Origin of the sequence: Sporosarcina sp. P19 (assembly GCF_002743165.1) — a bacterium.
GTDB classification, from domain to species: domain Bacteria; phylum Bacillota; class Bacilli; order Bacillales_A; family Planococcaceae; genus Sporosarcina; species Sporosarcina ureae.
In genome coordinates this window covers 115,344-173,014 of the sequence record NZ_PDYR01000002.1, presented here as the reverse complement: position 1 = coordinate 173,014, position 57,671 = coordinate 115,344, and the positions used below count along the sequence as shown (strand labels likewise).

At 41.4% G+C, this 57,671-nt stretch carries 52 protein-coding genes and 2 other annotated features (1 of these 54 only partly in view); of the genes, 10 read left to right on the top strand and 42 right to left on the bottom strand.

Annotated elements, in window-relative coordinates; translation table 11 throughout:
• Nucleotides 1-4: 4 nt before the first annotated feature.
• The 3 genes from polX to zapA all read right to left on the bottom strand — a co-directional run bounded on the left by polX (nucleotide 5) and on the right by zapA (nucleotide 2,608).
• On the bottom strand, nucleotides 5-1,711 hold the full coding sequence (gene polX, locus CSV74_RS04175; protein WP_099690684.1) for a DNA polymerase/3'-5' exonuclease PolX: 1,707 nt from the start codon (nucleotides 1,709-1,711) through the stop codon (nucleotides 5-7).
• A gap of 86 nt (nucleotides 1,712-1,797) precedes the next feature.
• Complete coding sequence (locus tag CSV74_RS04170) at nucleotides 1,798-2,337, bottom strand: CvpA family protein (protein WP_099690683.1); 540 nt, start codon at nucleotides 2,335-2,337, stop codon at nucleotides 1,798-1,800.
• Nucleotides 2,338-2,347: 10 nt separating this feature from the next.
• On the bottom strand, nucleotides 2,348-2,608 hold the full coding sequence (zapA, locus tag CSV74_RS04165; RefSeq protein WP_029052950.1) for a cell division protein ZapA: 261 nt from the start codon (nucleotides 2,606-2,608) through the stop codon (nucleotides 2,348-2,350).
• A 174-nt stretch (nucleotides 2,609-2,782) separates the two neighbouring features.
• On the opposite strand from zapA, the gene rnhC reads away from it, so the two are divergent.
• On the top strand, nucleotides 2,783-3,712 hold the full coding sequence (rnhC, locus tag CSV74_RS04160; RefSeq protein ID WP_099690682.1) for a ribonuclease HIII: 930 nt from the start codon (nucleotides 2,783-2,785) through the stop codon (nucleotides 3,710-3,712).
• 63 nt (nucleotides 3,713-3,775) lie between these two features.
• Here the strand turns inward: rnhC and pheT are convergent, their stop codons facing one another.
• From pheT to CSV74_RS04145, 3 genes are all read right to left on the bottom strand, one after another.
• Nucleotides 3,776-6,187, bottom strand: coding sequence for a phenylalanine--tRNA ligase subunit beta (gene pheT / locus CSV74_RS04155; protein ID WP_099690681.1), 2,412 nt, complete (start codon nucleotides 6,185-6,187; stop codon nucleotides 3,776-3,778).
• Between the two features lie 12 nt (nucleotides 6,188-6,199).
• Complete coding sequence (gene pheS, locus CSV74_RS04150) at nucleotides 6,200-7,237, bottom strand: phenylalanine--tRNA ligase subunit alpha (RefSeq protein WP_099690680.1); 1,038 nt, start codon at nucleotides 7,235-7,237, stop codon at nucleotides 6,200-6,202.
• 73 nt (nucleotides 7,238-7,310) lie between these two features.
• Nucleotides 7,311-7,548 (bottom strand) — a binding site (T-box leader).
• A gap of 53 nt (nucleotides 7,549-7,601) precedes the next feature.
• On the bottom strand, nucleotides 7,602-8,372 hold the full coding sequence (locus CSV74_RS04145; protein ID WP_099690679.1) for a TrmH family RNA methyltransferase: 771 nt from the start codon (nucleotides 8,370-8,372) through the stop codon (nucleotides 7,602-7,604).
• A gap of 83 nt (nucleotides 8,373-8,455) precedes the next feature.
• Between CSV74_RS04145 and sspI the strand changes: the two genes are divergently transcribed.
• Entirely contained in the window at nucleotides 8,456-8,671 is a 216-nt protein-coding gene (gene sspI, locus CSV74_RS04140; protein WP_029052945.1) for a small acid-soluble spore protein SspI, read from the top strand.
• Nucleotides 8,672-8,972: 301 nt separating this feature from the next.
• On the opposite strand, the gene CSV74_RS04135 is transcribed toward sspI, so the two are convergent.
• The 5 genes from CSV74_RS04135 to CSV74_RS04115 all read right to left on the bottom strand — a co-directional run bounded on the left by CSV74_RS04135 (nucleotide 8,973) and on the right by CSV74_RS04115 (nucleotide 14,616).
• Nucleotides 8,973-10,595 (bottom strand): long-chain fatty acid--CoA ligase, encoded by a 1,623-nt coding sequence (locus tag CSV74_RS04135; RefSeq protein WP_099690781.1) that lies wholly within the window; start codon nucleotides 10,593-10,595, stop codon nucleotides 8,973-8,975.
• Between the two features lie 224 nt (nucleotides 10,596-10,819).
• Nucleotides 10,820-11,278, bottom strand: a complete 459-nt coding sequence (locus CSV74_RS04130; RefSeq protein WP_099690678.1) for a small multi-drug export protein — start codon at nucleotides 11,276-11,278, stop codon at nucleotides 10,820-10,822.
• A gap of 106 nt (nucleotides 11,279-11,384) precedes the next feature.
• Nucleotides 11,385-12,350 carry an ornithine carbamoyltransferase gene (gene argF / locus CSV74_RS04125; RefSeq protein ID WP_233190769.1) on the bottom strand — a complete coding sequence of 322 codons (966 nt, stop codon included), beginning with the start codon at nucleotides 12,348-12,350 and terminating at the stop codon, nucleotides 11,385-11,387.
• Between the two features lie 146 nt (nucleotides 12,351-12,496).
• The gene (locus CSV74_RS04120) at nucleotides 12,497-13,582 is read right to left on the bottom strand and encodes a M42 family metallopeptidase (RefSeq protein WP_099690676.1); all 1,086 of its coding nucleotides are present in this window, start codon (nucleotides 13,580-13,582) and stop codon (nucleotides 12,497-12,499) included.
• Nucleotides 13,583-13,629: 47 nt separating this feature from the next.
• Entirely contained in the window at nucleotides 13,630-14,616 is a 987-nt protein-coding gene (locus CSV74_RS04115) for a diaminopimelate dehydrogenase (protein ID WP_029052940.1), read from the bottom strand.
• A 226-nt stretch (nucleotides 14,617-14,842) separates the two neighbouring features.
• On the opposite strand from CSV74_RS04115, the gene tnpB reads away from it, so the two are divergent.
• Together tnpB and CSV74_RS04105 are read left to right on the top strand one after the other, a co-directional pair.
• Nucleotides 14,843-16,000 carry an IS200/IS605 family element RNA-guided endonuclease TnpB gene (gene tnpB, locus CSV74_RS04110; RefSeq protein WP_099690675.1) on the top strand — a complete coding sequence of 386 codons (1,158 nt, stop codon included), beginning with the start codon at nucleotides 14,843-14,845 and terminating at the stop codon, nucleotides 15,998-16,000.
• 156 nt (nucleotides 16,001-16,156) lie between these two features.
• Nucleotides 16,157-17,314: an MFS transporter gene (locus CSV74_RS04105; protein ID WP_099690674.1), complete on the top strand. Its 1,158-nt coding sequence runs from the start codon at nucleotides 16,157-16,159 to the stop codon at nucleotides 17,312-17,314.
• Nucleotides 17,315-17,553: 239 nt separating this feature from the next.
• Here CSV74_RS04105 and recQ read toward each other — a convergent pair whose 3' ends face one another.
• From recQ to pssA, 3 genes are all read right to left on the bottom strand, one after another.
• On the bottom strand, nucleotides 17,554-19,326 hold the full coding sequence (gene recQ / locus CSV74_RS04100; protein WP_099690780.1) for a DNA helicase RecQ: 1,773 nt from the start codon (nucleotides 19,324-19,326) through the stop codon (nucleotides 17,554-17,556).
• A 29-nt stretch (nucleotides 19,327-19,355) separates the two neighbouring features.
• Nucleotides 19,356-19,775, bottom strand: coding sequence for a hemerythrin domain-containing protein (locus CSV74_RS04095; protein WP_099690673.1), 420 nt, complete (start codon nucleotides 19,773-19,775; stop codon nucleotides 19,356-19,358).
• A 107-nt stretch (nucleotides 19,776-19,882) separates the two neighbouring features.
• On the bottom strand, nucleotides 19,883-20,416 hold the full coding sequence (pssA, locus tag CSV74_RS04090) for a CDP-diacylglycerol--serine O-phosphatidyltransferase (protein WP_099690672.1): 534 nt from the start codon (nucleotides 20,414-20,416) through the stop codon (nucleotides 19,883-19,885).
• 56 nt (nucleotides 20,417-20,472) lie between these two features.
• Between pssA and asd the strand changes: the two genes are divergently transcribed.
• Nucleotides 20,473-21,252, top strand: coding sequence for an archaetidylserine decarboxylase (gene asd, locus CSV74_RS04085; RefSeq protein WP_029052934.1), 780 nt, complete (start codon nucleotides 20,473-20,475; stop codon nucleotides 21,250-21,252).
• 507 nt (nucleotides 21,253-21,759) lie between these two features.
• Here asd and cydC read toward each other — a convergent pair.
• The 5 genes from cydC to CSV74_RS04060 all read right to left on the bottom strand — a co-directional run bounded on the left by cydC (nucleotide 21,760) and on the right by CSV74_RS04060 (nucleotide 28,611).
• Entirely contained in the window at nucleotides 21,760-23,487 is a 1,728-nt protein-coding gene (cydC, locus tag CSV74_RS04080) for a thiol reductant ABC exporter subunit CydC (RefSeq protein ID WP_099690671.1), read from the bottom strand.
• Nucleotides 23,484-25,205, bottom strand: coding sequence for a thiol reductant ABC exporter subunit CydD (gene cydD, locus CSV74_RS04075; RefSeq protein WP_099690670.1), 1,722 nt, complete (start codon nucleotides 25,203-25,205; stop codon nucleotides 23,484-23,486). Before cydD ends, cydC begins: the two co-directional genes overlap by 4 nt.
• Entirely contained in the window at nucleotides 25,205-26,221 is a 1,017-nt protein-coding gene (gene cydB, locus CSV74_RS04070) for a cytochrome d ubiquinol oxidase subunit II (RefSeq protein ID WP_099690669.1), read from the bottom strand. Before cydB ends, cydD begins: the two co-directional genes overlap by 1 nt.
• Nucleotides 26,208-27,611, bottom strand: coding sequence for a cytochrome ubiquinol oxidase subunit I (locus tag CSV74_RS04065; protein ID WP_099690779.1), 1,404 nt, complete (start codon nucleotides 27,609-27,611; stop codon nucleotides 26,208-26,210). The genes cydB and CSV74_RS04065 overlap by 14 nt, the downstream gene beginning before the upstream one ends.
• 505 nt (nucleotides 27,612-28,116) lie before the next feature.
• Nucleotides 28,117-28,611: a hypothetical protein gene (locus tag CSV74_RS04060; protein WP_099690668.1), complete on the bottom strand. Its 495-nt coding sequence runs from the start codon at nucleotides 28,609-28,611 to the stop codon at nucleotides 28,117-28,119.
• Nucleotides 28,612-28,946: 335 nt separating this feature from the next.
• Here CSV74_RS04060 and CSV74_RS04055 point away from each other — a divergent pair, with 335 nt between their 5' ends.
• On the top strand, nucleotides 28,947-30,371 hold the full coding sequence (locus tag CSV74_RS04055) for a catalase (protein WP_233190779.1): 1,425 nt from the start codon (nucleotides 28,947-28,949) through the stop codon (nucleotides 30,369-30,371).
• Between the two features lie 49 nt (nucleotides 30,372-30,420).
• On the opposite strand, the gene CSV74_RS04050 is transcribed toward CSV74_RS04055, so the two are convergent.
• Nucleotides 30,421-31,236, bottom strand: a complete 816-nt coding sequence (locus CSV74_RS04050; protein WP_099690666.1) for a DUF368 domain-containing protein — start codon at nucleotides 31,234-31,236, stop codon at nucleotides 30,421-30,423.
• 179 nt (nucleotides 31,237-31,415) lie between these two features.
• On the bottom strand, nucleotides 31,416-32,792 hold the full coding sequence (locus tag CSV74_RS04045) for a polysaccharide deacetylase family protein (protein ID WP_099690665.1): 1,377 nt from the start codon (nucleotides 32,790-32,792) through the stop codon (nucleotides 31,416-31,418).
• A gap of 399 nt (nucleotides 32,793-33,191) precedes the next feature.
• Between CSV74_RS04045 and trhO the strand changes: the two genes are divergently transcribed.
• Complete coding sequence (gene trhO / locus CSV74_RS04040; RefSeq protein ID WP_029052926.1) at nucleotides 33,192-34,166, top strand: oxygen-dependent tRNA uridine(34) hydroxylase TrhO; 975 nt, start codon at nucleotides 33,192-33,194, stop codon at nucleotides 34,164-34,166.
• A 93-nt stretch (nucleotides 34,167-34,259) separates the two neighbouring features.
• Here trhO and pstB (CSV74_RS04035) read toward each other — a convergent pair whose 3' ends face one another.
• The 6 genes from pstB (CSV74_RS04035) to CSV74_RS04010 all read right to left on the bottom strand — a co-directional run bounded on the left by pstB (CSV74_RS04035) (nucleotide 34,260) and on the right by CSV74_RS04010 (nucleotide 39,597).
• Entirely contained in the window at nucleotides 34,260-35,036 is a 777-nt protein-coding gene (pstB, locus tag CSV74_RS04035; RefSeq protein WP_099690664.1) for a phosphate ABC transporter ATP-binding protein PstB, read from the bottom strand.
• Nucleotides 35,037-35,047: 11 nt separating this feature from the next.
• Nucleotides 35,048-35,848, bottom strand: coding sequence for a phosphate ABC transporter ATP-binding protein PstB (gene pstB, locus CSV74_RS04030; protein WP_233190777.1), 801 nt, complete (start codon nucleotides 35,846-35,848; stop codon nucleotides 35,048-35,050).
• 43 nt (nucleotides 35,849-35,891) lie between these two features.
• A complete protein-coding gene (pstA, locus tag CSV74_RS04025) occupies nucleotides 35,892-36,776 on the bottom strand; it encodes a phosphate ABC transporter permease PstA (protein WP_099690662.1) in 885 nt (294 codons plus the stop codon).
• Nucleotides 36,776-37,708 carry a phosphate ABC transporter permease subunit PstC gene (pstC, locus tag CSV74_RS04020; protein ID WP_199170312.1) on the bottom strand — a complete coding sequence of 311 codons (933 nt, stop codon included), beginning with the start codon at nucleotides 37,706-37,708 and terminating at the stop codon, nucleotides 36,776-36,778. Before pstC ends, pstA begins: the two co-directional genes overlap by 1 nt.
• A 40-nt stretch (nucleotides 37,709-37,748) precedes the next feature.
• The gene (locus CSV74_RS04015) at nucleotides 37,749-38,657 is read right to left on the bottom strand and encodes a phosphate ABC transporter substrate-binding protein PstS family protein (protein ID WP_099690661.1); all 909 of its coding nucleotides are present in this window, start codon (nucleotides 38,655-38,657) and stop codon (nucleotides 37,749-37,751) included.
• Nucleotides 38,658-38,892: 235 nt separating this feature from the next.
• The gene (locus CSV74_RS04010) at nucleotides 38,893-39,597 is read right to left on the bottom strand and encodes a response regulator transcription factor (protein WP_029052920.1); all 705 of its coding nucleotides are present in this window, start codon (nucleotides 39,595-39,597) and stop codon (nucleotides 38,893-38,895) included.
• Between the two features lie 258 nt (nucleotides 39,598-39,855).
• Here CSV74_RS04010 and CSV74_RS04005 point away from each other — a divergent pair, with 258 nt between their 5' ends.
• Nucleotides 39,856-40,884, top strand: coding sequence for an NADP-dependent oxidoreductase (locus tag CSV74_RS04005; protein ID WP_199170311.1), 1,029 nt, complete (start codon nucleotides 39,856-39,858; stop codon nucleotides 40,882-40,884).
• Between the two features lie 117 nt (nucleotides 40,885-41,001).
• Here the strand turns inward: CSV74_RS04005 and CSV74_RS04000 are convergent, their stop codons facing one another.
• Both CSV74_RS04000 and CSV74_RS03995 read right to left on the bottom strand, forming a co-directional pair.
• Nucleotides 41,002-41,985 carry an NAD(P)/FAD-dependent oxidoreductase gene (locus CSV74_RS04000; RefSeq protein WP_099690660.1) on the bottom strand — a complete coding sequence of 328 codons (984 nt, stop codon included), beginning with the start codon at nucleotides 41,983-41,985 and terminating at the stop codon, nucleotides 41,002-41,004.
• Between the two features lie 109 nt (nucleotides 41,986-42,094).
• The gene (locus CSV74_RS03995; RefSeq protein WP_029052917.1) at nucleotides 42,095-42,382 is read right to left on the bottom strand and encodes a DUF6509 family protein; all 288 of its coding nucleotides are present in this window, start codon (nucleotides 42,380-42,382) and stop codon (nucleotides 42,095-42,097) included.
• Between the two features lie 170 nt (nucleotides 42,383-42,552).
• Here CSV74_RS03995 and CSV74_RS03990 point away from each other — a divergent pair, with 170 nt between their 5' ends.
• Complete coding sequence (locus CSV74_RS03990; RefSeq protein WP_099690659.1) at nucleotides 42,553-44,244, top strand: M3 family oligoendopeptidase; 1,692 nt, start codon at nucleotides 42,553-42,555, stop codon at nucleotides 44,242-44,244.
• A 327-nt stretch (nucleotides 44,245-44,571) separates the two neighbouring features.
• Here CSV74_RS03990 and CSV74_RS03985 read toward each other — a convergent pair whose 3' ends face one another.
• From CSV74_RS03985 to CSV74_RS03970, 4 genes are all read right to left on the bottom strand, one after another.
• Nucleotides 44,572-46,251, bottom strand: a complete 1,680-nt coding sequence (locus CSV74_RS03985) for a formate--tetrahydrofolate ligase (protein ID WP_099690658.1) — start codon at nucleotides 46,249-46,251, stop codon at nucleotides 44,572-44,574.
• Nucleotides 46,252-46,284: 33 nt separating this feature from the next.
• Complete coding sequence (locus tag CSV74_RS03980) at nucleotides 46,285-47,268, bottom strand: zinc-binding dehydrogenase (RefSeq protein ID WP_099690657.1); 984 nt, start codon at nucleotides 47,266-47,268, stop codon at nucleotides 46,285-46,287.
• A 510-nt stretch (nucleotides 47,269-47,778) separates the two neighbouring features.
• Nucleotides 47,779-48,267: a helix-turn-helix domain-containing protein gene (locus CSV74_RS03975; RefSeq protein ID WP_051210452.1), complete on the bottom strand. Its 489-nt coding sequence runs from the start codon at nucleotides 48,265-48,267 to the stop codon at nucleotides 47,779-47,781.
• A gap of 122 nt (nucleotides 48,268-48,389) precedes the next feature.
• Nucleotides 48,390-48,875 (bottom strand): dUTP diphosphatase, encoded by a 486-nt coding sequence (locus CSV74_RS03970; RefSeq protein WP_099690656.1) that lies wholly within the window; start codon nucleotides 48,873-48,875, stop codon nucleotides 48,390-48,392.
• Between the two features lie 93 nt (nucleotides 48,876-48,968).
• Here CSV74_RS03970 and CSV74_RS03965 point away from each other — a divergent pair, with 93 nt between their 5' ends.
• On the top strand, nucleotides 48,969-49,349 hold the full coding sequence (locus tag CSV74_RS03965) for a sigma-w pathway protein ysdB (RefSeq protein ID WP_099690655.1): 381 nt from the start codon (nucleotides 48,969-48,971) through the stop codon (nucleotides 49,347-49,349).
• Nucleotides 49,350-49,391: 42 nt separating this feature from the next.
• Here CSV74_RS03965 and CSV74_RS03960 read toward each other — a convergent pair whose 3' ends face one another.
• From CSV74_RS03960 to CSV74_RS03920, 9 genes are all read right to left on the bottom strand, one after another.
• Nucleotides 49,392-49,691, bottom strand: coding sequence for a DUF1294 domain-containing protein (locus CSV74_RS03960; RefSeq protein WP_369823683.1), 300 nt, complete (start codon nucleotides 49,689-49,691; stop codon nucleotides 49,392-49,394).
• 69 nt (nucleotides 49,692-49,760) lie between these two features.
• Entirely contained in the window at nucleotides 49,761-50,120 is a 360-nt protein-coding gene (gene rplT / locus CSV74_RS03955) for a 50S ribosomal protein L20 (protein WP_029052910.1), read from the bottom strand.
• A gap of 42 nt (nucleotides 50,121-50,162) precedes the next feature.
• Nucleotides 50,163-50,363 (bottom strand): 50S ribosomal protein L35, encoded by a 201-nt coding sequence (rpmI, locus tag CSV74_RS03950; protein WP_029052909.1) that lies wholly within the window; start codon nucleotides 50,361-50,363, stop codon nucleotides 50,163-50,165.
• Between the two features lie 26 nt (nucleotides 50,364-50,389).
• Entirely contained in the window at nucleotides 50,390-50,896 is a 507-nt protein-coding gene (gene infC / locus CSV74_RS03945; protein ID WP_029052908.1) for a translation initiation factor IF-3, read from the bottom strand.
• A gap of 596 nt (nucleotides 50,897-51,492) precedes the next feature.
• Entirely contained in the window at nucleotides 51,493-53,427 is a 1,935-nt protein-coding gene (gene thrS / locus CSV74_RS03940) for a threonine--tRNA ligase (RefSeq protein WP_099690653.1), read from the bottom strand.
• Between the two features lie 45 nt (nucleotides 53,428-53,472).
• Nucleotides 53,473-53,703 (bottom strand) — a binding site (T-box leader).
• 103 nt (nucleotides 53,704-53,806) lie between these two features.
• Nucleotides 53,807-54,748 (bottom strand): primosomal protein DnaI, encoded by a 942-nt coding sequence (gene dnaI, locus CSV74_RS03935; protein WP_029052906.1) that lies wholly within the window; start codon nucleotides 54,746-54,748, stop codon nucleotides 53,807-53,809.
• Between the two features lies 1 nt (nucleotide 54,749).
• Complete coding sequence (locus tag CSV74_RS03930; RefSeq protein WP_099690652.1) at nucleotides 54,750-56,111, bottom strand: replication initiation and membrane attachment family protein; 1,362 nt, start codon at nucleotides 56,109-56,111, stop codon at nucleotides 54,750-54,752.
• A 33-nt stretch (nucleotides 56,112-56,144) separates the two neighbouring features.
• Complete coding sequence (gene nrdR / locus CSV74_RS03925) at nucleotides 56,145-56,612, bottom strand: transcriptional regulator NrdR (RefSeq protein ID WP_099690651.1); 468 nt, start codon at nucleotides 56,610-56,612, stop codon at nucleotides 56,145-56,147.
• Nucleotides 56,613-56,729: 117 nt separating this feature from the next.
• Nucleotides 56,730-57,671, bottom strand: partial view of a glyceraldehyde-3-phosphate dehydrogenase gene (locus CSV74_RS03920; RefSeq protein ID WP_099690650.1) — the 3' portion only. The gene runs 81 nt beyond the window's last position; only the last 942 of its 1,023 coding nucleotides appear in the window; the start codon falls outside the window, past its right edge — the gene reads right to left on this strand; it ends in the stop codon at nucleotides 56,730-56,732.

Below are 57,671 nucleotides of genomic sequence, written 5' to 3'. Positions count from 1 at the left end.
CCTTTCATCTACGGATCACTTTCTCAATAAATGTTTCAAGGCTCCACGTGTTGACTACCTGTTCAGCAGCTAGCCAAGCTTTTTGTGCGTATTCTACGCCAATCGGCATAATATCAAGTTGTTCTATCGCATGCGCATCTGTATTAATTGCAATATTGACACCAGCTTCTATTGCTTGAATTACGTGTTCTGTACGCAAATCCAAACGATATGGGCTTGCGTTCACTTCCAATATTTTACCGTATTCACTTGCCCATTTGATGAGCTGCTCGATATCCGGATTATACCCTTCACGTTGACCAATAATACGGCCTGTCGGGTGGGCAATCATGTGTACGTGCGGATTTTTACACGCGGCATGCAAACGCTCCATTATTTGTTCTTGTGGTTGATTGAAACTAGAGTGAATGGACGCAATGACAAAGTCCAATTGCTCTAGAATCTCATCTTCAAAGTCTAATTTCCCATCCGGCAGAATATCCATCTCGGTTCCGCAGAATACTTCAATGTCATCATACTTCTTGTTCACTGCACGAATTTCTTCTATTTGCTCCAATAAACGCTCAGGTGTTAAACCATTTGCTACTTTTAAATAATGCGAATGATCAGTGATGACCAAATGTGAATAACCTTTTGCACGACAGGCTTCTACCATCTCCTCTATGGAATGACCGCCATCTGACCAAGTGGTGTGCATATGCAAATCAGAACGAATCAATTCAGGTGTGACAAGTTTAGAGATTTCTTCTGCTCGATCAAGCTCCGTTCCGTCTTTACGAATACTTGGTGGAATGAATGGCAAATCAAAATGGGCAAAGAACTCCTTTTCACTAGAAAATGTCTGCACATGTCCTGTTTCATCTTCTACACCGTACTCACTAATTTTTTGTTTACGATTTTTAGCCAACTGACGCATCCGTATATTATGCGCAGCAGAGCCAGTAAAGTGATGAAGTGCTGTCGCGAATTGGTCTTCCGTGACAAAACGAAAATCTGCATCGATTGGGTTTTCTGTATCAAGTGAAATCGACAGTTTAGCATCGCCCGCTGCAATCACTTTTTCGATCGGTAACGCAGCCAAGATTTTTTCACGAACGATTTGCGGTTCGTCCGTTACGAGAATCCAGTCCACATCTGAACTTTCTTCTTCGCGCCTGCGATAACTCCCTGCTACTTGATACTTTTGAATCTCATGGATCAACTCTAATTCAGCCTCAACGATGTCAACGACTTTTGTCACTTGCCAAATCGGTGTCTTACCTGAACGATTTGCAAGTATTTCAATTTCACGCAATAAGTTTTCTTCTGTCTTTTTACCGAATCCCGGAACTTTGCTTACCTCTTGTCTTTCGCAAGCTGCTTGAAGCGATTCAATCGAATCTATACTTAACGCTTCACGTAGTTTGGCTATTTTCTTTCCGCCGAGTCCAGGGATATTCAAAAGAGGGATCAAACCTTTCGGAACTTTCTCTTCAAGCTCCGTCAATACATCAGAAGTCCCTTTTTCCATTAAATCAATAATAACCGCACCGGTACCTTTACCGATTCCCTTCAATGACAGAATATCATCCATCTCAGCGAGACTTCTTGTGTCCAATTCTAGAGTCGAAGCGGCTTTCCTAAATGCAGCTACCTTAAAATGATTTTCTCCAAGTAGCTCCATATATAATGCAATCTTTTCAAACGTACGGATTATCGTCTTTTTATTCAAGTCAGTACCCTCCCCACTCTGTTAAAAAAGCTTCCACGCGTTCGGGAAGCTTTTAGTTCATATGTACAGTACATTATTTACAAGCGTTAGCCTATATAAACGAACCACCAATTCTTTATTGCCGAGGAAATAAGTGGCGTATGTTCGAACATCGCTTTTGCCAGCAATGAATGACCTAATGAGTTTTGAATGATTTCAACAGGAAGCATCGCAAGTAAAGATAATACGAAAAAGATGATGACATAGAATTCAATAAAGCCTAGTCCAGCGCCAATCAGACGTGCGCCAAAACCAAGGATCGGAATATGCTTGATAAAGTCTAGCATGGAACCAACTAATTGCAAAACTAGCTTCATTCCGACAAAAATCAAAATAAATGCGATCAACCGGTAAAATGTCATATCCATATCCAAGTTTTCGAACGTCCAGCTCAGTGAATCTACTGCAGTCGCCCCTGGATATGGTATCCATAATATTAATTTTTCTGCAAATGGCTTGTAGAACTTATACGCCACGATTACCGATACAATCAATCCTAACATATGGATAAGCTGTACGATGAATCCGCGTCTAAAGCCTGCAATCAGGCCGCCTACAAGCAGTAAAATAATGAGTAAATCTATCATGTTTTGCCCCTCAACCCTTCATATTTTTCACTTCTTGTTCTAATTCTTTTACTCTGTCTTGTAGTTTCAGAAATTCATGGACACTATTTACCGCTGTTAGAACAGCAATTCTCTTGCTGTCGAGGTGTCGATTATGCTTATTGATTTCGCGCATTTTTTCATCAACGAGCGAGGCTACATAACGCACATGTGCAGATGGTTCCGTACCAACAACCGTATATGTTTGTCCGTAGATATCAACTGTCACTCTTGCTCTTTTTTTGTCCGCCATTTTTACGCCCTCCCTCTTAAAACCCTTTTATAATCATACCATGAAAATCAATAACTTGTGAATCAATTATGCCTCATATTGACACGAGGTTCGGATTTCAGACATTATTTTTCATTAGAAATTCTAGTTTCAGGTATACTGAGTACTAGATCATTTCAAGGAGTGGGTAAATAAGTGAGTAATCAGGTCATTGTTCTATCTGAAAAAGAAATACCAGAAGTAGTTCGCTTCTATGAAACAAATAAAGTCATCCGTAATGCGCCAGGTGTCGTTTTCGCAGCCAAAATTGCTGATACATCTATCACCGTCTATCGGTCAGGTAAAGTATTGTTTCAAGGTGCAGGTGCTGATAGAGAAGCTGCACGTTGGGGGACTATAGGAACTGTAACGAAAGTGACACCTTCTGGAGCAAAAGGAGATACGTTACCTGCAAATTTCGCATCGGCATCCGTACTTGGCTCTGATGAGACAGGTACTGGAGATTTCTTCGGTCCTATCACTGTAGCTGCTTGTTTTGTTAGTAGTGACCAGATTGAATTGGTGAAAGAGCTAGGAGTAAAAGATTCCAAACAACTTACAGATGCGTATATGCAGCAAATTGCTGAGGATTTGAAACAAGTTGTTACCTACTCGGTGTTGACACTTGATAACGTCAAATACAATGAAATCCAAAGTAGAGGATGGTCGCAAGGTAAGATCAAGGCTATTCTTCATAACCAAGCACTTCAGGAAGTACTCAACCAGATGCTTCCTGTTTTACCGGAACATATTCTCATTGACCAGTTTGCGGAGCGACGTGTCTACTATAATTATTTAAAGGACGAATCTAGTATCATTCAAGACAAAGTACTTTTTTCAACAAAAGCTGAAAACCTCCACGTATCGGTAGCGACAGCCTCCATACTCGCACGGGTTGCATTCCTTGAAGCTATGGATCAATTAAGCAGTCAAGCTGGTGTAACATTGCCTAAAGGTGCTGGCCCCAAAGTTGATCAAATAGCTTGTCAGATCATCCGTAAAAAGGGAGAGCCATTTCTACACACTATCACGAAAGTACATTTCGCCAATACACAAAAAGCATTGAAACTCGCTTATAAAAAATAATAGGACTACAGTAAAATGAAGCAGGCTACCCGTCAGAAAACTGATAGGTAGCCTGCTTATTTATTATGAGCGAAGTTGTGCGTTCGCTTGTACAGTTAATGCGTCCAATACTTTACTATGTGCCTTGACGACGTCTTCATCCGTCAACGTACGCTCGGGATCGAAGTACGTTAGGGAGAACGCAACGGATTTTGTTCCTTCTTCCACGTTCTTCCCTTCGTATAAATCAAACAACTGAACTTTCTTCAGTAAATTACCGCCTGCTTGCTCGATAATTTTCTCCAAGTTCGCAGCAGACGTGTCTCGATCGACAACTAAAGCAATATCACGAGAGATAGAAGGATAGCGTGGAACGGCTTCATACAACAGCTCTTCCGTTGCAGTTTGCATAATAGACTGCAAGTTCATTTCCATGATATATGTTTCTTGCAAGTCACGTTGGTTTTGCACAGTTGGATGCACTTGACCAATGATCCCTACTGACTGATCGTCCAACCATATTGTAGCTGTACGTCCTGGGTGCATTTGCTCCACAGTCGCTTTTGTGAATTGTAGTCGTTCAAGCAAACCTAACTGCTCAAATAATCCTTCTACAATTCCTTTCATAACGAAGAAATCAACTTTTTTCGTTTCGCCTTGCCATGCATGATGAACCCATTTGCCAGTCAATACAGCTGCAACATGTTCTACTTCTTTCGGCAAACCGTCTTCTTCGATACCTAGGAAAACGGATCCTGTTTCGTAAAGTGCAATCGAATCATTCCGGCGAGCCACGTTATACGTTGCCGCATCGAGAAGGTGTGGAATTATGCTTTGTCGAAGAATACTGCGTTCTTCACTCATCGGCATAAGCAATTTCGTTACAGGAGCTGTCTCCAGTGCGAAAGCTTGCGCATCTTTTGGTGAAGCCAATGAATACGTCAAAGCTTGCGATAGACCTGCCGCTTCTAGGAATCTGCGGACAATGCGACGCTTCGACTGATAAGGAGTCAAACCGCCTGGTGTGCTCTCTACAATTGGTAGTGTTTTTGGGATTTCGTCATAACCGTATAGACGTGCAATTTCTTCAATCATATCTTCTTTGATTTTCAAATCTTGACGTCGTGTCGGGATATCCATTACGAGTTGGCCGTTGATTAATTCTGTCGGGATTTGCAAACGGTCCATAATCGTTTTCATTTCATCCATAGCGATCTTCATACCTAAACGATTATTTACGTAGTCCGGTGAAAGAATAATTTTCTCAGGCGTTTTGTCGAGTTCGTCGAACATAACCGATCCTTCAAGAACTTCTCCCCCCGCCAGTTCAGCCATCAATTGTGCTGCTCGCTCTGCTGCTTCTGCTACACGATTCGGATCCACACCTTTTTCAAAGCGTGTGCTTGCATCACTGCGTAGTCCTACTTCTTTAGATGTTTGACGAACAGAACCTGGTGCGAAATAAGCTGACTCAATGACAACAGTAGTAGTACCTTCATACACTTCTGAATTAGCACCGCCCATTACACCCGCAAGTGCAACCGGCTCGTTGCCGTTCGTTATTACTAGTTGATGATCATGTAAAGTACGTTCTACTTGATCAAGCGTCACCATTTTTTCACCTTCACGAGCATGACGCACGACAATCTCTTTCGTTTGAAGACGGTCATAGTCAAATGCATGAAGTGGCTGACCATATTCCATCAATACATAGTTCGTGATATCGACTACGTTATTATGCGGTCGAATACCCGCAGACATTAACGTGTTTTGCAACCACTGAGGTGATTCTGCAACTTTGACGTTCTTCACTACTTTTGCCACGTACATAGGATTGTCTTCAGCCGCTTCTACAGAAAGTTTCAAAACGTCCTGAGCTTTCTCTGCGGACGATGTATAGGATATTTCCGGCAATTTAATATTTTTAGATAAAATCGCCCCTACTTCATACGCAACACCGAGCATACTCAGTGCGTCAGAACGATTTGGTGTTAAATCAAATTCCAAAATACGATCGTACAAACCGAGATGCGTCAATGCACTATCTCCAGCACGGACATCGTTTGGTAACACATAAATTCCTTCTGCGTACGCTTTTGGAACCAACTTTCCTTCGATACCGAGTTCTTGCAGTGAACAGATCATGCCGTTAGACTCTTCACCACGAAGTTTCGCTTTCTTAATTTTCATTCCACCAGGCAAAACTGCTCCTGGACGTGCGACAATAACATTTTGACCCTCTGCGATATTTGGAGCTCCACAAATAATTTGTGAAATCTCTCCACCTACATCCACTTGACAGATATGTAGTTTATCCGCTTCAGGGTGTTTTACACAGCTATTCACATGTCCAATAACGATATTGTCCATACCGAATGAACGATCAATGATGCCATCTACTTCGATTCCAGCACGAGTGATTTTTTCTGCCAGTTCTTCTATGGAAAGTTCATTCCAGTCTACGTAATTACTTAACCAATTTGTTGATACTAACATCAATATTCCTCCTTATGCCTCTGACCGGTGGAATTGTGAAATAAACCGAATGTCATTTGTATAGAAATGACGAATATCTTCCACTCCGTATTTTAACATCGCAATTCTTTCCGGCCCCATGCCGAATGCAAATCCTGTAACTTCTTCGGGATTGTAGCCAGCCATTTCCAAAACGTTTGGATGGACCATACCCGCTCCTAAAATTTCGATCCAGCCTGTTTTCTTACAAACGTTACAACCTGATCCACCACACTTAAAACAAGAAATATCCATTTCAACCGAAGGCTCAGTGAATGGGAAGAAGCTTGGACGCAAACGAATTTCACGCTCAGCACCGAATAATTTCTTCGCTAGTAAATCAAGTGTGCCTTTCAAATCGCTCATGCGGATATTTTCACCCACAACAAGTCCTTCGATCTGTGTGAATTGATGAGAGTGCGTCGCATCATCCGAGTCTCGGCGGTATACTTTACCTGGACAAATAATTTTGATTGCAGCGCCATCTTTTGCTTCCATCGTACGAGCTTGTACAGGAGACGTATGTGTGCGCAATAAAATGTCCTCTGTAATATAGAAGGAATCTTGCATATCACGAGCCGGGTGACCTTTTGGCAAGTTCAATGCCTCAAAGTTGTAATAATCTTTCTCTACTTCGGGTCCTTCAGCGATTTCATAGCCCATGCTGATGAAAAAGTCTTCAATTTCCTCTACTACGCGTGTTAATGGATGATGATTACCAAGTTCTACTGGACGGCCTGGTAACGTAACATCAATCGATTCATTTTCCAGTTGTTTTTGGATCGCTTGTTGTTCGAGGATCTCTTTACGTTCCTCAAGAATTGCCGTTACACTTTCTCGGATTTCATTGACGAGCGCCCCCATCTTCGGACGTTCTTCAGGGGGTAATTTACCCATTCCTTTTAATAGATCGGTAATCGGACCTTTTTTCCCAAGATACGCTACGCGTACATCGTTTAATTCTTTGACAGTATGGGATTCTTGGATCTTCAGCATTACTTGTTCTTTCAGTTCATGCAACTGTTCTTTCATGTTTACTTGCTCCTCTCTCTATTTGGCGGCTACATAGCTAAACTTTCCGGAAAACAAAAAAACTCGCCCCTATAAAAGGGACGAGGTCGATTTCGCGGTACCACCCTGATTAGTTTGCATCAAAAAACGACGATACAAAATCACTTAAATTGGAATAACGGTCCTATGCCGGCACGCCTTTACATGTCTGGTCCGAGCGTGCAGCTCGCGGGGTGAACTTCAATGGAGTATCGTTTTCCACACTTTCAGTCAAGGTGTGAAATCCCTGATAACGCGTCTGTCCATTTACTTTTCCCGGTCATTGCTATTTTCTTTCATTCGCCTTCTAGTATACCGTAAATCGTTTACGCCTTCAATAGCGATGTCATGGCTGACGTAGTGTGTAAAGTAATATTCCAGTTGCAACTGCTACATTCAGCGATTCAGCTTGACCGTATAACGGAATTTTCACTACATGATCAGCTTGAGCCAATAGTTCGCCATCGACACCACTTCCTTCATTTCCTACAAGTAGTGCAAATGAAGGTTGTGCTTCTAATTCGTTCAGAGAAACAGCTTGCTGTAAACCTGTACCGATAATCGGAACTTGATTCGCTTGCAAACGATCTATCCACACTTTCAACTCTTCACGTACTACAGGAATGTGGAAATGAGAACCTTGCGCAGAGCGAACCGTTTTCGGGTTGAACGGATCTGCACATCCCTTACCTAAAATTACCGCATCAAGACCTGCCGCGTCTGCGGTGCGAATCATCGTACCGATATTTCCTGGATCCTGTACAGCATCAATTAGCAACACTTTCTTCCATTGATGCTGATCTGCTTCCTCGTATTGAGGCTGTCTACAATACGCAAAAACACCTTGTGTTTGTTCTGTTTCAGAAATTTCCTTAGCAACTGCAGCTGTCAGTTCAATAATCGGTGTAGTCCAATGTGTGGGAATTTCAATATCTTCACGCACAAGTAATTGAATTACTGAATCCGGTCGTTTAAGAGCTTCTTCAACAAGGTGGAATCCTTCCACAACGAACTCTTTCGTCTGATCTCGTTCCTTTCGAGTCGTAACTAATTTCTTCCAATGTTTGACTAATGCGTTCTGAGTTGATTCAATTCGTTTATTCAAGAGGCTGAACATCCTTTTTTCTTTTCAGTGTATCAAATCAACGTATATTTAGCGACTTTTGTGGAAAAGATACTACATAAAGGAGGCTGGCACAAATGAATTTCCAAATTCGCGACGCAATCTCAGCAAACATGACAAACAACAGCTCTACTGACGTACGAAGTGTCATTGACGATGCCATACAACGAGGAGAAGAACACCTATTACCAGGATTAGGTGTATTTTTCGAGCAACTATGGAAACGTTCCGATGAAAAAGAAAAAGCAGAAATCACTAACGAACTATCCGAAGCATTCGCACAAGCACAATAAAAGACCAGTAAAGAAAAGATAAACCCTTCACATTGATTAAAGTGTGAAGGGTTTATCTTTTGAATTATATTTTCTTATCGTTACACTTTTCAGAAAAATATGTTAGTGGACCGAAGTGTAAGGCGGCGACTCGGGGAGGATCAGCCCGACAGGTTAGACAACTAAAGGGAGCAAGAGCCGTAACGAAGGATGGCTTTTGCGAGTAAAAGCGAAGCGTTAGGAGCACATCTTTGAACTTGCGACCTAGTTGGCTAACCACGCGTCCGCCTGGAACGCAGGGAAACGGTGCACTCGCGTGTCTTTACTTCTTCGTATAGTGCTCCTTCAACTGATCACGTAAAGCTGCCTTCAAAAACTTCCCGACAGACGTCTTAGGAATCTCCTTGACAAACAAAATATCATCCGGAATCCACCAACTGGCAAACTGTACCTTTAGCGAATCTTTCAACTCCTGTACCTTCGTGTCACCCTCCGCCACATTCTCGTTCAACACCACGCAAGCCAGCGGACGTTCCATCCATTTCTCATGCGGAACTGCAATCACCGCTGCCTCATACACATCATCATGTGACATCAACGCGTTCTCCAAATCAACTGAAGAAATCCATTCGCCACCACTCTTGATCAGATCTTTCGTACGATCCGTCAACTTCAAATAGCCGTCCTCTGTCATCACCGCAATATCTCCTGTATATAGCCAACCATCTTTAAACGCTTCTTCGGTACGCTCGTCTTTATAATATTCACTCGCAATCCATGGGCCTCTAACAGTCAACTCTCCCATCGTTTCGCCATCCCACGGTACTTCTCCATTTTCATTGACTACACGAATATCAAGTCCCGGCATGACCAGACCTTGCAACGCACGCCTATCGATCCGCTCATCTGTTGTCAAATTATCCATAGAAGAAGTTAGCACTGATAAACTGACAAGTGGTGAGGTTTCCGTCATACCATATCCGACAATGAATGGCACTTTGTATTTCTCTTCAAATGTACGTATTAAGCCTTTTGGCGAAGCCGAGCCACCACAGACAATACCACGCAAAGAAGAAATGTCTCGTGGATTCTGCTCCAACTCTTTCAATACAGCGAGCCAAATCGTCGGAACGCCTGCTGTAATTGTTACCTTTTCGCTTTCAATTAAATCGAGAAGTACAGCCGGATTAAACCCTGGTCCCGGCAAGACTTGTGTCGTACCGTAGAAAACACCCGCGAAAGGTATTCCCCATGCGTTGACGTGAAACATCGGTACAACAGACATGGCAATATCCCGTTCACACACACCCATAGCATCCGATAATCCGAGTGCATAACTTTGTAGAACTAATCCCCGATGCGTATAAATAACGCCTTTTGGCAATCCTGTCGTAGCTGATGTGTAGCACAGGCCAGCTGGAGTGTTTTCATCCAAATCTTGTGGATAGTCGTACTCATCTGACGCACTTTCTAACAGCGCTTCATAAGAATGCACATTTTCTAATGTAGTCTCAGGGATATCTTTACTGTCCCCCATGATCACAAAATGTTTTACCGACTTTAACATCGGTGCCATTTTTTCAAGATGAGGGAAAAACTCCGCATCCACTAGCAAGATTTCGTCTTCTGCGTGATTGATAATATACATAATATGTTCAGGCGATAGTCGAATGTTGATCATATGAAGGATTGCACCCGTACAAGGCACCGCGAAATACGCTTCTAAATGACGATGATGATTCCAAGCGAACGTTCCAACTTTCGTTCCATGTTCCATTCCTAACTGTGTCAGTGCATTCGATAGTTTACGTGTTCTTTTTGCCCATTCACGATACGTGAAACGCTGGATTCGCTGTTCTCCTGTTCGCGAGATGACCATCTTGTTTGGAAAAAAACGTTCTGCCCGTGTGATAAATGTAGATAGAATCAATGGTGTTTGCATCATATCCATCCGCTCCTCTTTCGTTAGAAGTGAAATTATCAATCCGTCGTGCATGTTCCAAAGCATGTACTATTCATTTCAATGAAATCGATGCGCAGATGGAATGATTCTCAGGATGTACTCTATGCGCGAACAAATAACTCTATGAATACTTACTAACGTTACTTTCTGAATATAGTATACACATTGTCAAACTATTCTGTCTACATAATTCGGTAGTATATCGCTCATCCAATTTTTTGCCGGGTCCAGAAGAATGCATCTACACCAAAAACGGTTAGTGTGCCGAATGCAATGGACCAAATAGCAAGGCTTAAAAGCAACCAGAAGGCGGTCTGCGATTTAGATGAGCCTAGAGCAAGTGCGAGGAATGCTGCCAGATGAGAGCCAATCAGAACGGGTCCAAGCAAAGCTAGACCCGGGATCCCAAAGCGTTTCCAAATTTTCTCCGCACGAGCTGTACGCTTTGACGGAGTTTTCCCGTCGGTTTTCTTTTTGCTTTCCCACCATGTTTTTAATTTCTGAAAAACCATAATTTCAAGTATTATAGTTAACGCGTTTCCCGCAAAACCAACCACAACGGCAGTCGCTATGGACATACCACGTAGAATCCCCAAAGGAACCGCCACCAATACTTCAAACCCCGGTGCTGCACCTGCAAGAAATACAAATAAATATGTAATCAACTGTTTTCCTCCCCTATTTCGATTCCATTCAGTATATCAAACGATAGATAGTAGAACATAAAAAAAACTGCTTTCCAAATAAAAAGGAAAGCAGTTCATCGATTGATTATAGTAAAGATGCAAGAATCGCTTTTTGTGCATGCAGACGGTTTCCTGCTTGTTGGAATACATACGAGTTATTACCGTCGATTACGGAAGTCGAAACTTCTTCTTCACGGTGTGCTGGCAGACAATGTAAGAACACATAATCTTTTTTCGCATGACTGACCAATTGATCATTGATCTGGAAATCTTCGAAATCGACCAGACGCTTTGCCGCTTCTTCTTCCTGCCCCATACTTGTCCAAACATCCGTATAAATTGCATCTGCATCTGTGGCAGACTCAATTGGATCGTACGTCGACGTCACGCTTCCACCAGTTGACTCAGCAATTTTCTTCGCTTTTTCAAACAAGCCTGAGTGGTATTCATAGCCTTTAGGTGTCGCCACAGAAACGTGCATGCCCATATGCGCACCGGCAATTACTAATGAATGTGCTACGTTGTTCCCGTCTCCAATGTAAGAGAGTTTTAAGCCTTTCAAATCGCCTTTCACTTCTTTGATTGTAAGTAAATCCGCCATCGCTTGGCACGGGTGAAATAGATCAGTCAATCCGTTTATGATTGGAACTGAAGTATGTTCTGCCAACTCTTCCACCATTTTATGAGATTTCGCACGGATCATCACACCGTCTAAAAACTCGGATAATACTTTCCCTGTATCTGAAACAGACTCTCCACGTCCAATCTGTAAATCGCGTGCATTCATAAACAGACCATGTCCGCCCAATTGGATCATGCCCACTTCGAATGAAATACGTGTACGAGTGGAGTTCTTCTCAAAAATCATGCCCAGTGTCTTACCTGCTAAGATGTCTGGCTTCTTACCAGCCAATGAATCTTGCTTCATGTCATATGCCAGTTGTATAAGATACGCAATTTCCTCACTAGAATAATCGAGTAATGTTAAAAAGTCGCGTCCTTTTAAGCTATCTTTGTCTATGCCTGTAGTTGTTTGATTTGTTTTTACCATTTGTTGATCCCCTACCATCCATTTGAAGTATGTATAAACAAGTATACATTTGTATATTTATGAAGTCAAATGAATTTTTATAACTTTTCATATTATTTCATTAAAAACAGCGATGCATTTTGGGCATCGCTGAGTAATCGTATAGTTTATTCAAATGTAATGTTTTTCACTGCATCTGCGTCCAGACGTTTAACAATTTCAACTAACAGTTTAACTGTATTCTCAAAGTCTTTACGGTGAAGCATTGCCGCATGACTATGGATGTAACGAGTTGGGATACAAATAGCCAATGTAGGGATTCCTGTTCCGCTTACGTGGATGGAGCCACCATCCGTTCCGCCACCGGACATCGTCGCAAATTGATACGGAATATTTAGCTCTTCTGCTGTATCGACTACGAAATTACGTAATCCTCTATGAGATACCATCGAAGCGTCATACAACAAGATCTGTGGACCGTCACCCATTGTACCAACAGATTCCTTTGCTGTAACGCCCGGTGTGTCCCCTGCAATTCCTACGTCAACTGCAAAACCGATATCCGGCTGAATTTTATTCGTCGCTGTTTTCGCTCCACGCAAACCAACTTCTTCTTGAATAGCCCCTACACTAAACAAACGGTTTGGGTGCTTTTCATCTTTCAACTGCTTCATCACTTCAATAGCGATGGCACAGCCGATACGATTATCCCATGCTTTTGCAAGCAAATAATTTTCATTTTTCATAACCGTGAATTCGAAATACGGTACGATCATATCTCCTGGGAGAACGCCCCATGAAATAACTTCTTCTTTTGACTCTGCGCCTACATCAATGAACATGTCTTTAATATCGACAGGTTTCTTGCGAGCTTCAGGTGGAAGTATATGTGGCGGCTTTGAACCAATCACGCCTGTAATCGTCTCACCTGAACGTGTCACGATGGAAACGCGTTGTGCTAGCATAACTTGTGACCACCAGCCACCTACTGTCTGAAAGTAAATGAAGCCTTTATCATCGATTCGCGTCAACATGAAGCCTACTTCATCCAAGTGTCCTGCAATCATAATCTTCGGCCCGTTTGCATCGCCTTCTTTACTAGCAATCAGTGAACCGAGTCCGTCATGATCGATTTCGTCTGCATATGGTTTGATGTGCTTCGTCATGACATCACGTGCTTCGCGCTCATTGCCCGGAATTCCTCGTGCATCTGTTAATTCTTTTAGCATCTCTAACGTCTCATCTAGTTTCATAAAAGGTTTCGCCTCCTCATTCTACATTCCAAAATACTTTTCAGGTATTACAATAATTCTTTACGAATAGCTGCAGGTGATTTAGGCGATAACAAACCCGGTGCTATATCATAAACTGTCTTCGCCCCAGTATCGCCTTTTTGCTGCAATTTATAAGCCGCTCTTGCATACGCGACTAGAACACTGGATGTAAATTCGGGATTGCTATCTAATTTAAGTGAGAACTCTATAACTTGATCTGTGTGCTTACCTGTGTTGCCACTGCGAATGACGAAACCGCCATGTGGCATCTTCGCATGGTCAAGACGAAGTTCTTCTTCCGTAATAAAATGAACGATCGTATCGTAATCTGCGAAGTAATCAGGCATAGTAACAATCGTTTCACGTACTTGATCTGCACTAGCTCCTTCTTCAAGAACGACATAACATTCACGTGTATGTTTATCTTTAGTTGAAAGCTCCGGATGCTCACCGTTACGCACACGATTGATCGCGTCCTCAGCCGGCAATGTGTACTGAACGCCTGCTTTCACACCTTCAACACGACGGACTGCATCGGAGTGACCTTGGCTTAAGCCTTTACCCCAGAATGTATAAGTTTCACCTTCAGGCAAAATGGATTCACCCATTAAGCGATTGATCGAAAATAACCCCGGATCCCATCCGACAGAAATAATCGCTGTAGTTCCAGCCTCTTTAGCTACTTCATCAACTGCCGCGAAATACTCTGGAATCTTCGCATGCGTGTCAAAACTATCTACTGTTGTAAAGTGTTTTGCAAGTGCTGGCCCTTGTTCTGGCAAGTCATTTTTAGATCCACCACATAAAATCAATACATCAATATCTTCTGTAAATGATTCAATTTCGTCCAGCTTATGAACAGGTACTTGCTCTGATAGTAATTGTACGTCTTTAGGCTCTCTGCGCGTAAATACGCCAACTAACGTCATATCTTTATTTTGACTGATAGCTGACTCTACTCCACGCCCTAAATTACCGTAACCAGCGATTCCTACTCGAATTTCTTTCGTCAAGATCACTCATCCCCTTTTGCTTTGTTGTTTACGTTTCTCATTTTACCGCGAAGGATGATAGATTGCGAATATTTATCTTATTTCCGACAGAAGACTCCCGCTTCAAGGAATGAATTGGGCACGGTCCTATGAGTAAGCGGGAGATGTATGTCGGTTGGCGCTAGCCAAAAAGTGTACCAGTCTGCTACAATAGGAACATACATTCTCTATGATGGAGGTGCACTTCATGCTGATCCACAAAGCGTTTCGGTTCCGAATCTATCCAACGAAAGAACAGCAGATGTTGATTGCCAGAACCATTGGCTGCAGCCGGTTTGTCTTTAATCACTTCTTGTACAAGTGGGAACACACCTTTAAGGAAACCGGCAAAGGGCTTTCATATGGCATCTGTTCTTCTGAATTAACGCAATTAAAAAAGCAAGAAGATACGATTTGGCTGAAAGAAGTCGATAGTATTGCTCTTCAGTCTTCCTTGAAAAATCTAGCGGACGCTTTTGCAAGGTTTTTCAACAAACAAAATGCTATACCACGCTTTAAATCGAAAAATCATCCTGTTCAATCGTACACAACCAAACAAACGAACGGTAATATCGCCATTGTCGGCCATGCGATTAAACTCCTTAAGCTCGGTTGGGTAAAGCTCGCCAAAAGTCTAGAAGTAGATGGACGAATCATGAATGCGACCATTCGACGTACTGCCACTGGAAAATATTTTGTGTCCGTCCTGGTGGAAACCGTAATATCCGAACTGCCTAATACCAACTCTGCAGTTGGGATTGATGTCGGATTGAAGGATTTCGCTGTCTTGTCAGACGGAACGGTATACGAAAACTTAAAGTTCTTTCGCTCGATGGAGAAAAAGTTAGCGAAAGCAGAGCGGATTCTTTCAAGACGGAAGGAATCGGCTCGTAAGAGGAAGTGTCTATTGAGCGACGCGAAAAATTATCAGAAACAACGGAACGTAGTCGCACGCATCCACGAAACGATCGCCAATAAAAGAAAAGATTACTTGCATAAACGATCAACCGAAATCATCAAAAACCACGATGTCATCGGAATCGAGGATTTGCAAGTAGTGAAACTGCTCAAAAATCCCCAATTGGCGAAAGCGTTCAGCGACGTGAGTTGGTCGCAGTTTCGTTTCATGCTGGAATATAAGGCGCAATGGTATGGCAAACACGTGTTAATCGTTGGAAAAACATTTCCGTCCAGCCAGCTTTGTTCGGGATGTGGGGCTAGAAACCAAGACGTGAAGCATCTTGCCTTGCGTGAATGGGACTGTCCGAATTGCAGATGCCATCATGACCGAGATCTGAACGCAAGTATAAACCTTAAAAACGAAGCCATCAGACTTCGAACCGCAGGGACTGCGGGGATCGCCTAATCCATAACTAGTGGTTACGCTGGTATTCTTAGGAATCTCCCTCTTCTAAACGCAGTGAAAGTGGGAGTAGTTCAACTTTGAGCAGTTCGGTTCAATTCGAAAAGTTTCATGTTAAAATAGATAGGAGTTGATTTTTTTGTAAAGTGAGGATCTTTTATGCGCTTTTTTGTCTATTTGATAGTTTTCTTCTCATTCTTTGATTTATTTTCACAATTACCAGTCATAAGTCCGTTTGCTACAGGTCTCGGTGCTTCCGCTTTCATCGTCGGATTATCTGTTGGTATTTACTCGTTTGCGAATATTTTCGGTAATATCATTTCAGGTATTTTGACAGATCGCAAAGGTCCATTCTATATTCTATTATTTGGTTTGTTCACGTCGGCTTTGTCGTTGTTCTCATATGGATTGATTTCTGGTTCTGTTTCATTAATCGGCATTCGATTTGTACACGGTTTGACGGAAGGTTTGATCATTCCAGCTGCCTTCACGTTTCTCGCTAATGGCTCTGAACGTTCTAAGCGTGGTAGAAATGCTGCGATCTCAGGTGCGTTTGTCGGACTTGCTGCTATTTTCGGACCTGCTTATAGTGGAATCGTTTCCGTTAAGACAAGCGTCGTGACCATTATGGCGATCAATGGCGTCTTCATGATTCTGCTAACAATTGGCGCTGTAATATTTTTACGTTCCTTTACATACGTAAGAAAGGTGAAGACAGCGAAACAAAAAGCGGTAAATCCGTTAGCGTTTTTCCGTCACCCTGGTATCATCCGGGCATTCCTTGGCGCGTTCTTCCTGATGTTCTCACAAGGCGTGTTGGCATTAGTACTTCCATTAAAAGTAGAGCATCTTCAGTTTGATGCGAAAACGACTGGCATGCTCTTGAGTGTTTTCGGCCTAGTCGCTGTATTGATTTTCGTTTTACCGATCAACCGTATTTTTGATATCGCCCGTCCGATGGTCACGTTGGCAATCGGCTTGTTTTTGATGAGTGGCAGTATGTTGTTCTTATCACAAGTTGACGATCTATCATGGATGATGTTGGCGATGGTGGTCTATGGAACTGGATTCGCCTTCTTGTTTCCTTCTATCAACTCGTTGCTTATTGATTCCACCGAACCCGAAACTAGAGGGAAAGCGTACGGATTCTTTTACGCGTTCTTCTCATTTGGCGTTGTAATAGGATCCAGCGCTATTGGCATATTGGACTTGGAATTCCATCATGCCTTTATGCTGGCAAGTGCCATTCTGTTGATCGCGGCCATTTTCACATTAATCGGTCTGCGAAAAGATACCCGGCCTACAGAGTATAATTGACCTGTTTAATACATTTAATACGAATAGGTATGTCCATCGAGGTCACACGACTTAAACGGGCATACCTTTTTGTGTGGTGTAAGGTCTTGAATGTAGTGTTTATGACCAAGCCAGTTAGGCAGTGAGTATGAGAGGATCGAAGCTCTAGCTGGGGATGCTCTCCGCCAAAGGAATCAAGAAATAAAAAAGAAGATGCCACAGGAAGTCGTTGCTTTACGACTTTCTGGACATCTCCTATTTTACGCCTGCTGTGTAGAAAACGAATCGATAATATCGAGGAATACTTCCCCATACCGTTCAAGCTTTGTTTCGCCTACCCCTTGTACGGTCAATAGCTCTTCATTAGTGGCAGGCATTTTGGCTACCATATCCCGCAATGTCTTGTCCGAGAAAATAACGAATGGCGGGACACCCGCTTCTTGTGCCAGTTTCAAGCGCATCGCTCGAAGTTCGTTGAATAACGGATCATCTTTAGCGACGACTGTTGTTACCATCTCGCCTTTACGCCAGACTTTTACTTTTCCTAGCAAGACATCTTTCCCGTCTTCACTAACAAAAATAGTCGGGTACGGTCCACTTTCAACTTGTAGGTAATTCTTTGAAATCAAAAATTCGATGAAATCTGCCACGTCTTTGGCATTGCGTCCTTTCATCAATCCATATGTCGATAGCTCATCAAAGTTCAATTCTTTGAGCTTCTTGTTTCTCGATCCTGTCAGCACTTGCGCAACCATCGTCTTACCGAACCGTTGCCCCATACGAATCACACAGGAAAGCACTTTTTGTGTATCAACTGTTACATCAAACTGTTCGCGCGTGTCGGTGCAGTTACCGCAACGACCACAATCTTCGACATCATCTTCGCCAAAATACTTGATGATATGTTTTTGCAGACAGCCTTCCGTATGGCAGTAATCTACCATCACTTGCATCTTTTTGATTTCATTCGATACACGGGAAGGATCCGGAGACTGTTCGATGAGGAAGCGTTGTGTCAAGACGTCTTGCGAAGAGAATAGCAAATAGCAGTCACTGTCGAGCCCATCACGCCCTGCTCTTCCAGCTTCCTGATAATAACTTTCCATATTCTTCGGCATTTGATAATGAATGACGTAGCGAATATTGGATTTATCGATCCCCATACCAAACGCGTTAGTTGCGATCATTACGCGTGCGTCCTCCATGATGAACCGGTCTTGTTGCTGTTGGCGTTCATAGTCCGGTAATCCTGCATGATATTTCGCAACTGGAATACCGTTTTTCTCAAGCAATAAATATACTTGCTCGACTGCTTTTCTAGTCGCAGCATAGATAATTCCTGCCTCATTTTTGTTTTTCTGCGTGTACTCTTTAACGAATTGATCCCGATTTTGAGCTTTGACCACTGAGAATATTAGATTACTCCGTTCAAAGCCCGTGACAACACGGCTAACAGGAGGTATGTGTAATTGCTGGCATATATCATCCTGTACCTCAGGCGTAGCCGTGGCGGTCAGTGCAAGAATAATAGGACGGTTATTCAAGTAATCAAAAATGCGGTGGATATTTCGGTAACTTGGACGGAAATCATGTCCCCATTGCGAAATACAATGCGCTTCATCAATTGCAATCAGGGGAATCGTCATTTTTTGCAATTGGTTGAGAAAGGATTCGGAATCCAGTCGCTCTGGTGCAACGTACAACAGCTTATACTTTCCTTCGAGCGCATTATCCATTGTGCCAAAGTATTCTTCTGAAGATAACGTACTGTTAATATACGCCGCCGGTATACCCAACTGATGCAATGCATCGACTTGGTCCTTCATCAAGGAAATCAGCGGCGAAATGACAAGTACAGTTCCTTCCATCGCCAATGCTGGTACTTGATAACAGACCGACTTACCGCCACCTGTCGGCATTACGCAAAGTGAGTCATCACCTTGTAAGACTTGATCAATCACTCGTTGCTGCCCTTCTCGAAATGCTGAATAACCAAAATACTTATCCAATATATCTAATGGATTTTGAATGATCGCCACCCCCTTCCCTACGTCATTAGTTTTTATGATTGAAATAATAAGCGCTCTTCTTCTCGGCTATGTAATTCATTCACTACAATCAAACCGTTAAATTTCTGCATAATTTCAGTTGTCACGGTTGGATCTTCCTCACGTAACGCTTCAATATCTGTAACGAGTATTCGCATCAAATCATGGTCGCGTGTTAGCTGGATAATATCTCGCTCCAGCTCAGGCTTGTCTTCCATTACTTGTTTATAAAAGCCTTCTTCTTCGGCATCCGCATGACTAATAACACGCGTCTTCCAATAATCTAGTAAATGATCGCAAGTTTGCTGAGCCATTTCTGTTTCACCTTGTTCTACATATTCTATTAGCTCATCTGTTTTCATTATGGCTCCAGAAAGACCACCTTCATGAATCGCTCTATGTGAATGAAGCTGTCTTAATGCGGGACCTGACATACGGACCACTCCTTCTAGTTTTCCTTAAGCATAACAGAATTCTTGAGTCAGTGACAGCTTCATACAATGAAAAGAGCCTCACAGAATCATTCTCTGTAAGACACTTTTCACACTTTCGCTATACGAATCCGACTAACCATAAGCCATGCGAGTATGCACATATAAATCACAAAGTAAGGTGCAATCAAATACGGAACTGCAAAATAACTCAAGGTAAGTAAGACACCGGCTACCGTTATCGGCATGCCATAATATGAACCATCGAACTCTTCTACGTTATAGCGGGCTAAACGGACTGCGCCTGCTAAAATATAAAAAATTACAGCGGACAAACCAATCCACATCGTATCATTCAACGCGGTGTCATAGAGTAGAATAGCAGGCGCTACACCGAATGAAACTAAATCGCTGAGTGAATCAAGTTCTTTACCAAATGCCGACTCTGCATGATAATGCCTAGCTACCATTCCGTCGAACCGATCAAATAATGCAGCGAAGAATATGAACATCAAACTCATATGTGCATGACCTTGAAGCACAAGTAAAATCGCTATAATCCCTAAACACAAATTAAAAAGTGTTATGATATTCGCCAATTGGGATTTGAGTTTAGTATAATCAAAATATCTAAATGAAAACAAGTTTCAGCCTCCTCGTACACTTCTTTAGTATATGCTTTTAATGAAAGGAAGAAAAGATGAAAACACGTATTTTTAAATCATTTGTTGAATTAACCGGGTCACCAGTCAGTTCCGCTTTGCTTAAACAAGTAACTACCTCACGCATTAGCAAGCCGCTAATTAAGCCTTTTGCGTCGTTCTATCATATTCAAATAGACGAAGCAGAATACCCAATTGAACAATATACTAGTCTCAATGCCTTCTTTACTCGTTCATTACAAACTGGCAAAAGATTGATTGATAGCAATCCAAAGACTTTAATCTCTCCAGTTGACGGTGTGTTGAGCGACTCTGGCATTATCGATACACAACAACAATTTTGTGTGAAAGATAAAACATACAGTCTAGCTTCACTGCTTGGTGACGCAGATAAAGCCTCTCGCTATACGAATGGCTATTATTATCTATTCTATCTTTCTCCCAGACATTATCATCATTTCCATTATCCTATTTCCGGAACGCTAGTAAATCGCTATGCATTAGGTTCTACCTCGTATCCGGTAAATAATTTAGGAATTCGTATGCGTAACGACGTATTTTCTTCCAACCATCGAGTCATTTCGGAACTCTCAACTGACTTTGGACAAGTAGCAATCGTCAAGGTTGGTGCCTTAAATGTAAACAGTGTCCGCATTGCGAATTCTGAAACTACTTGTGTAAAAGGTCAAGATTTTGGTCATTTTGCATTTGGATCTACTGTTATTTTATTCATTGAACAGAATGACGCATTCAAGCCAGAAGAAGTGCCTTTTACAGAAGTTCAAGTTGGTGATAGGATCGGAAAGTGGCAATCATAAGTAGATGAAGTGCCTGTAGCATTTGCCGGTTATTTAACTTCAGCAAGTACATTCCAGTTTGTATTCACAATTGTTTTCACACTATCCGCAGTTATGGTCGGCACATTGTTTACTTATATGATTGGCAGAAAACTTGTAAACCATTGATTCATCGTGTTGGAAATTACTTATTCCTTACGCCACATCATATGCACAAGATTGAGCGATGTTTTATAAACTATGGCTCCTGGACGGTGACATTCGGATACTTTGTTCCGGGTATGAGCGGGATGGATAGTAAACGATAGGTCTTGTTTGCTACACCGGTGTAATCGTCTCAACTACCATTTGCTTGTTACTTGGCTACTTCATTCATCTACCTTTTTTCTAAGCGATAGTGAGATGAAAACAACGAGCTTAGCCGATTCTCTATATCCAGAAACTAAAACGACGATGTCTTTTCTGTTAAAGAAATGACATCGTCGTTTTTTAATACCTGTTTATGATAGGCACTAAAATGTAATCAGATTATATACCTTGATCCAATGCATACAACTGACGATACCTCTCATTTGTAGCTAATAACTCTTTATGTGTCCCGTTCATGATGACTTCACCATGATCCATGAAAATAATACGATCCATTTTCTCCATGCCCATTAAGTGATGTGTAATCCATACGACCGTTTTATCTTCTAGAGAGTGATGAAGTGTTTCTACAAGAGAGTGCTCTGTTACTGGATCCAATCCAACAGTCGGCTCATCCAAAATGACAACTGGCGTTTGTTTCAATAAAATTCGTGCCAGTGCAATCCGTTGACGCTCTCCACCCGAGAAGCGTTGTCCTGTTTCTTCCATTTGAGTTTTCAAACCTTCAGGAAGTGATTCCAAATACTCATACAAACCGACCTGTTCAGCTACCAGTTGTACGTCTTCTAAAGTGGCGGATGCGTCGCCGAGTTTTATGTTATTCAGAACTGTTGTGGCAAATAGATAAGGCTTTTGATTCAAGACGCTCATGATTTCATAAATAGAGTCTCCATAGAGAGATGCAGATTGTTCATTGACATGTACTTGTCCGCTTGTCGGCTGCACAGTGCCTAATAATAACTGTATTAGAGTGGATTTTCCTGCGCCGCTCTTACCAAGTACTGCAACTTTTTCGCCTGGTTGAATCGCGAGCGAAATATTCTGTACTGCATGTTCTTTCTGGCCTTCATAACGATAACTGACATTGTCGAGAACTATAAAAGCTTCATCTACACTACCTAGCTCCATTGCGATTTGTTCCTCTGCAGTGTTTTGCTGATGAATAGTGTCAATCCTCTGCAGAGAAGCTTCATAAGCAGGTAAACGTTCGATCGCGAATGAAACAGGTATCAAGCCTTCTAAAATCGGCAGCGTAACCAATGTAAATGCTGCGATATACGTGGGTGCCAACGAACCAGTTGCGGCTTGCTGCCCTGCCCAAATGCCAACGACTAAGACCAGTAGTCCTGAGAAAATTTGCAATTGCATCGTACGCGATTGTTGCCAATACGCTAGTTTTTTATCAACGGCATGACTCGCATGGCTTTCTTCTTTAAATGACGCAAGAAATTGTTCTTTTCTGCCGCTGATGATCCAATCTCGCAAACCAAAAATACCTTCTGTCATCGTATTATACAATTGACTGTGAAGTTTTTTCGATTGTAGCTGATTTTTCTTCATCATATAGAGTGAAAGCATTGGATAAACAAACGTCACGATAGCTAGTAACAAGGCCATGATGAGCGCAAATTTCCAATCATAGACAGCCAATACAATTACAGAAAAACTGAATAAGAATAAACCGATGACCGTAGGAAACAGCGTACGGATATACACATCCTGTAAATGTTCAATATCATCCGCTAGTGCACCAAGTAAATCTCCCGTTTGAAAACGTGAACGAATGAATAATGCTTGCGGCTCCAGTACGTGATATAGCTGCACCCGCATATCGGCAATAATTTTCAATACGGCATTATGACCAAGCAAACGCTCTACATATCGTAAGGCGGCACGCGAAATACCAAATGTCCGAACTGCCACAATCGGAATATAAACGAGTAATATTGTTTCAGGCCTTTCCGATGTACGCGATATTAAATATCCAGATGTAAAGGTTAACATCGCAGCCGAAAGAATGGTCAGTGTTCCAAGCAGTATAGTCGATAGTATTGTTTTATTATATTTACGGGCATAGGGAAGTATATGTTGTTGGTACAAGTTCATACAGCATGCCCCCTTCCACGCGCTTCAAGTAAACGACAGTAGGCTCCGTCTTGCTGCAATAATTGTTCGTGAGAGCCCGTTTCCACCACTTTACCATTTTCTAGTACTACGATGGTATCCATTTCCTGCATCCAATGAATTCGATGGGTAGCAAACACAACGAGTTTATCTTCAAGAAGCGGTAACATCATTTGCTTTAATTCATGCTCTGTTTCAATATCCAAATGTGCGGTTGGCTCATCGAATAATAAAATTTGACGACGTTGCAGTAACGAACGAGCGAGCGCAATCCGCTGTTCTTCTCCGCCACTCAGAACTCTTCCACCCGCTCCGATCCGCTCTTCATAACCTGCCGGGAATGTTGCGATCAACTGATCAAGACCCACACGCTCCGCCGCCTCTTGTACTTCCTGCAATGTAGCATCTGGTTCATAAAAGCGAATATTTCCCATGACAGTATCCGGGAAAATCGTAGGATGCTGTGGAATATAGGCAATTTGTTTTTGCCAATCAGGGGTCGCTAGATGCGGTACTACTTGTCCGTCCAGTATGCAACTACCATCAGTTGGTAGTGTGAAACCTGATAAGACATCAATGAGTGTAGATTTCCCTGCTCCTGAATGACCAATGACGCCTACTTTTGTGAATCCTTGTAACTCTAAATCCAAACCTTCAAAAATTGTTTGTTCATTAATTTTGACTTCGACATTGCGTAATTCCATCTTCGACACGTCGTTCCAAGCAGCAATCGGTGAAACCATCACTGGCTCAACAACTGTTTTCTCTTCTAAAATATTGTGGATTTGTAAGCTTGCATCCTTGCCGTCAGCTGTCGCATGGAAGTCATTCCCTAACTCTCTAACAGGCGAGAAAAATTCTGGCGCCAAAATCAAAATAGCAAGAGACGGTTCAAGAAGAATCTGTCCATTGATCAATCGCAGACCCAGTTCAACCGCCACTACCGCTACAGAAAGACTTGCAAAGAAATCCAGTGAAAACGAAGATAGAAACGCATAGCGCAATGATCGATTCGTCGCAATACGATATTTATTACTGACTATAGCAATAGACTGCTCATGCGCTCGGCTACGCCCCAAGTATTTCAGTGTCACAATGCCCCGTAATGAATCGACAAAGTGCCGTGAAAGTAAGCGGTACGTATCCATCTGTTCATCAATTTTCTTCTTAGAAACGAGTCCGATCAGAATTAGGAAAATGATCAGAATTGGCAACACTATAATGAGTGTCACAGCCGACATAATATCTAGAGTAAAGACATATACCACAATGACAAACGGAACAATAGCCATCGCTAACGTCCGCGGTATAAGCAATTCTACATACTTTCTGAACTTCGGGACACCTTCTAGACCAAGTGTTACCAAATGTCCAGAACCATATTTTCCAACTACTTGAGGACCAAGATCAAAAATCTTCTTTACTAATTGTTGCTCATAGTCCTTTGCTGTTAGATCGGCAAAGCGATACGAAATACGTTCCTTCGCCCATTGGATCACATGACGTAAACTGTTTGCTACGACAAAAATCACAAATGACCGAAGTGCTTCACTCCAGTCTGCACCTTGGAACAATTGTGTAATCGCTTTTGCTAAATAGATCGCTTGAAAAACAATAGCGATTGACTGAACTACTGTAAGTAGTCCAATCAATACCATCACTTGTTTACTTCCTTTGTATTGAAGCAAGTATTTATCCATTAGTATTCTAGATGCTCCTTATCACCTGTCAACCGTTTACGGAACACGTAATAACTCCATATTGTATACGCCAAAACGATTGGCACCATAGTAAACGCTACGATCGTCATGATTTTCAATGAATAGTCTCCTGAAGCTGCATCTGCAATCGACATATTAAATGCAGGATCCATTGAACTGATCATCACATTCGGGAATAGCGCGATGAAAAAGCTTGCCATGACAATGATTAACACTAGACCAGTCATCGTAAAGCTCAGTCCTTCTCGTTTTGTTTTCAAGAAGAAGAACAGTAATCCGTATAATACAACCGTCAAACCATACATCGGAATCAAAATAGCTCCATGATCTGTAAAGGCATCTGTATCCAAATACGTAAAGATGATAAATAATACGAGGAATACACCAGTCAATGCGTACACTTTACGTGCTGCTGCATTTGCACGCTCTCGTAAGTCGTCTACAGTTTTCAAGCCGATAAACAGCAAACCATGCAGATACGATAACAGAACAAATGTCACACCACCAATAACTGTGTAGACATTTATGAAACTCGTAAAGCTTGCATACATGTTCATATCTCCATCAATCGGTAATCCACGAATTAAGCTCGTGAAGAATACGCCAAATAGGAATGGAGGTAAGATACTACCGATGAACACCGCCCAGTCCCATGTCTTGACCCAAGCTTTCGAATCGACCTTATTACGAAACTCGAATGCTACACCTCGTATGATGAAGGCTAGTAACAAGACAACAAATGGTAAATAGAAACCACTAAAAGCGGTCGCATACCAGTGTGGGAATGCAGCGAACATCGCACCACCTGCAGTAATCAGCCATACTTCATTAGCATCCCAAACGGGTCCAATTGTATTCATGACAACTCGTTTTTCCAAATCATTACGTGCTAAAAACTTCGTACTCATTCCGACACCGAAGTCAAATCCTTCTAAGAAGATAAATCCTATGAATAGGACAGCGATCAATATGAACCAAATATCACTTAATGGCATGTCCTGCACCTCCTGTTTCAAACGGATCTGTAGCCGATACATCCTCTTCTGGCTGTTCTTCCGGACCACGCTGGATGAATTTCACGAACAATACGACCATGATGATACCGAGAATCGTATAGATGGTAGAAAACGAAATAAGTGAAAATAGAATCTGCCCTGCTGAGACGTTCGGTGAAATTCCATCAGCTGTTTTCATTAAGCCATTTACTACCCATGGCTGCCGTCCCATTTCAGACATAATCCAACCAAATGAGTTTCCTATAAACGGTAGGAAAATCCCCACTATTAGAAGTCGTAAGAACCAAACGGACTCCATAATTTTCTTTCGGAACGTTAGGAACAAACCAAGTGCACCTAATCCAAGTAGTGTACCGCCTGTAACAACCATTATACGGAAGCTCCAGAATGTCGTTTTAACAGGTGGAAGATATTCCCCTTCCCCATGCTTTTCAATCATTTGTTGTTCCAATGCGTTCATACCTTGTACTTTCCCTTTAAACTCACTGTATGTTAAATAACTCAACATATAAGGTATATCAAGTCGTTTAGTTGTCTCTCGATTTTCCACGTCAATCTTTGCGAACAATGTCCATGCAGCCGGATCTCCACTATCTTCCCATAGTGCTTCTGCTGCAGCCATCTTCATTGGTTGTGCATGCATCAAATATTGAGCTTGTGCGTGACCTGTAAACGCAATACCGAGACCTGACAACATACCGACGACTAATGAAATGGTCAAAGACTTTTTAAAGAAGTCTACTTTTCGTTTCTTGATCAAATACCACGCGCTGACACCGACTACGAAGAATGCACCAGTAGCAAAACTGCCGAAAATCGTATGTGGGAACGCGACCCATAATTTTTCATTCATCAGCAAGGCTACTACATCATTCATTTCCGCACGGCCGTTTTGTAATACATAGCCTGTTGGATTTTGCATGAACGAGTTAGCTGCCAAAATCCAGAATGCGGACATGACCGTTCCAATAGATACTAACCAAATACAAGCTAAATGTAATTTCTTCGGTAGCTTATTCCAACCGAAGATCCAAATTCCGATAAACGTAGATTCCAAGAAAAATGCTAGTAAAGCTTCAACAGCTAGTGGAGCACCAAAGATGTCTCCAACAAATCTAGAGTAAGCCGACCAGTTCATTCCAAATTGAAACTCTTGAATGATTCCGGTCACTACGCCAATCGCGAAGTTGATCAGAAAGAAAACACTCCAGAATTTCGTCATTTTTAAGTAGATTTCATCCTTCTTCACTACATACATCGTTTGCATGATCGCTATAATCAGTGCTAGGCCGATGGACAAAGGGACGAAAATGAAATGGAATAATGTAGTAGATGCGAATTGGATTCTCGCTAATAAGACTTCTTCCAACATTTTTGTTGATCTCCTTTCGAACTGTCTTTCTACTACCTAGAATAACGCAGAACGAAAATTAGTTCGTGAACTATGTACGATATTCCTGTTACAAATCTGCAAACTTATGACGAAATTGTCTATAAGTTATGGCGGCTTTGTAACAGCACGTGAAAGATGGCGGTTTGACTGAATTTTAGTAGTTTTTCTCTTATGCTCCGCGGGTTGTAGGCTAGGATTTCTGTTGTATGGGCAGATCCTTTATGTTCATTGTCAGGTGAATGACTACATTGAGCGGTTAACGAGTATGATAGAGCGGGTGCTTCGTAAGTATGAGCGGTTAGAACATGCTATAGAGCGGGTATGCAAGAACTATGAGCGCTTGACGAAAGTTATGAGCGGGTAAGCTGTTGTTATGATCATTTGATAATTTGCTAATTCACTAAGCCCCTCATACAATACGTCAATCTTCGAATATACAAAAAACGACCTACTCCCCTTAAATGGAAGCAAGTCGTTTTAATCATATCGTATCTAATATTTTCATAACCTCATCGTAATCAGGATGTCCTTTATGAAGATATATAATGAAGTGATCTATTTTTTTCACGGCCAACTGCTCTGTCTTACTGCCGATAAATACCGGAAGATTGCCTGTCTCTTCTACTATTTCAAGGCGCTTGTCAGATGGATCCAGCTTATAAAGATGTAATGGAAGTAAAGCATCCCCATTGATCGTTACTACCATGCCACTTTCTGCTTTAAACATATCAATCGCAGCTTCAGTTGGTTCGCCTACTGTTAAACCCGCCTGTTTTAGCTGATTCACTACTTTCTGATATAACTCTTCGTCTGCTACAGCTGCCACAACGACTTCCTCTTCTTCTGGAATTTCAGGAGTTAGTTCAGATGTTGTTTCTAGTGGTGCTACTTTTTCTTTATCACTGCATGCGACTAATACTAACGATAAACTGCATAGTACAATGGAATAAAGAAACGTTTTTTTCATAGTGCTCATATATTGATGTCCTTTCTATGCGAAACATTTTCTCCTGTTATTATACATCATTCTACAATGATACTTAATCTAAATCGTATTTCTAGACAAATAGTTGGCAACAAATTATGATAAATATGCAGTACATAATAATCTATACTTATTAATAATAATTATCGGATGATAATTATTATTAATAAGCCTATCTTTTTCAATTTAGCTTTGGTATAATAGTATTCATAGGTTATAAACCAACAACTGAGGAGGAATATATTTTGAATAAAAATGAGAACAATTCTCAAAAAAGAAAATTAACGACTGCTGCGGGTGCACCTGTAGTTGATAACCAAAACTCTATGTCCGCTGGTCCAAGAGGTCCACTTCTATTACAAGATGTATGGTTACTTGAAAAATTAGCGCACTTTGATCGCGAAGTCATTCCTGAGCGTCGTATGCACGCGAAAGGATCTGGAGCATACGGTACTTTCACTGTCACGCATGATATTACAAAGTATACGAAAGCAAAGCTATTTTCTGAGATTGGTAAACAGACGGAAATGTTCGCACGCTTCTCCACTGTTGCAGGTGAACGTGGTGCAGCAGATGCCGAGCGCGATATCCGCGGATTTTCTTTGAAGTTCTATACTGAAGAAGGAAACTGGGACATGGTCGGAAACAATACGCCTGTATTCTTCTTCCGTGATCCATTGCAATTCCCAGACTTGAACCACGCAGTTAAACGTGATCCACGTACAAACATGCGCAGTCCGAAAAACAACTGGGATTTCTGGACTGGCCTACCTGAAGCGCTCCATCAGATTACTATTTTAATGAGCGACCGCGGTCTTCCTCGTTCATACCGTGAAATGCATGGTTTCGGTAGCCATACATTCAGCATGATCAATGCAAACAATGAACGTCACTGGGTTAAGTTCCACTTCCGTTCCCAGCAAGGTATTGAAAATTTGACAGATGAAGAAGCTGCAGCAACAGTTGCATCGGACCGTGAAAGTTCACAACGCGATTTGCTAACTAACATCGATAATGGCAATTTCCCTAAATGGAAAATGTACATTCAAGTGATGACAGAAGAACAAGCAATGGAAATGCCGTATAATCCATTCGATTTAACAAAAGTTTGGTATAAAAAAGACTTCCCTCTAATTGAAGTCGGCGAATTCGAATTAAACCGCAACCCTGAAAACTACTTTGCTGAAGTAGAACAAGCTGCGTTTACACCAGCAGCAGTCGTTCCGGGTATTGGATTCTCACCTGATAAAATGTTGCAAGCTCGTCTATTCTCTTATGGCGATGCGCAACGTTATCGTCTAGGTGTCAATCATCACCAGATTCCTGTTAACGCACCAAAATGTCCGTTCCACAGCTTCCACCGTGATGGTGCAATGCGTGTTGATGGCAATATGGGCTCTACTACTCACTACGAGCCAAACAGCTATGGTGAGTGGCAAGAACAACCAGACTTCAAAGAGCCACCACTAAAAATTCATGGCGACGCAGATCACTGGGACTTCCGTGAAGATGACGATGACTATTTCACACAGCCTGGTAAGTTGTTCAATATTTTGAACATGGAAGAGCAGCAGCGTTTATTCGAGAATACTGCACGTAATATGGGCGACGCGCCGAAAGAGATCAAAATCAAGCATATCCGTCACTGCTACTTAGCGGATCCTAAATATGGTGAAGGTGTAGCGAAAGCATTGGATATTCCGATGGCAGATGTAGATATTGAAAACACAACAACAATAGTAGAACAATAAAATTATATGAAAAACCGCTTGGAGATTTTCTCCAAGCGGTTTTTACATTCTACGCTTTATCGCCTACGCCATTTAATATATTGGCAATCAAAAGACCAAGGACGATGGCAATCACACTCATAACAAACGGTGTACCACTTTCAGGCATTCCTGGGAAAATCACAAAAATCGATCCGATGATTAATCCCATGATTACGGCAAACATTCCGGTATGGAAGTTGGAAAGAAGGTAGCGTATTAATTTACTACTAATTACAAACCCAAAGGCAATGCCACAACCTGTTGCGATGATAATCGGTATGTTAAAGTCTGAAATAGCCGTAATGACTGTCGCGTAAACGCCTAACAATAGCAAAATAAATGATCCACTGACACCTGGCAGCAGCATCGCCATACTACCTGCCCATCCCGATAGGAATAGGATGATGGTATTTTTAACTGTCAGATGGGTGATTGTGATGGGATCAATAGGATTCATAAAAGCTGTAGAAGCTAATGCTGAGGCCACTACTAACATTAATAAAATATGCTGAAATTTAAAGTTCTTTCTCAGTCCTGCTTGCTTTGAAACAAACGGAATGACACCTACAATTAACCCTAAGAAGAAGTATTGAGTTGGTTCATGATAATACTTCAATAAATACGAGATCACTTTACTAAATATAATGATCGTTGCGCCCATCCCGATACCTAGGGGGATGAGGAATCCAATATGTTTCTTCCATTCCTTGCTAAAAAATCCGCTTATTGAAATGAGCAACTGATCATAAATCCCTAATATAAATGCAATCGTTCCGCCACTTACACCAGGAACTAGGTCACTGATGCCCATCAAAAAACCACGGTATAAATTTCTCCATTCCATGCTCGTTGTTCCTCCAATGATTTCATTCCGTTTAGTATATCATGCTGTGTTTCACTAATTACAGTTCATTACAATTTATTTTCACTATATGTTACAGCTATTTGAACAGTATACGTAAATAGGACTGTACAAAACAAAAGTTGTTCCATTGTTAGACAAAACAATGGAACAACTTCATATTAATAATCATCCATTTCAGATACAGTCACGAATTTATAGCCTTGAGACTGCAAATTTTCGAGTACCGCGTCCAGTCCATCTGCTGTGGATTTATGAATATCATGCATCAAAATTATACTACCTGCACGAGCATCTTCTATAATATGTTCAAATAACAACTCTGGGTCATGATGTTCCCAATCCAATGTATCTACATTCCATAAAACTACAGGTAATTTTGTGCTTTCTCTTACCCGATCATCTACAGCCCCATAGGGAGGCCTGAAAACAGTTGCAGGTTGCCCAATTACAGCTTCAATGATATCCGATGTGCCTTTTACCTCACTATGAAGAGCGTCATCGGGTATACCTGTTAATGAAGGGTGATTCCATGAGTGATTACCTATCTCATGTCCAGCTTCGGCTACTTTCTTGGCAATATCAGGATAGGAATTTACTCGATTACCTAGCATAAAGAATGTAGCTTTTGCATCGTATTTCTCAAGTGTTTTTAAAATCCTAACCGTATAATTTGGATCCGGACCATCATCAAAAGTTAAAGCAATAGTCTTTTCTTTTTTAGTATCATCTGTTGCTACTTGGAATTCCTTTGCTAGGAATGGATTCAATTTACGTAGTGGAATTTCTACTGTTGCCGGCCCAGCTTGCCTCTTTGTGAATTCACCAGTACCAAAATAAAGAATTAATGAATCATCTGTTAAAGCGAAGTTACGATAGTTGACCCACATCGGTTCAGTAGGATGCCATACACTTTCCTTTATCACATCATCTTGTAACGAAGGACTATGATGTATTTCGTCACGCACGACACTCACCATACGCTTTAGCTTCTCCAGATTATGATCCACAATATCTTCAATTATTAGTTCGTTTCCTGTTTCAGGATTGATATGAAATGTTTGAATTTCCGTTTGACTATCTTGATCAGCAAAGTACGTAACAGCTGTCATGACAAAAGAATAATTTCCTGAAAGATGCTGGAGTGTTTCAAAAGATACATCTAACTTCGACACTCTTTTTTTCTTTTGTTGCTTATTGGCATACGTCGTTTTCAATTCATCTACATAGTCTAACACTTGCCGATTAAAGCAATCGTACTCCGTTTGCGGATAACGAATGACAAAAGGATACTTTGAGTCTTCAGGTTTCTCCGTCAACATTTTAATACCTGGGTAAGGAGAAGTGGTCGATTCTATCGACACTTTCTGTTTCGGCGCAGGTATGACTTCATGTGTTACCTGTTTAGCAGAGCTAGATTCTTTATTTTTTATAACATTTACTATTAATAGTAGTGTAATAGATACCAATGTTATGATCGTGATAATTAACGCACGATCAATCCATGGTGATCGACGTTTTTTATTTGTATCTTTCATGAAAGGACTCCTTTACTCCACACTGCCCAGCGTTGAATGCATATCACAGTTTACTAGTGTCAGAATCACTATACCCTTTGCGTTAAAAGCATTCTGAATTCCACTTATATATTTTACAATCAACTATCTTAACTTACAATTGACAGGTTTGAAAGTATTTCCATCTCCTAGTATACAACAAGTCAGTCATGATACAAAGCCGTGTGTAATCACGTTTTACTTTTAAAAAGGTATTTAGGTAAAATAACTTTTTGAATCCTTTTCTCAAAAATGAAATTATGCTATACTATTCTGGGCCCGATTCTTGCAAATTCGGGTTCAGGGGACACACAATCCCTTTGTACACACCGATCTCGGCTGTTGTCTATTGCAAAGATCAAACAGAAGGCGGTAATTTACATGGAAAAGAAAGACTATCGAGTATTATTGTTTTATAAGTATGTAACGATTGAGGAGCCTGAAGAGTTTGCGGCTTCACACTTGGAGTTCTGTAAAGAAACTGGATTAAAAGGGCGTATTCTTGTAGGGGCTGAAGGCATCAATGGTACTTGTTCCGGAACGATCGAACAAACCGATGCGTATATGGAGCATATGAAAGCTGATCCACGTTTTGCTGATGTATGGTTTAAAATTGATGAAACAGATGGCCATGCATTCAAAAAAATGCACGTTCGCTTCCGTCCAGAGATTGTCAACCTTAGCTTACCTGAAGATGTCAATCCGTTAGAACTTACAGGTGAATATTTAGAACCTGAAGAGTTCTTACAGCAAATGCAAGATGAGAACACTATTGTATTAGATGCTCGTAATGATTATGAGTATGACCTAGGTCATTTCCGTGGTGCAATTCGCCCGGATATTGAGAATTTCCGTGATCTTCCTGAATGGGTAATGGAAAACAAAGAACAACTTGAAGGCAAGAAGATTCTTGCGTACTGTACGGGTGGCATTCGTTGTGAGAAGTTCACTGGCTGGTTGAAACGTGAAGGATTCGAAGATGTAGCGCATTTACACGGCGGTATCGTTTCTTACGGTAAAGACCCTAAAGCAAAAGGACAGTTGTGGGATGGTCAATGTTACGTATTCGATGAGCGTATTGCAGTTCCAATTAACCAAGTAGAGCACGTCATCGTAGGACGCGATCATTTTGATGGCACACCTTGTGAGCGCTATGTAAACTGTGCAAATCCCGAGTGTAATGCGAAAATTCTATGCTCAGAAGAGAATGAACACTTCTATATGCGCAGTTGTTCAGACGATTGCCGTACACATCCTCGTAACCGTTATTTTGTTGAACACGATATGACAGTGGATGAATACGACGCACGAATGGCAAAAATTGAAGCATCACGTGCGAGCAAAATTAATTCTTAATACACGAACAGCCAGCATCCTTATATAGGAAGCTGGCTGTTTACTTTATTATGTAACAAGTTTTGATACTATTTTCATACTCCGCTTCAATATTCAACCAAACTTTCCTGCTATATACTCTTTCGTCTCAGAAAATAACGGATCGCTAAATAGGGTAGCTGTCTGTCCATACTCTTTTACTTCTCCATTTAGAAAGAATGCTGTAAAATCAGATATTCGCGCAGCTTGTTGCATATTATGCGTGACGATGATGATCGTATAGTGCTCTTTTAACGTTTGGATCAGCTCCTCGACTTTAGCAGTAGAGATGGGATCTAGGGCTGAAGTGGGTTCATCCATCAATAATATCTCCGGCTTAGTCGCTAATGACCGTGCAATGGTTAACCGTTGCTGTTGCCCACCTGAGAGCCCTGTAGCAGATTGGTTCAATTGGTCTTTTACTTCGTCCCATAGAGCGGCAGCGCGTAGATTCTCTTCTACGATTTCATCCAGTACTTTTTTATTTCTTTCTCCATGAATACGTGGTCCATACGCAATGTTTTCATAAATTGAAAATGGAAAGACGGATGCATGTTGAAAGACCATTCCTACTTTCTTTCGTAATTCCACTGGATCAATAGATGAATCCGTTATATTTTCTTTACCGATCCAAATTGCTCCTTCTGTCTTCACTCCGGGTATTAGATCATTCATTCGATTCATCGTCCGTAGAAAAGTTGATTTGCCACATCCGGACGGTCCTATAAGTGCTGTGATTCTCTTCTCTTCAAACTTCAGATTAATATTTTTTAGTGCGTGATGTGTACCATAATAGAACTGCAGATTTTCTGTTTGAATGACTGATTGTTCTATAGTGTCCACTACATTCATTTCAATCTCCCCTATCCAATACGTCCATTTATATAATGTGCTGTTTGGTCATGACGTGGATTAGTAAAAATCTGTTCAGTCGGTCCATGTTCAATCACACGCCCCATATAAAAATACGCTACTTCATCCGATATACGTGCGGCTTGTTGCATATTATGTGTGACGATCACAATCGTATAATCTTTTTTTAATTGTGATATCAGTTCTTCGATTTTTGCTGTCGAGACTGGATCAAGGGCAGATGCAGGTTCATCGAGTAATAAAACGCTCGGTTGCATCGCTAGTGCTCTCGCGATACAAAGACGTTGTTGCTGTCCACCTGAAAGACTCAATGCAGATGTATGTAATTGATCTTTTACTTCTTCCCACAGCGCCGCTTTTTTCAGGCTATCTTCTACAATTCTTTGTAATTCCTTCTTATCTTTCACTCCGTCTCGCATGGGGCCAGCTGCAACATTTTTAAAGATAGATTTTGCGAATGGTACAGGTCTTTGAAATACCATGCCAATCTGTTTGCGTATTTCATGTAAATTCACATAGGGTGAATGCAGGTCTACCCCTTGATAAAAGACTTCTCCTTCCGTACGACATTGGTCGATGTCATCATTCATTCGATTAATAGAACGCAGGAAAGTGGATTTTCCACATCCCGACGGACCTATTAGTGCCGTAACAGATTGTTTGGGAAACGCTAGACTGACTTGATCAACAGCACAATGCCCGCCATAATACACTGATAAATTAGTAGTTTGCAACACGGAATTGCGTTGAAAGTCAGGACTGTCAACGAGTTTAGTTCTATCCGTTTTCATTGTGACAGGTTGTAAAGCAACTGATTGCATAAAGATTCTCCTTTTAATTGGCGCTCATTTTTTTAAACATCAAATTGCCGATAATGCGTGATGCGAAATTAAAAAATAAAATCGAAATGATCAATAATGCTGCTGCTCCGTCAGAGATTGCCGCTGCGTCTGGCATGATACCTTCTCCGTTAATTTTCCAAATATGAACCGCCATAGTTTCTGCCGGTCTAAAGGGATTTAAAGGAGATGTCGGCGACAATGGATTCCAATTAGTGAAATCTATAATGGGTGTACTCATTCCTGCTGTGTAAATCAAGGCTGCCGCCTCTCCGAACACTCTGCCTGATGCCAATATGACACCCGTTACAATTCCAGGCAATGCCGCTGGAAGTATGACTGTTATAATGGTTTCCCATTTTGAAAATCCAAGCGCCCATCCTGCTTCGCGCTGTGATTTTGGCACATTACTAATAGATTGCTCTACGACTCGCACAAGTAACGGCAAATTGAATACCGATAGCGCGAAGGCACCTGACAAGATCGAAAAACCCCACCCCATATACAACACGAAAAACAGGAATCCGAATAATCCTACTACTATGGAAGGGAGCGAAGAAAGCACTTCAATGAGTACACGAATACAACGAATGACCCAGTGATCTTTTGCATACTCTGCTAAATAAATCCCCGCACCAATCGCAATTGGCACTGAGATAATTAGGGTCAAAACTAGTAAATAAAAGGAATTGAATAGTTGCGGTCCTACTCCTCCGCCTTCTTTAAAAATCTGTGGTGGAGAGGTGATGAATTGCCAGCTAATCTGAGGTATCCCTTTGACAAAGACAAATCCAAGTAATCCTGCCAAGACCGTAATAATGACGCCTACAATGACGTACAATCCAGCCGTAGCGAGTTGATCTTTACTTTTAGCAGACATTAGCTACTTTTCCCCTTTCCAATCATTCGTACTGTGATCGTGAAGAATAGCGACATCAGTAAAAGTACAAGTGCAAGTGACCAGAGCGCATTATTTTCAATTTGCCCCATTACGGTATACCCCATGCCCATTGTTAAAATACTAGTAAGTGTAGAGGCTGGTTCAAATAACGAATGCGGAATGACCGCAGCATTTCCAATGACCATCTGTACAGCTAGAGCTTCGCCAAAAGCTCGTGCCATTCCGAAAATAACAGCCATCATTAAGCCGGGTTTCGCAGTTTTTAATACAACTTCACAAATCATTTGCCATCTTGTTGAACCTAGCGCCAGCGATGCTTCACGTAATGAACGTGGCACCGCCTGAATAGCATCCAGTGCTAAACTCGTGACTGTCGGTAAAATCATGACAGATAACACAATGGTTCCCGCTGCAATACCAAATCCGCTACCAGGAAATAGATCGCGTAAAAATGGTACTACGACAGTTAACCCAATAAATCCATAGACAACGGAAGGAATGCCTACTAACAGCTCGATCACCGGCTGCATGATTCTCTTTCCTGTTTTCGGTGCAATTTCGCTCATGAAAATTGCAGCGCCAATTGCTAGTGGTGCGGATAGTAGCGCGGATATTCCTGTGACAGCTAATGAACCCACTAGAAAAGGTAATGCACCAATAATTGGCTTACCCAGGGAATTTACTTCCGCTGGGTTCCAAGTCGTACCTGTAAAGAAGTCTTTGACACTACCATCATTCATGATGAACGTGGATAAACCTTTTGAAAAGACTAGAAATAATATGGCTGCGGTGATGGCTGCGGTCAGGGCTACTGAGAGAAAAGTTAGCCCTTTACCAAATCGCTCCATACGCATTTTATTGCTTTTTCTGTACAATGGATGTTCCGTCTCTTTGATCATCTTCGCCATCATGTACTCTCCTTTCGAGATTGGAGAAACTTGCAAGTTTTAATCACTTTTTTGTGACAGTTCCTTGTGCATCTCGTTCCACCTGCATACCTGTTACCGGTAAGTAGTCCATTTCCGGGAGTAGAGTTTCCTGTACATCTTCCGACAACATATAATCAATCAATTCTTTCGCTAGACCTTTCGCTTCGCCGTTTGTATACATATGTTGATACGCCCAGATTTCCCAATCATTGGACTCGACACTTTTACGGTCGGGTGTTACACCGTTGACTTTTAAAGCGGTAGTCGTTTGATCAAAGTATGAGAATGCCAAGTAGCTAATTGCTCCCGGTGTTTCACCTACAATTTTTCGGACCGTACCTGATGAATCCTGCTCTTGCGCATCCATTGGTTCTTTTCCTTGCAATGCAAATGCTTCAAATGTTGCACGCGTTCCGGAGCCTTTTGCACGGTTGATGACAATAATTTCTTGATCCACTCCGCCCAGCTCTTTCCAGTTTTTGATTTCTCCTGTAAAAATGCCGACCAATTCTTCAGTCGTAACATCTTCTACACCTGTCTCTGGATGACTTACTGGTCCCATTCCAACAACCGCCACTTTATGATCGACTAAGTTACTCGCGTCCACGCCTTCTTTTTCTTCTGCGAATACATCCGAGTTCCCAATATCTACTGCACCTTCGCTAATTTTACTTAACCCAGTACCGCTGCCTCCGCCTTGAATATTAATGACTGCCCCTGGATTTTTTATCGTATATTGCTGTGCAGCTGCCTCTACTAATGGTTGCAATGCACTCGATCCTACTGCCATGATAGGTTCAGCTGCTTGCTCTGTTTCTTGTTTCGCTTCTCCCTTATCACTATCATTCGCTTTCGTACTACTGCAAGCTGCGACCACCCACGTACAAAGTAAAACAAATGCCAATACGGTAATTCGATTACGCTTCTTCATCACTGTGCCCCCTAGGATTTTTCGTTTTAATATGAATTTCCTACTGCTTCTTTACTATAGACAATGCATATTAAAGAGTGATGGATGAAACGTAAAGATTGTGTAAAGGTTCTGTATAGATCGATCACTCCCTATATCGTTGTAAAGAAATGAGATGCTCACGCCGGTATAGTAAAAAGCTGAAGACACAATCCTCTATGGATTCGTCTTCAGCTTTCGTATGTATCTACAGTATTCAGTTTGTCACTTCTTCAAATTTATAACCAAATCCTCTAACAGTCTTAATATACACTGGACTTTTTGTATCCGGTTCAATCTTTTCCCTCAGGTGACTGATATGAACATCTACGATACGAGAATCTCCAGTGTAGTCATAATTCCATATCGCATTTAACAACTGCTCGCGGTGTAGTACCTTACCAGAATGACGCATTAAGTACAAAAGCAGTTCAAATTCTTTTGGAGTTAATTCTAAAGGGCTTCCATCCAAAAAGGCTTCAATTCGATCTGGATGAACTAGTAAACTACCATTACTAAGTTCCGTTTCCAGTTCTTTTACGTGTTCAGAATCCTGTAACTCTATTCTGCGCAAGATGGCTTTCACACGTGCAAGTACCTCTCGTGGACTGAAGGGCTTTGTTAAGTAGTCATCTGCTCCCAGTTCGAGTCCAAGGACTTTGTCGAATTCATCGCCTTTCGCTGTCAACATTAAAATAGGTGTATGGATCTTTTCCTGGCGAAGTTTTTTGCATACATCCATGCCATCCATTCCGGGCAGCATAATATCAAGCAATAATAAATCCGGTTCTTCAGAAAGTGTCATCGAAATTGCTGTATTACCATCTCGGGCTATGTAAACGGTGTATCCTGCCTGCTCTAAGTTGTATTGCAAAAGAGTAGCTATTGACTGTTCATCTTCCACAACCAAAACCTTTTTCATCTGGTTAGCTCCTTTACGGCTAGATCATTAATTTTTCTGAAAGTCTACGTCTCTACTCTACTTTGACATTAAGAAAATGTCCACTCAAATCATTAATTGTTGAACATATATTAATTGATTCACTCGAATGAATACGGTTGAACTCTTCCATTCAGTGCAATTAATTGACATCAGTACTGCATGCTAGTAACCTTGTAATTAAGCTTACCTTTAGTAAGTTCATAAGTTGTAATATAGATAAAAATAGGAGGACTTTACATGACACGAGAGATGCAAAGAGAAATACATTTAGCAAACCGACCGAAAGGCTTGCCTACTATGGAAGCGTTCGATTTTGTAGAAAAGCCTATGCCTGAACTGAAAGACCATGAGGTTCTTGTTCGTACGCTCTATGTATCCGTTGATCCGTACATGCGAGGAAGAATGATAGATGCAAAATCTTATATTCCTCCATTTAAACTGGATGAAGTGATTACCGGTGGAGTCGTTGGCGAGGTTACACAATCTACTTGCGATTCATTTAAAGCCGGAGATTTTGTTGTAGGGAACTTAAATTGGGCAGAATATACGGCAGCTTCCGAGAAAGAAATACGTAAAATCGATCCAACTATCGCCCCGATTACTACACACTTAGGTATCCTTGGCATGACAGGCCTAACTGCATACTTTGGGTTACTCGATATCGGTAAACCTCAAGAAGGTGAAACAGTCGTTGTTTCTGGTGCTGCTGGGGCAGTTGGTTCAGTAGTGGGCCAAATCGCTAAAATGAAAGGTGCCAAAGTGATCGGAATTGCAGGTACTCAAGAGAAGATCGAGTACTTAAAAAATGAACTGGGCTTTGATGAGGCAGTCAATTATAAACTGGATAGCTTTAATGAAGACTTAGCTAAAGCTGCAACTAACGGTGTAGATGTCTATTTTGACAATGTCGGCGGTGAAGTGACGGATGCAGTCTTTACATTGCTTAATAAACATGCGCGAATTGCACTATGTGGCGCTATTTCCTCTTACAATAAAGAAGGACAAGACAACGGTCCTCGTATTCAATCTACGATGATCAAAACAAGCGCGTTGATGAAAGGCTTTACCGTAGGAGATTATGCGGCAGACTTCGCTACTGCATCAACTGATTTAGGTAAATGGCTTTTGGAAGGTAAATTGAAGTATGAAGAAACGATTGTTGAAGGCTTCGAAAATATTCCAGATGCATTTCTAGGTTTATTCGATGGAACAAATTTAGGTAAACAACTGGTCAAAGTAGCTGATTATGAGACTACAAATCGATAATCGGTTCGCAATGAAAAAGGCTATCTCGAGAATTCTCTTGAGATAGCCTTTTATAGTACTTACATAAAAACACCTTGTACGGTGAACAACTCTCCATACAAGGTGCATACTATTCTATTAACCAAAAATGCTCGTACTGTGCAACGGCTGCACTTTCGCTTTCGGATCTAAGAACGCTTTCGCGTGGCTGATTGCAACCGGCGCTTCGCCCATACCTACCGCAATCAATTTCACTTTGCCGTCGTATGTTGTTACATCACCAGCTGCATAAATGCCTTCAATATTCGTTTCCATGCGAGAGTTAACTATAATAGAATTACGATCCATATCTAAGCCCCAGTCTTTCAATGGGCCGAGTGAGGAAATATTTCCGTAATTGACTACTACATGATCGAATGTGAGTTCTTTCACGCTGCCGTCTTTTTCCTTTAGTACAACTTTATCCAATGTATCTCCATCGCCATGTAACTCACTTACAGCATGTGAAGTTAACACATTGACACTAGATTCGCGCAGTTGATTAACACTTGTTTCATGCGCAGTGAAACGTTCTCTACGGTGAACCAGTGTGACCTGACTTGCGATATCTTCAAGCATCAATGCCCAGTCTAGTGCAGAGTCTCCCCCGCCACAAACACAGATATTCTGATCTTTAAACATAGACAAGTCTTTAATACCATAGTGTAATGTTTTGCCTTCAAAAGTAGGTTCTTCTTTCAATCCAATTTTACGTGGTTGAAAAGCCCCAATTCCTGCAGTCAATAAAATGGTACGTGTCAAATGCTGACCTTTATCCGTTGTTAAAACAAAGTGATCTTCCTTCTTTTCGATGGACATTGCTGCTTCCCCTAAACAAACTTCAGGTTTTGCATAGTACGCTTGTGTCACTAAGTTTGCCACTAAATCTTTCGCCAAAATTTTAGGGAATCCGCCTACATCATAAATGTATTTATCAGGATATAACTCGATCAATTGGCCACCAAGCTGTGGCAAACTATCGATAATTTTAACTGACATCTCACGCATGCCTGCGTAGAACGAAGAAAATAATCCAGTTGGACCTCCGCCGATAATCGTAATATCCACTATTTCATGATTCATTTAAAACACTCCTATAATTAATTCTTTGATGAGATGCTTTGGGGTGTACTACTTATGTTTCTCTAGTCTATTATCCCCTATTATAAAGAGAATAACATCTATTTTGTATTTAGATTTCAGGAAAATGTTCCATGCAGTATTGCTCTGCTGACGTTTGTTCTTCTTCGTCCCATTCAACGTCAAATGGACTTTCCGTTGCCAATTCATAAAATTGGTACGTTAGCATCTTTCGCTGGCCATCCTTCGCAGAATATAGCATACGTAAGCCAGTACCCTCTTCATTGAACAGTTCATCTTCTTCATCGAACTTAACTGTCAATAGGAATTCAAAGCGCTGACCATCGATAATACCTGTCGGATCTACCAGTTCTTGTGCTTTATGATTTATTATTTGCATTCAATTTCTCCTTCTTCCCGCTTACTTAGAGTTTACTCTCTCTATCCTACATCATTTCATAAGATTGTGGCAATTTATGAACGTCATTACTGCTAAATTGTTTGCTTTTTTTTACTCGTTGCTAGAAAATGAAGGGATAGGCACATTACATACGAACTAGGAGGAGTACTATGCTTACTTTTGAAGATTATGAGTATACTCGCCCGGACATCGAAAAACTAAAAATAGAGTTTCAGAATGCACTTGACCAGTTTAAGCAGTCAAATTCATTCGAAGAGCAGGCTAAAATTATTGAGCATATAAACATGTTGACGAGTGATTATAGTACAGCGGAAAACATTATGTATATCCGTTCTTCCATTGATACGAATGATACCTTCTATCAAGATGAACGGGATTATTTTGATGAGATCGGACCTCAATTCCAGGCTTTGCAAAGCAATTATTACCAAGCTGTCATCACTACACCTTTCCGAGCACAATTGGAAGACAGATGGGGACCACAGCTATTTAAGCTTGCGGAGAACGCCGTCCAATCTTATTCAGATGAAGTCTTGCCACTTTTACAGCAAGAAAATAAACTAATTTCCGAGTACGCACATCTCGTCGCTTCAGCACAAATCGAGTTCCAAGGCGAAATGCTGACTTTGGCACAACTTGGACCATTTAAAGAGTCACTCGAACGTTCCGTTAGAAAAGATGCTATGAATGCCACTGCCGATTTTTTCGCCTCACATGAAGATGATTTCGATAGGATTTTTGATCGTCTCGTGGCAGTACGTCATGAAATCGCTACAACACTCGGATTTAAAAGCTTTACAGAACTGGGATACATACGTATGGACCGGATCGGCTATGATGCACATATGATGGAAAACTTCCGTAATCAGATTCGAACACATGTAGTGCCTTTAGCTGAGAAGATTCGAGGTATGCAAAGTCGAAGAATAGGCATCTCGCAAATGAAGTTTTATGATGAACCATTGCATTACGCAGAGGGAAACCCTCAACCAAAAGGTTCCCCTGAATGGATTTTGGAAAATGGACAAAAAATGTATCAGGAGTTATCGCGTGAAACCGGACGCTTTTTTGATTATATGAAACGTAAAAACTTATTGGATTTGGTAGCGAAAAAAGGCAAGGAAGCTGGAGGCTATTGTACATTTATAGATAATTACGATTCACCGTTTATTTTCTCAAATTTCAATGGAACCTCAAGTGATATTGATGTTTTGACGCATGAAGCAGGCCATGCGTTCCAAGTATATTCTAGTCGTTCAATTGGAATCCCTGAATATATTTGGCCAACGACTGAAGCAGCAGAAATCCATTCTATGAGCATGGAGTTCTTCACTTGGTTCTGGATGGATCGATTTTTTGGTAGCGATGCAGAACGTTATCGCTATGCACACTTACTTGAGAGTGTATTGTTTTTACCTTATGGAGTGGCGGTGGACGAGTTTCAGCAACGCATCTATGATCAGCCTGATATGTCTCCAAGTGAACGTAAAGCAGTATGGAAAGAACTTGAGAACATCTATTTACCTAATCGGGATTATGATGGACATCCCTATTTGGAACAAGGCGGTTTTTGGCAGAGACAAGGTCATATCTATGAAGTGCCATTTTATTATATTGATTATGCCTTGGCGCAAATCTGTGCTCTCCAATTTTGGCAACGCTCATTAAATGACTTTGACGATGCATGGACAGATTATTTGGCCCTGTGTCAATTGGGCGGAAGTAAATCATTCCTGGAGCTCGTTGCAACGGCCCACTTGAGATCGCCATTCGAAGATGGGACTGTAGAGTCGATCATGGATTTCATCAGTGAATGGCTGGTTAACCATAAGATCCTTTGATTATATAAAATACAAAAAGGATGTTGCAGAATGTCATGTTGACGACTTTCTGCAACATCCTTTTTATGATTCAACCGAAAGATATATAGATTATTGGACTTTGCCCTTTTTCTTTGAGTCATACAAGTCTAAATTGACTTTTTAATAAAGCGTATGAATCGTATCTTTATTTCCCGCTATTGCGATCCCAATACTTATAGATAAATGAATGTGGTCTTTTACGGAATCAAAGCTCGTTTTTCACTTTTCTTTATTTCCTTTTTGATTTTAAAAAAGCAAAAAGCCTTAATGGCCCTTTGCTTAATATCTTTCTACTATAAAGAGCAATCACATTAACCCTTTAGCATTGCCAGCCGAATCGACATCCATATTGAGTGCTGCCGGCTTTTTTGGTAAACCAGGCATAGTCATGATGTCACCTGTTAAACAAACTAAGAAGCCTGCCCCAAGTTTTGGTAAAATATTGCGGATTGTGATCGAAAAGTCTGTTGGACGTCCTAACTTTTTTGGATCATCGGAAAACGAGTACTGAGTCTTTGCCATACAGACTGGCAAGAGATCCCAGCCATTCTTTTTAATTTCAGCTAAGTCTTTCTTAGCCTGATCGGTAAATAAAACGCCTGTGCCACCATATACTTTTTGAACAATCGCTGTGAGTTTTTCTTCTACTGATTGCTCTATTTCATAAATTGGAGCGAAATTATTTGGCTCTTCCAGCACTTGTAAGACTTCTTTCGCCAATGCTTCTCCACCTGCTCCACCGTCTTGCCATACATCAGTTAAAGCGACTTTTACATTATTATCCTGACACCACTTCTGGACTTTCTGCAATTCACTATCAGAGTCCCCCACAAAACGATTGAGCGCGACCACAGGTTGCACTCCGAACGATAGAATCGTTTCAATATGCTTTTCCAAATTGACTAAACCTTTTTCTACAGCTTGAGTATTCTCGACTTTTAACTCCTGCTTTGCTACTCCACCATGCATTTTGAGCGCGCGAATTGTAGTCACAAGAACGACTGCATCCGGCTGGAATTTACCGATGCGCGCTTTAATATCCATAAACTTTTCTGCGCCTAAATCTGATCCAAACCCTGCTTCTGTTACGACATAGTCAGCCAGATTACGCGCTGTATTCGTTGCAATCAACGAGTTACAACCATGGGCAATATTTGCAAACGGTCCACCGTGAATGAAAGCTGGTGTGCCTTCAATCGTTTGGACAAGGTTTGGTTTGAATGCATCTTTAAGCAGAAGCGTCAACGCACCCTCTACGCCTAAATCACGCACGGTTACAGCTTCTTTTTCATACGTATAGCCAATCACAATATCGGACAAGCGCTCTTTCAAGTCTTGCAAACTAGTCGCCAGACAGAATACGGCCATGATTTCGGATGCTACTGTAATATCAAAACTTTCTTCGCGTGGCACGCCTTGTGATGGACCACCCAGACCAATCGTCACATGACGAAGCGCACGGTCATTCATATCCATGACGCGTTTCCATGTAATACGGCGCGGATCGATGTTCAACACATTACCTTGATGCAAATGGTTATCGATCATAGCACTCAACGCATTATTCACCGTTGTAATGGCATGAAGGTCTCCAGTAAAGTGCAGATTGATGTCTTCCATAGGCAGTACTTGGGAGAAGCCGCCGCCCGTTGCTCCACCTTTGACACCCATAACCGGTCCTAATGAAGGTTCACGTAATGCAACCATTGTTTTCTTACCTAAACGAGACAGTGCATCACCGAGACCAACTGTCACTGTCGATTTCCCTTCTCCTGCCGGTGTTGGACTAGTAGCAGTTACGAGTACGACTTTCGCTTGTGAAGTTTGTTTTGGAATGAGATCTACATTGATTTTCGCTTTGTATTTACCATATAGCTCTAACGCATCCAATGGAATTCCTGCTTTGTCTGCGATGTTTTCAATTGGTTGCATAGTTGCTTTTGAAGCGATTTCCAAATCTGTCAGTGTCTTTATTTCTTTCGTCACTACTTCCACTGCCTTTCTATACCGGTTATATTGTTATTTCGAAATGGCTAAAATGATTTTACCGAATTGTACACTGTCATCCAGCTTGGTAAATGCCTCAGCTGCTTTTTCAAGAGGAATCACTGAATCAATTACAGGATGGATTTGATGTTCTTCAACGAATGCTAACATATCCCGTAGTTCTTCACGACTTCCCATCGTAGTGCCTAGTAACGAATACTGACCATAAAAGAATTCACGTAAGTTCAGTTCGACGGTATCTTCTGTCGTTGCACCAAACACTACGATCCGTCCACCTTTTTTAAGAATTTCAAGAGAACGATTGAATGTTGCTCTTCCCACACTCTCAATTACAAGATCTACACGTTCATCTTTTAGTTCTGTTGGCCAATCGCTATTCGTATCAATCGCTATATCCGCACCAATTTTCAATGCGTAATTTCTTTTTTCTTCACTTCTTGAGGACACGATGACACGCGCTCCCATTTTCTTCGCAAATTGAATCATATAGGTCGCGACTCCACTTCCAGCTCCAGGAATAAAGACGGTTTGGCCTTCTTCTATACGGCCCCTAGTCACTAGTGCTCGATAACCTGTAAGCCCGGATAGAGCGATAACTGCGGATTCATTCCATGTAAGATGTGATGGCTTTTTCTCTAGCTGATCTGAGGATATGCAAATCTTCTCTGCAAACGTGCCATGATCCGGCATACCGAGAATATCAAATTCAGCTGGTGGCGCATCGCTTTCTTCGAACCATCGAAGTGATGGATTGATAATTACTTCGTCTCCAACATGCCAACCGGTTACACCTTCTCCAATTGATTCGATCGTGCCGGCGCCGTCTGAGCCTAATACTAAAGGTTCTTTAGCGTCCCCACGTCGTTTGGGTATAGCGGTGTCACGCCGATTGAGTCCTGCTGTTTTCAATGCGACAATGACTTCACCGTTTCCAGCTGAGGGATCGGCGATATCTGTATAGTGCAACTCACCATTTTCATGAACGAATGCTTTCAATCAACTCATCCTCCTTGGGTTTATCTACGATTCCATCATAACGCATTTCATTCTATTTTCCTACATTTCATTCTATTTGATTATTTGTTATTTTGGAATATAGGGAGTGGCCGACAGGGTGTTGGGTAGGGATTTCCGTTCCGAGCGGATGCTTTCCTGCGGGCATGGCTTGAGCTCCTCGCTTCGCTGTGAGGTCTCAAGACTCATGCTATTCCCGCGGGAGTTCCCTGTCTGCACTTCAATCCCTGCACAGTAAGTGATCTACATCTACTTACGTAGGATTGAATCGGAAGCTGGGGCGGCTCAGGATGAATCAAGCCCGTCAGGTGAGACAATCAGAAGAAGATTTCGACTTGGTTAGCTCACCGCACGGCCCACACGCGTCCCGAGATGGAGCTTCAATCCCTTCGTACTCTCTACTAACCCATTCGGCTAATCCTATTTAACTTTCACATTCTACTAATAAAAAACGATGCCCCTCGAAGTGTAATAACTTTAAGGGGCATCGTTTTATAGGGTGCGTCTTTTATATTTAGCGAGTTCGAGTAGTTCTAGTACATCTTTTTTAGGTAGACGGATGGCTAATTCCATCAGCTCTTTTTCAGCCGATCGACGTCCTTTTCCGCTGCGGTACTTCTCTTTATTCACTGCGTCGATTTCTGCATATAGCTCATCAATTTCTGTTGGCCATTTACCAGAGGATTCGACATTCATCGTTTCACGAAGACGATCATAGAGTGATTCTACTGTATTACCTGTCGCTTTGAAATACGGAGTAAATGTTACCTCACCCATAATCAACTCATCGGTAGAAACAGAAAAACGCTCTGAAATTTTAGCGATCCAAGCAGCGGACGGTGCGTTCTTACCACGCTCCCAATCTTTAATTCGGCTAGCTGATGTGCCGATTGCCGCGCCAAATGCCATCATCGATAGTCCTCGACGTTCTCTCAGTGCCTTTAAACGCAATCCAAAATCATCCTTACTCCATTCGTTCAACGAAATACCCCCTGTATGACCTGTATTGTATTAATATTATTATCAAAACAGTCTTTTTGTCAATTTATTTATTTATGAAATTTCTATTATGGTAAAAATTACGATGAAGTCAATGATACCGCTTAGTATCCACTTTTTTGACGTGTATAGTTCTCTTCATTTTTATTAATATATGCTTGAATAATCTGTTCTTCCGTAAATCCAAGTGTATTCGCCAGTGCTCCGTAATTCATCCAAATATTTTTATAATCTTCAAATGTTAATGAGTCCAAGAATGCATAAATAGATTGTCCTGTTTGAATAAACTGTTGTGTCAGATTTTGATCTTTTGCACCACTTGCTGGCCAGTCTTCCAATCCGTCAAAACCTTTTTCGATTCCTAAAGATAATAAGAAATGTATAGAATCCACATACTCTTCTAAAATGACCTCATCTGCTGAAGGTCCTTTTGTGCTCCAGAATTTAAAACAACGTGTTTCGTTCGCCAACTCGGAAAGTTCGACTACTAATGCCAAACCTCTTTCGGCAAATGTCTCATTCGTTTGATGATTTTTTTGTATATATGTATCGAGTGCTCTTTGCATTTCAAATAGTTGATGTAATTTCATTTGTATTCCCTCCACCATTTTGCTATTAAATGAAACCTTTTACCAGACTCAGCCGTATAGTACTGTACTATATCGTTTGCAGGAGCTGATTTCATGGTTGTATTGATCCGCATCTTCATTATAGCACTTGTTATATATTTATTTTATGCCGGGATTCGCTATTTGACAGATGCTAAGCGAAAGCTGGATGAAGCGTATGAAAAGGAACAGTATTATTTTTATGATGACGTTAAGAATATCCGTAAAAACTTTTTTATTACGTATAAAGGTGCGATGTTTGAAGGTGAGAAATATCTAGGCACCACGACTAATTCCTTTGATGTTGTTTCCATTTTCATTTGGGTGAAAAATGAAGCAAAGCTGCAAGGTATGACGAAAGAGGATTTTCATTTCCTTGAATCCGAAGTACGAACGAATTATCCTCATGCCGAGATCAATTGGAAGAATCCAATTGAACAATTAATGAAATCCTGATTAGACGGAAATAGCTCAGAAAAGCTATTTCCGTTTTTTATATCAAAATGTAACGGTAGTTGGTAATTTCACACCATATATAGCAAGTAGCAACACGATATCGATCATCATCAGAAGTAGAAATCCAATACGGAAATGGGTCTTTCTTGTTTTGTGATGAAAGAATTGCATGCCAACGTACGCCCCCACTCCGCCACCAAGCAAAGCCAGTAACCATAGGTTTCGTTCTGGCACACGTTGTCTTTTCTTTTTAGCTTGTCTTTTATCGTATCCCATTGCCCCAAATGCCCAGAGTGACAGGATGACCATATAAATCAATAGAGTTTGTGCCATTTCAGCCATTCCTCCATACGAAAAAATCCACCTTCATTTCCATATAAGAATGAAAACGAAAGTGGATTTTGGTTCATCTTATTTTGCTACAGATTTTTTTGCTGTTTCTGCAAGTTGTGCAAATGCTGGTGCATCTGTCACTGCAAGTTCTGCAAGCATCTTACGGTTAACATCGATGCCAGCTACTTTCAAGCCGTGCATTAATGTGCTGTATGAAATACCATTCACACGAGCAGCCGCGTTGATACGTGTAATCCATAGTCTACGGAAATCACGTTTTTTGTTACGACGGTCACGGTAAGCATAGTTATAAGATTTCATTACCTGTTGGTTTGCTACCTTATAAAGTCTATGTTTTGAACCAAAATAACCTTTTGCTAATTTCAATACTTTTTTATGACGCTTGCGCGTTACTGTTCCACCTTTTACGCGTGGCATAGTGCATTACCTCCTGCTTATCCTTTAAGTGTGTGTTCGGTCTTACTTCATGTTTGTTAGCATTTCACGAATACGCTTGTAATCGCCTGAAGAAACTAGTGAAGACTTACGTAAGTGACGCTTAGCCTTCGTAGATTTGTTAGCAAATAGGTGACTTGTGTAAGCACGGCCACGTTTTAATTTACCAGTTCCAGTTCTTTTGAAACGTTTCGCGGAACCGCGGTGAGTTTTCATTTTTGGCATGTTCTGTTCCTCCTAAATTGTTCGTGTTACTTTTTCTCGGCAAGTGGGGCAAGTATTAAGAACATGCTCCGACCTTCCATTTTCGGTTTAACTTCAACAGTTGCTACTTCTTTGCAAGATTCTGCAAAGCGATCAAGTACTCGTTGGCCAATTTCTTTGTGCGTAATCGCACGGCCGCGGAAACGAATCGAAGCTTTGACCTTATCCCCATTTTCAAGGAACTTGACTCCGTTACGAAGTTTCGTTTGGAAATCATGCTCATCAATTGTAGGGCTAAGTCGAACTTCTTTTACGTTGATGACCTTTTGATTCTTACGTACTTCACGCTCTTTCTTTTGCTGTTCGAACTTGAACTTTCCATGGTCCATAACACGAGCTACTGGGGGCTTCGCTTGTGGAGCAACAAGAACTAAGTCCAGGTTTGCTTGAGCAGCAATATCTAAAGCTTCATTACGTGTTTTGATACCGAGTTGTTCGCCGTTGTGATCAATTAATCGCAACTCACGTGCTCTGATACCATCATTTACGTACATGTCTTTGCTAATAGTAATCCACCTCCGAATATTGTCTCGTGAATACATGTTTTGGTATATCGGATATTCCGATTTCAAAGTCCCATAGGTCTATTCATTTTACAAAATAAAAAAAGTAGACAAATATGATTTGTCTACCCGCGTAAGTATACTATGCTAGTACGCATAGATATAAACTTATTGTGCTAACCTGGCAACAACTTCATTGCGTCGATCAGGTGAGAAGCGGGTAGCCTCTTCTTATACCACAAACTGTATTCAGTTAACCTTATTAATAATAACATCTTTAGTATCAAGTGTCAATAACTCTGCAGATCTCATTGTCGGATGCGCAGGTTACGTTTGAATTAATTCAACTTTTTAAGTATAGCTTATTATACATTGGATTGCAACTACTATTTTCAAAACTTTAGAAAAGCTGAATGAAAAATAGCTTTAAACCCACTTAAGCGCTTGCGAATGGCTTCCGCAATGAAACCAGCCAGGAAGAACTCCTGGCCGCCTCATCGCTACGCCTACCGCTTGTAAGACGCCTTTGTTTAGCAAGTCGAAAGTGTCCACCTGAAAGATAGGTCAACGGTACCTATCTATTTGGATCAGTCCTTCCTCACGTCTTCTTTGATCAATTCAAGGAACGCGTCGAATGACATACTTTCAGATTTTTGTTCACCGTATTTACGAACATTGACTTCGCCAGCTTCCACTTCACGATCTCCTAGTACAAGCATATACGGAACCTTTTGTACTTGTGCTTCACGGATCTTGTAACCGATCTTCTCGTCACGGCTGTCCACATCTACTCGGAACCCTGCCAATGTCAGTTTCTCTTTAACGTCTTGTGCATAGTCAAGGTGAACGTCAGGTGATACCGGGATGAGCTCTACTTGAATTGGCGCTAACCACGTAGGGAAAGCTCCTTTGTACTCTTCAATTAAGAAGGCAACAAAGCGTTCCATTGTAGAGACGACACCTCTGTGAATTACGACTGGGCGATGTTGTTTGCCGTCTTCGCCGATATACGTAAGGTCGAAGCGCTCAGGTAATAAGAAGTCCAATTGTGCTGTGGAAAGTGTTTCTTCCATGCCAATTGCCGTTTTTACTTGTACATCGAGCTTCGGACCGTAGAATGCTGCTTCGCCTTCTTCTTCAGTATACGGAAGCTCCATCTCATCCATTGCTTCTTTCAACATAGATTGTGCACGTTCCCACATTTCATCGTCATCAAAATATTTTGTTGTATCTTCAGGATCGCGATACGATAGACGGAATGAATAATCTTTGATATTGAAGTCTTTATATACTTCAATGATTAACATGACTACGCGTTTAAACTCTTCTTTAATCTGGTCAGGGCGCACGAAGATATGCGCATCGTTCAATGTCATTCCGCGAACACGCTGAAGACCTGAAAGTGCTCCGGACATTTCATAACGGTGCATTGTGCCGAGTTCTGCCAAACGAAGTGGTAAGTTACGGTACGAATGAATACCATTTTTATAAATCATCATGTGATGAGGACAGTTCATTGGACGTAAAACGAGATCTTCGTTATCCATGCTCATAATTGGGAACATGCTATCTTGGTAGTGATCCAAGTGACCTGAAGTTTTGTAGAGATCCAAACTTCCAAGTACCGGAGTATACACGTGCTGATAGCCTAGTCTTTCTTCTTTATCTACAATATAACGTTCTACTACGCGGCGAATTGTAGCACCTTTTGGCAACCATAATGGTAGACCTTGTCCAACTTTTTGTGAATTCGTAAAGAGATTCAATTCTTTACCGATTTTACGGTGATCACGCTCTTTCGCTTCTTCGAGCATACGCAAGTGGTCTTTCAGCTCGTCTTTTTTGAAGAAAGCTGTTCCGTAGATCCGCTGAAGCATTTTGTTATCAGAGTTCCCTCTCCAATAAGCTCCTGCAATACTTAATAATTTAAATTCTTTTAGTTTACCTGTGGACGGGACGTGAATGCCACGGCATAGATCAAAGAATTCGCCTTGTTCATAAATGGATACTTGTTGATCTTCAGGAATTGCTTCAAGAAGTTCCAACTTGTATTCATCATCAATTTCTTTGAAACGCTTTTCTGCCTCCGCACGAGATACATCGTGACGAATGATCGGCAAGTTTTCACCGATGATGCGTTTCATTTCTTTTTCTAATTCAGGTAAGTCTTCAGCTGTGATCGGTGTAGGTGAATCGATATCATAATAGAAACCATTTTCGATAGTAGGACCTATACCTAGTTTCGCATCCGGGAATTTGCGTTTAACGGCTTGTGCCAAAAGGTGAGCCGTACTATGGCGCAGAATTTCCAATGCTTCATCTGATGTTGGAGTAATAATACTAATATCTCCATCTGTATGGATTGGGGATTTCAAATCAATTAGCTGATCTCCAATTTTTCCTGCCAGTGCGCTTTTACGCAATCCAGGACTAATGGAGCCTGCAATTTCTTCTGTTGTGACGCCGTCCTCAAATTCTTTTACTGCACCATCTGGAAATGTTAAGTGAATATTTTCTGGCATGTGTATGACTCCCTTTCTTTTTTGAACGCAAAAAAGCCCCATCCCTAAAGGGACGAGGCTTGAGCTCGTGGTTCCACCCTTCTTCCTTCCATTCGCAAATATGCGAAAAGACCGAAGCTTTCGATCGGCTAACGGGCCGCTACCGTCATCAGCTACTTACTTTCACTGATGCTGCTTGGAGGTGGTAAATTTATCTTCTGCCTACAAGGGTTTCAGCCATGCCCCTGTTCTCTGGAAAGGTGAAAAACAAATTATTGTCCTCTTCGATGCATTTTAACATTTTATGAATGTTGAACTGTGTAATAGTATAGAAAAGTCTGAGCGTAATTGCAAGTGTAAATAATTAATTCTTTCAACAAAGCCATTTTATAAAGAAGAATTAATCCCGCCAGTTCTCCCCACCAAGTTTGAATGGTTGGCTGACCATGCGGATTCTCTCCATAATTCGTGCCGCTTTAATAGGCTCTTTTTCCCCACGCTGACTCGTTGTAAGGTGATGTTCTAATTCATTGTAGTTAAAATTGGAGGTGAAGAATACAGGTAGCTTTTCCGCCATACGGTACTGCAAAATCGTGCCAAGCACTTCATCCCGAGTCCAAGTCGACATCGTTTCTGCTCCTATATCATCTAGCATCAAGACAGGAGCCCGCTTCACAAACTCCACCTTTTCGTCCAATGTTTGGTTTTGGATCGATTGCTTCATCTCACGTAGAAACTCCGGCACATACACTACTACAGTTTGGATACGTCTAGTTGCCAATTCATTCGCTAACGCACCTAAAATGAATGATTTTCCAATGCCGAAGTTACCAAATAAATAGAAGCCTCTTTCCGGAACCTTACCAGTAGACTCGATTTGATTTATGAAATCTTTAGCTGCTCGCATCACGATCACGCGACTATCTTCTGACAAGAAGTTCACGTCAGATAGACGTGCTTCCATTACTTCTTTAGGCATGTACATGCTGTTGACCATTTTCGAAATGTTTCTACGTTCATCTTCCAACTGCTTAGTAGGACAGACTATATAATCCACATCAATAAGGCGCTGTGCTATGACTAATTTCGGCTCAAAGCCTTTCATGACGTTAATACACCCATCGAGATTTGGACAGCGCTCACAAGCGTGGGAAGCCGTTGTGAATTCATATAATTTACCTAGACTGCGGTTGACCACATCTGTATTGACTTCATCGGAATGCTCGCTAATAAATTGTTGAACAGCCGGATCTTCCATAACTTCTGTACGAAGCTCGTCGTATTTTTGGGCTAATGAAGGAGCATTCACTACCCGTTTCATCGCATCCCCTATTCGTTCCATATTATTTCACCTCTGGTTCTGAAATCCCCAATTCTTTCAATAACTTCTGGCGTTCTTCCTCTACATTGAAATGATTAGGTTTACTGGATTTCTCATTCTTTTTATCGCGCTTAGAAAACCATTCTGGAACTTTTTCTTCCCTTGTTGGCTTTCGATTTCTAGGCGTCGACTGCTTCCCTTCTTTGAGCCATTTCATATATTGATCATGTTCTTCTCTTGATAACTTCAAAGCCGTTTTAGCATCATTCACTTGTTTATTCGCCCAATGTGAAGCAATGCGTTCCACAAAGCTACTCGTGATTTTGCCATCATTACGTAGCATTACATATTGCAGCAAGACATTGACGACACCTACCGGGAATTTATGCAAATTGATTAATCGTTCAGCAAGCTGAATGTCTACAAGGAATGGTTCTTTCTTGCTCACTTTACGCAACATCTCTTTTGGCGGAGTATGTTCGAGATAAAACAGTAATTCTTCGTCTCGACTCATATTCTCTTTCGGCACTTCGTCGACTATCGGTTGTGTAAACACCGACTGTAATTTAGGCGGTTGCTTAGACGTATTCAGCTTATAAAATTCCGCAGCTGCCTTGCGAACTTTTTCTTCCGTCAACTGATGATTTTCATCCATTGCAATCATCACGACTTTTTGCATATCGAGCGGACTGAGTGAATACAAGAAAGCCAGCATCGCAATCATTTCCTGAGAAATAGTGCGCAAAGAAGCTTTAGGGATCATTTGTTCTGAAAGACCGTTATAAAATAAATCAAAATTGAAATTTGCTACATAAAACGGTATGCCAGGAGGTTCACTCTTTCCTTGGAAATGCATTCCTGCAGTCAATTCCATCGCTTGATCGCCTCTCGCTGGTTTATAAACATCTAAAAATGTTCGGGATATATCTTGATACTCCTCTTTCGCAATAGGCTCCTCTAAAAATCGGCCGCGTAACTGACGATACGGCTGCTCTCCAATTTTACTGAATAAAAAGGTAGATAGGAGCGGATCATTGAAAAAAGAAGGTGCATCGAGTGGCGGTAATAGTTCGTAAAGAAAAGATCGTTTATCTATTTCTTGCTTTTTCTTATACGTACGCAACAATCCAATAGCTTCCAATGAAATCCTCGCTTCAAAAATGACTTGAAGTGGAAACGAAGACATATTCATTAAATAGTAGTGGGTATGTTCTTGCGGTTCTCTGCTTTCCGCATCCGTCCAAAGGGTCATAAACAAACTGACCGCTTCAGGACCGATAAGTGGCTGATAAAATAACGTCAGCATTTGTCGGTCATACGCAGAGAAAGGATGTGCTAATTTCACTTCGAAGGAATCGACAGGCTGCAACTCTGTATAAAGCATTTTAACAATCGCCTCCCCTTCTAGATCAACATCTTACTCTTGTTCATCTTTCCTGTTTTGCAATTGTTGCAACTCGTCAATAAAGACCGTGATGTCTTTGTAGTGGCGGTAAACAGACGCAAATCGTACATACGCCACCTCGTCCACGTCCACTAATCGTTCCATCACCATTTCTCCTACTTGTTCTGAATCTTTTTCGACATTTCCTGAGCTTCTTAGTTCTTTTTCGATAGAACTGACGATTTCTTTTAATTGCTCTATCGGAACCGCGCGTTTTTCACAAGCGCGAATTAATCCCCTTAGCAACTTTTCACTGCTGAACTCTTCCCGGGTCTTATCTTTCTTTACGACAACTAACGGAGAGTGCTCCACTTTTTCAAATGTCGTGAAACGATAACTACATTTTTCGCATTCACGTCTTCGTCGAATGGAACGGTTTTCTTCCGCAGGTCGTGAATCAATTACGCGTGTTCCGTGGTAGTGACAAGCTGGACATAACATAGTTAGTTCCTCCGCATATTCATTAGTACTTTTCATTATAACAGAAACTATCCATACAACAACAAACGGACACAGAAAAGCACTCCATCCCGTGAGATGAAGTGCCGATTCATTCATTTATGAAGTGACTTTATCAGTTAGTGCAGTAGCGACTTTTTTCGCCAATTGCACAACACGTGATGAATAACCCCACTCATTATCATACCATGCAAGCACTTTGATTTTACGATCGCCCATGACCATAGTAGAAAGTCCATCTAGTGTTGCGGATTCTGTAGTCGTATTGAAGTCAATCGATACAAGAGGTTCTGTAGTATAGCGAAGAATCCCTTTCATCGAGCCCTCTGCTGCTTTACGGAACGCGTTGTTCACTTCTTCAACCGTCACATCTTTTTCTACGTCCACTACCAAGTCCACAAGGGAAACATTTGGTGTCGGGATACGCAATGCCAAGCCGTGAATTTTCCCTTCAAGCTCAGGAAGTACAAGAGACAAAGCTTTTGCAGCACCTGTTGAAGTTGGGATAATGGATTCTCCGCAAGAACGCGCGCGGCGTAAATCTTTATGTGGGTTGTCCAAGTTCTTCTGATCATTCGTATATGCATGTACAGTTGTCATTAAGCCGTTTACAATACCGAATTCATCATTCAATACTTTTGCAACTGGTGCTAAACAGTTTGTTGTACAACTCGCATTAGAAATTACACTATGTTTGTTGACATCTAATTTCTCGTCATTCACTCCGATTACAACCGTTACGTCTTCATTTTTACCTGGAGCAGTTAAAATTACTTTCTTTGCGCCCGATTCCAAATGAAGTGCTGCTTTATCACGTGAGTTGAATACACCTGTTGATTCTATAACGATATCTACGCCAAGCTCTTGCCAAGGCAATTTCGATGGGTCACGTTCTGAAATTAGTTGTACACGTTTGCCGTCGACGATGATCGCATTTTCATCCGCAATGATTTCACCATCGAAAACTCCGTGTGTTGAGTCATATTTCAAGAGATGTGCAATCGTTTCAGCTGGATATGTCGCATTGACAGCAACTAGATT

Excerpts from the sequence above, each read along its gene's own strand:
- CSV74_RS04170 (WP_099690683.1), bottom strand. The coding sequence starts at position 2,337 with ATGATAGATTTACTCATTATTTTACTGCTTGTAGGCGGCCTGATTGCA.
- zapA (WP_029052950.1), bottom strand. The coding sequence starts at position 2,608 with ATGGCGGACAAAAAAAGAGCAAGAGTGACAGTTGATATCTACGGACAA.
- pheT (WP_099690681.1), bottom strand. The coding sequence starts at position 6,187 with ATGTTAGTATCAACAAATTGGTTAAGTAATTACGTAGACTGGAATGAA.
- pheS (WP_099690680.1), bottom strand. The coding sequence starts at position 7,237 with ATGAAAGAACAGTTGCATGAACTGAAAGAACAAGTAATGCTGAAGATC.
- CSV74_RS04145 (WP_099690679.1), bottom strand. The coding sequence starts at position 8,372 with ATGTTCAGCCTCTTGAATAAACGAATTGAATCAACTCAGAACGCATTA.
- sspI (WP_029052945.1), top strand. The coding sequence starts at position 8,456 with ATGAATTTCCAAATTCGCGACGCAATCTCAGCAAACATGACAAACAAC.
- CSV74_RS04135 (WP_099690781.1), bottom strand. The coding sequence starts at position 10,595 with ATGATGCAAACACCATTGATTCTATCTACATTTATCACACGGGCAGAA.
- argF (WP_233190769.1), bottom strand. The coding sequence starts at position 12,350 with ATGGTAAAAACAAATCAAACAACTACAGGCATAGACAAAGATAGCTTA.
- CSV74_RS04120 (WP_099690676.1), bottom strand. The coding sequence starts at position 13,582 with ATGAAACTAGATGAGACGTTAGAGATGCTAAAAGAATTAACAGATGCA.
- tnpB (WP_099690675.1), top strand. The coding sequence starts at position 14,843 with ATGCTGATCCACAAAGCGTTTCGGTTCCGAATCTATCCAACGAAAGAA.
- CSV74_RS04105 (WP_099690674.1), top strand. The coding sequence starts at position 16,157 with ATGCGCTTTTTTGTCTATTTGATAGTTTTCTTCTCATTCTTTGATTTA.
- CSV74_RS04095 (WP_099690673.1), bottom strand. The coding sequence starts at position 19,775 with ATGTCAGGTCCCGCATTAAGACAGCTTCATTCACATAGAGCGATTCAT.
- asd (WP_029052934.1), top strand. The coding sequence starts at position 20,473 with ATGAAAACACGTATTTTTAAATCATTTGTTGAATTAACCGGGTCACCA.
- cydC (WP_099690671.1), bottom strand. The coding sequence starts at position 23,487 with ATGAACTTGTACCAACAACATATACTTCCCTATGCCCGTAAATATAAT.
- cydD (WP_099690670.1), bottom strand. The coding sequence starts at position 25,205 with ATGGATAAATACTTGCTTCAATACAAAGGAAGTAAACAAGTGATGGTA.
- cydB (WP_099690669.1), bottom strand. The coding sequence starts at position 26,221 with ATGCCATTAAGTGATATTTGGTTCATATTGATCGCTGTCCTATTCATA.
- CSV74_RS04060 (WP_099690668.1), bottom strand. The coding sequence starts at position 28,611 with ATGAGCACTATGAAAAAAACGTTTCTTTATTCCATTGTACTATGCAGT.
- CSV74_RS04055 (WP_233190779.1), top strand. The coding sequence starts at position 28,947 with ATGTCCGCTGGTCCAAGAGGTCCACTTCTATTACAAGATGTATGGTTA.
- CSV74_RS04050 (WP_099690666.1), bottom strand. The coding sequence starts at position 31,236 with ATGGAATGGAGAAATTTATACCGTGGTTTTTTGATGGGCATCAGTGAC.
- CSV74_RS04045 (WP_099690665.1), bottom strand. The coding sequence starts at position 32,792 with ATGAAAGATACAAATAAAAAACGTCGATCACCATGGATTGATCGTGCG.
- trhO (WP_029052926.1), top strand. The coding sequence starts at position 33,192 with ATGGAAAAGAAAGACTATCGAGTATTATTGTTTTATAAGTATGTAACG.
- pstB (WP_099690664.1), bottom strand. The coding sequence starts at position 35,036 with ATGAATGTAGTGGACACTATAGAACAATCAGTCATTCAAACAGAAAAT.
- pstB (WP_233190777.1), bottom strand. The coding sequence starts at position 35,848 with ATGAAAACGGATAGAACTAAACTCGTTGACAGTCCTGACTTTCAACGC.
- pstA (WP_099690662.1), bottom strand. The coding sequence starts at position 36,776 with ATGTCTGCTAAAAGTAAAGATCAACTCGCTACGGCTGGATTGTACGTC.
- pstC (WP_199170312.1), bottom strand. The coding sequence starts at position 37,708 with ATGATGGCGAAGATGATCAAAGAGACGGAACATCCATTGTACAGAAAA.
- CSV74_RS04015 (WP_099690661.1), bottom strand. The coding sequence starts at position 38,657 with ATGAAGAAGCGTAATCGAATTACCGTATTGGCATTTGTTTTACTTTGT.
- CSV74_RS04010 (WP_029052920.1), bottom strand. The coding sequence starts at position 39,597 with ATGAAAAAGGTTTTGGTTGTGGAAGATGAACAGTCAATAGCTACTCTT.
- CSV74_RS04005 (WP_199170311.1), top strand. The coding sequence starts at position 39,856 with ATGACACGAGAGATGCAAAGAGAAATACATTTAGCAAACCGACCGAAA.
- CSV74_RS04000 (WP_099690660.1), bottom strand. The coding sequence starts at position 41,985 with ATGAATCATGAAATAGTGGATATTACGATTATCGGCGGAGGTCCAACT.
- CSV74_RS03995 (WP_029052917.1), bottom strand. The coding sequence starts at position 42,382 with ATGCAAATAATAAATCATAAAGCACAAGAACTGGTAGATCCGACAGGT.
- CSV74_RS03990 (WP_099690659.1), top strand. The coding sequence starts at position 42,553 with ATGCTTACTTTTGAAGATTATGAGTATACTCGCCCGGACATCGAAAAA.
- CSV74_RS03970 (WP_099690656.1), bottom strand. The coding sequence starts at position 48,875 with ATGAAATTACATCAACTATTTGAAATGCAAAGAGCACTCGATACATAT.
- CSV74_RS03965 (WP_099690655.1), top strand. The coding sequence starts at position 48,969 with ATGGTTGTATTGATCCGCATCTTCATTATAGCACTTGTTATATATTTA.
- CSV74_RS03960 (WP_369823683.1), bottom strand. The coding sequence starts at position 49,691 with ATGGCTGAAATGGCACAAACTCTATTGATTTATATGGTCATCCTGTCA.
- rplT (WP_029052910.1), bottom strand. The coding sequence starts at position 50,120 with ATGCCACGCGTAAAAGGTGGAACAGTAACGCGCAAGCGTCATAAAAAA.
- rpmI (WP_029052909.1), bottom strand. The coding sequence starts at position 50,363 with ATGCCAAAAATGAAAACTCACCGCGGTTCCGCGAAACGTTTCAAAAGA.
- infC (WP_029052908.1), bottom strand. The coding sequence starts at position 50,896 with ATGTACGTAAATGATGGTATCAGAGCACGTGAGTTGCGATTAATTGAT.
- thrS (WP_099690653.1), bottom strand. The coding sequence starts at position 53,427 with ATGCCAGAAAATATTCACTTAACATTTCCAGATGGTGCAGTAAAAGAA.
- dnaI (WP_029052906.1), bottom strand. The coding sequence starts at position 54,748 with ATGGAACGAATAGGGGATGCGATGAAACGGGTAGTGAATGCTCCTTCA.
- CSV74_RS03930 (WP_099690652.1), bottom strand. The coding sequence starts at position 56,111 with ATGCTTTATACAGAGTTGCAGCCTGTCGATTCCTTCGAAGTGAAATTA.
- nrdR (WP_099690651.1), bottom strand. The coding sequence starts at position 56,612 with ATGTTATGTCCAGCTTGTCACTACCACGGAACACGCGTAATTGATTCA.